This is a genomic window from Aureimonas sp. N4, from assembly GCF_001463925.1.
GTDB lineage: Bacteria > Pseudomonadota > Alphaproteobacteria > Rhizobiales > Rhizobiaceae > Aureimonas > Aureimonas ureilytica_A.
This window is the reverse complement of the sequence record NZ_BBWS01000039.1, coordinates 1-57,273: the sequence shown is the minus strand read 5'-3', so window position 1 is coordinate 57,273 and position 57,273 is coordinate 1. Positions and strand designations below refer to the sequence as shown.

Below are 57,273 nucleotides of genomic sequence, written 5' to 3'. Positions count from 1 at the left end.
CCGCAACGCGCGCCGGACGGGAGCCTGACGCTCGCCGCGCTGCCGCAAGGCCGGCTGCTCCATGCGCTCGCCCGCCCCGGCGCGGACGCGGCCTCGCTCGAACCCCTCCTCGCGGCGCTGGGGGACGGCAGCCCTCATGCGGTGCGCCCCTATGCGCCCGGCCAATGGTTCGTGCTCGGCTCCGAGCCGCTGCGCCCCGGCGAATGGGCGCGGCTGACCACTCAGCCCGGCGCCTCGTTGGCGCTGAGCGACCAGAGCCATGGGCGCGTGCGCCTGTCGCTGGATGGGCCGCGGGCGCGCAGCACTCTGGCGCGGGGGACGGGGGTCGATCTCTACGAGACGGTCTTTACGCCGGGCAGTTCGGCCGCGACGCTCTTCGGCCATATCGGCATCCACCTCACCTGCCTCGCGCCGGAGCGTTTCGAGCTGATCGTCCTGCGCGGCTTCGCCGAAAGCCTCTGGCACGAATTGGTGACGGGAGCCTGCTGCCAATAGCCGATGGGACGGCGACGATTCTGTTCTGTTCCGATTTCCAGACAAAGAAAGCTCGAAACAGACGTCTGATGTATCGAGCCTTCGACCCTGCGACGAGGCTGCCGACCATCGTCCCTTCCGAAGCATGCGCATGACCTTGACCTCGGACACCGCCGCGCTGACGGGCTGACGGGCTGACACAACCAAGGTTTTCCCAAATGGTTTGACGATCAGGATGGACGTTACGAGCCCTCAAAAGCGTCGGCGCGTGGCCAAGAAAGAACGGCGACGGCACACGGCGCAGCGGATGCTGGGTGTGAAGACGGCCCGTGCAGCCCATTCCAGCAGCCAAAGTGAGCTGTGATTCCAGAACGAGGCCCGCGTCGGGCAGAAGGCGTTGTGATCTTCGGCGAATCCTATGAGGCTATTCGGCTTTCGTGGGAGCGACCGTCACGCCCGATGTTTTCTTTTGCGCTGTGCCTGTGGTTGGTATCTCCAACCTCCAGACGCTGCTTGAAACGGTCCCGTCCTGCTGGGCCGGCTTTGCCGAGTTTATGTATTGCTGCTATTGAAATCCGAGGACGCAGGAGGGAGGCAAGCGCATGGTCGAGGGCACCTCAATCCATACTGTGGACCGGATCACCAAGCCCATGCTGGTCTTTCAAGCCGCGAACGACGTGCGCCGCAAGCTGGCCGGAAGCGACCACATCGTGGATGCCACTCAGGCGCGGGGCATTCCCGCGTGCGAGCCCCTGCGCTTCAATGCCGGCTCGTCGTTCAAGCCAGCATCACCCAAACGGGCTGCTCGAGCTCCAGCAACGCACCCCGATCCCTGTCCGATGCGCTGATGCGCACTTTGCAGGCCTCCTGCCTGCATTGTCCTTGGGAGCCGATCTCGTGCGCTAACGCCCATCGCCGGGCGCGCCGTGTGCCACTGACGCGGCATGGCACGCTGATGCGCATTTTCGCCGGTTCTGGTCTAACGCATTGGAGGGCGGCGCATTACCATTCGAGTTCCTCCAACTCGATTCGCTCGGCCCCCGACGGGTCCGTCTTCCTCGACAACGTGACGGGCGCGAGCGGCAGCAACGAGGCGGAGGGTCCCGCTCCGTCGCAACATTCTCCTTGGCCATCATCCGAGATAAGCGCTTCCTTGGTCGAGACGCGGCAGTCCGTTTCTATCGCGGTGCGCCAGCAGACCAAGGCGCAGAGCGCCCGGAGCGAGAGGGAGATCGTGTGCTATGTCCCCGGCGTCATCGTCGAGACCGACGGCATCCAGCCGAAGGGTGATGACCGCGTTCTCCTGCGTGCCTTGGCATAACGACGCACACGGGTTTCCCGGGCGCGTGATCCTGTTAAGTTCCAACCCATGACCGATCTCCACATCCCCGCTGCTGCCGAGCGATCGGTGCCACGCCCGAGCGAATCCTCGCGCCCGGTGCTGCGCCCGTTTCAGGGCGTGATCGGCCTTGGCCTTGCGGCCTGCGTCTTCGTCTCGTGGATGTCGATCCACATCGCCGGCGTATTCTTTCTCGACCTCGGCTGGCGGACGGCGCCGCTGGTTCCCCTCATCATCGCCGTGCAATGCTGGTTGACGGTCGGGCTCTTCATCGTCGCGCATGACGCCATGCATGGTTCGCTCGTTCCGGGCTGGCCCCGGCTTAACGCAGCGATCGGCGCCTTCATCCTGACGATCTATGCGGGCTTTGCCTGGTCCAAGATCCGCGGCGCGCATATGGCCCATCACGACGCGCCCGGCACCGCCGACGACCCGGATTTCTGCGTCGATGAGCCGGAGCGCTTCTGGCCCTGGTTCCGAACCTTCTTCGCGCGCTATTTCGGGCGGCGCTCAATCCTCTTCGTCAGCACCGTCGTCACGATCTATATCCTCGTGCTGGGCGCGCCGGTCACGAATGTGGTGCTGTTCTACGGAATGCCGTCGCTTCTCTCCTCGCTCCAGCTCTTCTATTTCGGCACCTTTCGCCCGCATCGGCATGAAGAAAGCGGCTTCGTGGACCGGCACAATGCGCGGTCCAACGAGTTCGGCTATCTCGCCTCGCTCTTCTCCTGCTTCCATTTCGGATACCATCACGAGCACCACACACAGCCTTGGGTGCCTTGGTGGGCGCTGCCGTCGCAGCGGCGGCAAGGGACGTAGAGAGACCCTGACGACGGGCGGGCCCCACGGCGGCCCGGTGCGTCGTCCTCAGGCTCCTCCCCAATTTGGCGTGTGTTCAAAGCGGGCACAGATGCGTTTGGCAAGACCGTTAGCCAGCCAATAAAACCCGCACCTTCCCAAACGGCCGTCTTCGATTTTCTACGCTCGGGAACGCAGACCAGCCCGGATCATTTGGAAGCCGTCGGTCTTTCACCTCCGCGTGAAAATAACGACGCGTGGCGCTTGATCCAAGACCAGTCTTCGGATCGATCGAGCGCGATTGATATGTACGATTCGCGGCCCCCATCTGGCGGATCGCAAGTCTTCAACCCTGTTTCTCGATCGGCCTTGATGCGTTCCGTCGATTTCACGACCAACAGCGTCAGGCCCAAGGAACGCTACGAGGCCTGGCGGGAACGGCCCTGGCCGAGCTACGCCCATATTCTACGAACCGACCGACCAGCTGGCGACTTCTACTCTCATTCGCGGACGTTCCATCTCGGACTACTTGAGTTCATGGACACGCGCATGGCGGGCCAGAACTATGAGCGCACCGACCCGATGATTCAGGGCGATGGGTTCAACGTGGTGACCCTGGCGCTCGTCCTCGAAGGGCGCTTCCACGGCGAAACGGCCGTTTCGCCTTTCCGGGGCGCGGCGAGAAGCGTCCTGATCGGCGATATGAGCCTTCCCTTCAGCCAGTCCTTCACCAATGCCCGCGTCATCAGCTTGAGCTTTCGGCGGGCGACGATCGAGAGTCTGGTGCCGCGCGTCGAGACGCTGCACGGCCTCGTGCTGACGGGCCGCGACGCCGAACCGCTGGTGCGTCAGGTGCTCCACGATCTCGACCATCTCGGGGCGATGGATGACGAGGCTGGCCTCGCCATTGGTGAGCGGCTGACCGGAACGTTCCTGTCGTGTCTGGGTCAGTCGGAGATCTGCACCCTGTCCGAGGATGCCGCCAAGCGGCGACTCCGGACGGAGATCCGCTGGATTCTCGAACAACGCTACCGCGACCCCGATCTCGATGTGGAGCGGATCGCGACGCTGGCGCGCGTTTCCCGCGCCACCTTGTATCGCGCCTTCAAGGACACGAACGGGATCGCGGCGGCCTTGATGGCTCTGCGCCTGCGCAAAGCGGCCGCCGCCTTGCAGGACCCTCACGACCGACGCCTGATTGCCGAGATCGCCTATAGTGTCGGCTTCACGCGGAGCGACACGTTCAGCAGCGCGTTCCGCGCCGCCTACGGATGCAGCGCTCGCGAGTGGCGTCATCAGGCGAGTACGAGCCGAAAGCGCGAGGACTGATCCGCCCCCGCGCGGATCAGGCGCCAATCGGTCGCGGATCAGGCAGGGCGATCCACCAGACCCAGCGCCTGCGCCAGAACGCCCATGTCGTGCCCGGACAGGACGGAGGACCGCTTGATGTGCTGTTCGCGCAGGTTCGGAATGAACATCTGCCAGGCCTCGCCTTCGCCCAGCATATTGGGCACCTTGAAGCCGGCCAGCGCTTCCTTCTGGTTCATCTTCTTGACGCGCGCAAGCACGTTCGCGCCGGTGAATGTGTTCTTGTCGTCGCCCCAACCCGGCGTGTAGATCGTCTGACTGAACTTGGGCATCGGCGCGAACGTGCCCCAGAAGACGCGCGCATCGTCCAGAAGTTCGACCTGCACGTAATTGTCGAGATCGTTCCAGTCGAGGCAGACGCAGGACATGAGCCGCACCATGGCCGACATATCCATTTTGCGGCTCTTGGCCTGCTGAAACCGGCCGAGCGCGCCCTCCTTGTCGTCCAGAAACGGCTTCACGGCCGACCACCAGGGCGTCACCCCGCCATCGTCGCCGGCCGCCGCCACGCCGGCGGTCATTTTGAAAAGAAGCGTTCCCTTGGGAACCGTCACGACCCGGTATTTCTTGAAACCCGCTCTTTGCGATGTCTTGATATACTTATCATCGAAGAAATGATGGGAGCCCATTCCAGGATTGATCATGTCGTTCCCTCGCACATTGCGCGAAGAGTATCATCTCCCGTTGGGGGAGCGTCCCAGAGTTTTTGGTTCAACGTCTCACAGGCTTGGGGCCGGTTTACCAAAGGAGACAGACGGCCGGTCCGTCAGGGCCGCCCCGTCGCCCGGCCGTCGTCAGACGAGCGCGGTCGGCATCTCGCGGCCCGCGAAATGCGCGTCGAGATTGGCGAGCACGAGATCGGCCATGGCTTGGCGCGTTTCGTGTGTGGCGCTCGCCATGTGGGGCGTCAGCACGACGTTGGGCAGCGTGAAGAAGCGCTCGGGCACGCGCGGCTCGTCGGCGAAGACATCGAGCGCCGCGCCGGCGATGCGGCCCTGCTCCAGCGCGTCCAGGAGCGCTGGCTCGTCCACCAGCGAGCCGCGCGCGACGTTGACGAGGACGCCCTTGGGGCCGAGCGCGTCCAAGACCTGCGCGTCGATGATATTGCGCGTCTCGGGCGAGGCGGAGGCGGCGACGACGAGCACGTCGGCCCAGCCGGCGAGGTCCGCGACTGTGTCGAAGCGGGGATAGGGCGTTTCCACCGCGCTGCGGCTGGCATAGGCGATCTCGGCGTCGAAGCCTTCCAGCCGGCGCGCGATGGCCTGCCCGATCCGGCCAAAGCCGAAAATGCCGTATCTGCGGCGCGAGACCTTGGAGCCGAGCGGCAGATCGCCCGAGGGCCAGCGACCGGCGCGCACATGCTCATGCCCGCGCGGGATCTGGCGGAGCGCCGAGACGATCAGGCCGATGGCGAGGTCGGCCACATCCTCGGTCAGGACATCGGGCGTGTTGGACACGCGCACCCCGCGCCGCTTGGCCTCGGTGAGGTCCACCTTGTCGAAGCCGACGCCGTTGATCGCGACGATTTCGAGCGCCGGCAGCCGAGCGGCAAGCTCGGCCGGAATGCCGATATGCCCGCCCGTGACGACGCCGCGCAGGCGCTCGGCGTGCTCGCCCAAGAACGCGTCGGGATCACCGGCCTCGAAGAAGCGGTGGACGGTGAAGCGCTCGTTCAGCGCCTTTTCCAGCGCGGGCATGAGCGGACAGAGTTGCAGGATGTTGGCGGTCATGGAAGGGCTCACTTCACATCGGAGCGCACGAACTGCGCCAGTTCGGGGGTCTTGGGGTTCTCGAAAAGCTCGCGCGAGGGGCCGGCCTCGTGGATGCGGCCCTGATGCATGAAGACGGTCGTGTTGGCGACGCGCCGGGCAAAGCCCATTTCATGCGTGACGAGGAGCATGGTCATGCCGCCGCGCGCCAATTGCTCCATGACGGCGAGCACCTCGCCCGTCAGCTCGGGGTCGAGCGCCGAGGTCACTTCGTCGAAGAGCATGACCTTGGGCCGCATGGCGAGCGAACGGGCGATGGCGACGCGCTGCTGCTGGCCGCCCGAAAGCTCGTCCGGGTAGGCGTCGAACTTCTCGGACAGGCCGACCAGCGCCAGCACCTCCTCGGCGGTGGCGCGGCTTTCGCCCTTCGCCACGTCCTTCACAATGCGCGGAGCCAGCATGATGTTCTGGCCGACGCTCAAGTGCGGAAAGAGATTGTAGCTCTGGAAGACGATACCGACGTCGCGGCGCAGGGCGCGCAAGGCCGCCTTGTCGGTGCCGACCTTGTGCCCGGCGATCTCGATGGAGCCGGCATTGATCTTTTCCAGCCCGTTGACGCAGCGAAGCAGCGTGGACTTGCCCGAGCCCGAGCGCCCGATCAGCGCCGTGACCTCGCCGCGCCCGACCTCCAGATTGATGCCTTTGAGCACCTCCACCGCGCCGAAGCTCTTGCGCACGTCCCGAATGGCGACCTCAGGCATGGAACCTCCTTTCCAGCCGCCGGGACAGGAGCGACAGCGGATAACAGACGATGAAGTAAAGCGCGGCGACCACCAGAAAGACCCGGAAGGGCTGGAAGGTCGCGTTGTTGACGAGCTGGCCGGCGCGGGCGAGTTCCACAAAGCCGATCAGCGAGGCGATCGAGGTGTTCTTGACCACCTGCACGGCAAAACCCACCGTGGAGGGCAGGGACAGGCGCACGGCCTGCGGCAGGATCACGTAGCGATATTGCTGGACCCGCGTCATGGCGAGCGACTCGGAGGCTTCCCATTGCTGCTTGGCGACGGACTGGATCGAGCCACGCCAGATTTCAGCGAGATAGGCCGAGGCATAGACCGTCATCGAAATACCGGCGGCGATCAGTGGCGGCAGGCGGAAGCCGAGCAGCGCCAGCCCGTAGAAGGACAGGAACAGGATCATCAGAACGGGAATGCCCTGAATGACCTGGATATAGAGCCCCGCCAGAAAGCGCAGCCAGCGCAGCGTCGAGGCTCTGGCGAGCGCCAGGAAGAAGCCGACGAGACCGCCGCCGGCGAGCGCGAGAGCCGTCAGGATCAGCGTCCACTGGAGGGATTCGATTAGAAACAGGAATTCGGACGGACCGAAGGAGCGGAAGATCATGCCGATGCCTCCACCACGGGCTTGAGCGCGCGCCGAGCCGTTCGCCGACCGAAGAGCCAGAGCCCGACAAGGGCGAGGATGCCGCGCAGGATGAGGGCGAGCACGAGATAGAGCGCGGTCACCGCCAGATAGACTTCGAAGGAGCGATAGCTCTGCGACTGGACGAAGGAGGCCGCCGCCGTCAGCTCGTTCACCGAGATGGCCGAACAGATCGAGGTCGCCAGCATCATCAGCACGAATTGCGACGAGAGGGCCGGATAGACCTTCTGAAGCGCGGGGATGAGGATGACATAACGGAAGATCTGAAATTGCGTGAAGCCCAGCGCCTCGCCCGCCTCGATCTGGCTCTTATGGACGGCCTCGATCCCGGCGCGGATGATCTCGGTGGAATAGGCCGCGAGATTGATCGTCACCCCGATCAGCGCCGCCGTGATGGCGCTGACGCGCACGCCCCCGGCGGGAAGGCCGAAATAGATGATGAAGAGCTGCACCAGAAAGGGCGTGTTGCGGATCAGTTCGACATAGGCGTCGATGAGGATGCGAACGGGCCGCCCGGCGACCGAGCGCAGCGAGGCGAAGAGAATGCCGAAGGCCGTGCCGCAGAGAATGGCAAAGGCGGAAATCTGGACGGTGAGCCACAGGCCCGCCAGAAGCTGGCTCTGATATTGCGCCAGCACGCCGAACTGGAACGTGTAATTCATGGGACAAACCCCGCGCGAAGGACAGGGGACGCCGGCTTGACCCAAGCCGGCGCCGGGCTCGCTCTAGAGACTGTTTCGAAAGTTCTCCGGGTCGGCTCGCCGGCGCTTTTCGTCCGTGCCTTCGTTGCCATCCTCGCCGATGCCGCCGGCATCGACTGCGTTTAGCGCCTTGGCTCGAACCGGAAATCTTGTCGCCGATCCTCCGCCGGGAACTTCCAAAACAATCTCTCAGAAAGCCGGGAGCGTGGGCGGCAGCGGGTCGCCGGTCCATTTCACGGCGATCTTGTCGAGTTCGCCCGAGACCTTCATCAGGTAGATCGAGGTGTTGAGATATTGCAGCAGCTCGAAATCGCCCGGCTGCACCGCCATGGAATTGCCTTGGCGGAAGAAGGTGAAGCCGATCTGCAAGCCCGCCTGCGGAGCCTGCCGCAGAAGCCCTTGAGCGACCGTGGAGGGCAGCGCCGTCGCGTCCACCTGCCCCGCGACGAGGGCCTGGGCGGAGGTGGAATCGTCCTCGAAGACGACGATCTCCAGCCCTTCCACATTGGCGCGGCGCAGCGCCGTTTCCTGCGAGGAGCCGCGATTGACCGCGACGCGCTTGCCCTTCAACTGATCGAGGCTTTCGAACTTCTCGTTCGGGCCGGACACGATCACCATGTTGAAGGCCGAATAGGGCGAGGTAAACATAACGGATTTGGCGCGCTCGCCCGTCGGCGCGAGGGTCGCGACGAGGAAGTCCACCTGCCCCGTCTGGAGCGCGGGAATGCGCGCGGGCGGCGTCAGCGGCACCAGCTCCACCGGCATTCCGAGATATTGGCCGATCTGGTTGGCGACATCGACATCGTAGCCGCTCGGATTGCCGCGTTCGTCGATCATGCCCATGGGCGGAGCGCCGGTGAGAACGCCGATCTTCACCGTGCCGCGACCTTGAATGTCGGCGAGCGTCACGGCCTCGGCCGAACCCGGCATCGCCGCCGTCAGAGTGGCCACGGCGAGCGATCCGAGGAACGCCGCCTTCATCACGGCGCGTCGTGTCGTGTTGGTCATACCCATGCCTCCCATGGCATTTCGAGAAAGGATCGACTGCGACCGGGCGGCCTCCCAGCGGCCCGGCGCATGATGTCAGAGACTGTTTCGGAAGTTCCCGGCGGAGGATCGGCGCGGGATTTTCGGTTCGTGCCAAGGCGCCAAACGCAGTCGATGCCGGCGGCATCGGCGAGGATTGGCAACGAAAGCACGGACGAAAAGCACCGCCGATCCGACCCGGCGAACGTTCGAAATAGTCTCTTAGAGCGTGGCGAGCACCCCGCCATCGACATAGACGATCTGCCCGTTGACGAAGGTCGCAGCGTCGGAAGCGAGGAAGATGCAGGCGCCCTGCAACTCCTCCACCTTGCCCCAGCGGCCCGTCGGCGTGCGGATCTTGAGCCATTCGGTGAACTTCGGATCGTCCACCAGCGCCTGGTTCAGCGGCGTTTCGAAATAGCCGGGGCCGATCGCGTTGATCTGCAGCCCGTGGCGCGCCCAGTCGGTGCACATGCCCTTGGTGAGGTTGAGCACCGCGCCCTTGGTGGCGGTGTAGGGCGCGATGGAATAGCGCGCGGCCTGCGCTTGAAGGCTGGCGATGTTGATGATGCGCCCGCGCTTGCGGGCGATCATGTGCTTGGCGACCGCCTGGCCGACGAAGAAGACCGAGTCCACATTGGCCCGCATGATCTCGGACCAGGTTTCGGCCGGATAGTCTTCCAGCGGGGCGCGGCGCTGGATGCCGGCATTGTTGACGAGAATGTCGATCGGCCCGATCTCGGCCTCTATGCGGTCGACCCCGGCCTTGACGGCGGCGTGATCGGTCACATCGAAGACGCTCGTCTCAACCGCAATGCCCTCAGCTCGCAGGCGCTCGGCCGCCGCGTCGAGCTTCGCGCCGTCGCGCCCGTTCAGCACGACGCGCGCCCCCGCGCGGCCGAGCCCTTCGGCCAGCGAATAGCCGATGCCCTGGCCCGAGCCCGTGACGAGGGCCGTGCGGCCGGAGAGATCGAAAAGCTTCAGGGACATGATTCCCCCTTCCCATGCCGATTCAATGTACATGATACCGATAACACAGCAAGCGGACTCACGCGAGCGTGATCGTTCTGCCGTGATTCAGGCCTGCGGCCAGCCGTGATGGCAGACGCCCTCGCGGTCGAGCCTGGGGACCGTGTGCGCGCCGAAGAGATCGGCGGTGAGCCCCCTCGGAGCGAAACTCTCCTCCGTTTCGCTTCGAAACATCAGCCGCTCGAAACCTCAGCCGCGCCCGACGAAGGGCATGTCGGACGCCATCACCGTCATCTGGAAGATATTGGCTTCCGGCGGTAGCGAGGCCATGAGGACGATGCTGCGCGCGACATTCTCCATCGCCATGACCGGCTCGGGCGCGATGCCGCCATGGGCCTGAAGGACGCCTCCCCCCATGCGGCTCGTCATGTCGGAGGCGACATTGCCGATGTCGATCTGCCCGACCGCGATGTTATGCGCGCGCCCGTCGAGCGAGCCCGACTTGGTGAGGCCGCTCACGCCATGCTTGGTGGCGGTGTAGGGCGCGGAATGGGGCCGGGGTACCTGCGAGGAGATCGAGCCGTTGTTGACGATGCGCCCGCCCCCCGGCTCCTGCCGCTTCATGACGCGGAAGGCCTCGCGCATACACAGAAACACGCCCGTCAGATTGGCCGAGACGACGCGCGTCCATTCCGCCACGGGCAGTTCATCGATCGGCACGGCGGATGTGTTGGTGCCGGCATTGTTGAACACGAAATCGACGCGCCCGAACGTTTCGACTACCCTGTCGAACAGGGCGGCCACATCGCCTTCCACGGTCACATCGGTCGGCACCACCAGCGTTTCGGCCCCGCCCGCCAGCGCGGCCGTTTCCTCCAGCGCCTCGCGCCGCCGCCCGGCCAGGACGACGCGCCAGCCCTCCGCTGCCAGGGCCAGCGCGGAGGCGCGCCCGATGCCGCTGCCCGCGCCCGTGACGATCGCGACGCCGCGCGGTTGAGAGACCTGTGCCATCAGGGGGCCTTTCCGAAATCGAAGAGTTTCATATAGGCCGCGCTGTCCTCGTGGCCGATGCCGGCGGCCACCATCATGCGGTGCAGATCGGCGACGAGGTTGGTGAGCGGCATCGGCGTGCGCAGGCCCATGGAGAAGCGCTGCGTGGCTTCGAGATCCTTCAGCATATTGTCGATCCGCCCCGTCGGCGTCAGGTCGAAGCGGGCCATCTTGCCCATGAACTCCTGCAGGATGCGGCTGTCGGCGCGCCCGCCCGCGAGCGCTGCGGGAATGCGCTGGGCATCGACGCCGGCATCCAAGGCCAAGCGCGTGGCTTCGGCTACGGCCATGAAATTGCAGGCGCAGAGCACCTGATTGATGAGCTTGGTCGTCTGCCCCGCGCTTGACGGGCCCATATGGGTCATGTTGGCGGCGACCGCCGAGAGAACGTGCCTCGCGCGCTCCACCTCTTCGGCCTCGCCGCCCATCATCAGCGTCAGCCGGCCCTCGGTGGCCGCCGGCGCGCCGCCCGAAAGCGGCGCGTCCACCCAGCCGAGCCCCGTCTCGGCGCGCAGGCGCTCAGCCATCGCGGCGGTGGCCTTGGGATCGGTGGAGGACATGTCAATCAGGAGCACGCCGCCCCGCGCATGGGCGGCGAGCCCGTCCGCGCCGAAGACGACGGCCTCCACGATCTCGGCCGTGTTGAGGCTAAGGATCACGACGTCTGAGGCCTCCATCAGCGCCTCGGCGCTGTCGGCGACGGTAGCGCCCTTGGCCGCCAGCGGCGCGGTCTTCTCCGCATCGCGGTCACGCACGGTGACGCGGTGCCCCGTTTGGAGGAAGCGGCCCGCGATGGCGCTGCCCATCACGCCCACTCCGACGATGCCGATCCGCGTTTGGCTCATGATGGTCTCTTTCAGATTGTGGAGTTCGAACGCTGGCGCGGCGCGGCGGTGGTGCCGCGCGGCACGACCTCGATGCCGAGATCGATGGAGGGCGGCCGGTCCGCGCCCCGCCCTTCGAAGAGATCGCGCAGAAGCTGCCCGGTCTCCTTGCCGATGCCCTTGGCATCGACCCGGATGGTCGAGATCGCCGGCTCGCATTCGCGCCCCAGCTCGAAATCGCCGAAGCCCATGAGGCTGATGCGGCCGGGCACGTCGATGCCCTGGCGGCGGCATTCCATCAGCGCGCCGAAGGCCGAACCGTCCGACACCGCGAAGACGCCCTCGACGCCAGGCTTATCGCGCAGCAGGAGCTTCATCGCCGCCGCGCCGTGCGCGTAGGAGACCGGGGCCGAGCCATGGCGCAGGATCAGGCCGGTCTCGATGCCCTCCTCCCGCAGCACGGCCGCAAAGCCCTGCAGGCGCGCCTCGCCGCGTGCGTCGCGCATATCGCCTTCCGCCTCCGAGCCGATGGCCGCGATATGGCGCAGACCCAGCGAGAGCAAATGGCGCGCGGCGGCGCGGCCCGCCTCGAAATTGGAGAAGCCGACCGCGCGGTCGAGCGGAGCCGAGGGCGCGTCCCAGATTTCCACCACCGGAATGCCGGCATTGGTCAGCATCCGCCGCGTCGAGGCCGTGTGCAGCGTGCCGGCGACGACGATGCCCTGCGGGCGGCGCGCCAGAAGCGAGCGCACCAGCCGCTCCTCTTCGCCCGCCTGATAGAGCGTGTAGCCGATCAGAAGCTGATAGCTCTGCCCCAAGGCTTCCGCGAGCCCCTGCGCCGTGTCGGCGAAGTTGGAATTGGTAAGCGTCGGCAGGATCAGACCGACGAAATTGGTGCGCCGCGAGGAGAGCGAGCCGGCGACGAGATCGGGCACATAGCCGAGCTGGTCCACCGCGCGCATGACGCGCTCGCGCGTTTCCGGCGCGACGATGGACGGATCGGCCAGCACCCGGCTCACCGTCATGGTGGAAACGCCCGCGAGCTTGGAGACATCCCGCATCGTCGGCTTGGAGCCGGAGGCGGACCCTTGCGCGTCGCTGCGCCGCGCTTTCGCACCGGGCGCGGCCGGGGCGCGGCGATGGCCGGCCGTGGCCTCGCCCGTGGCCTCGCCGGCATCGGACGCCCCTCGCCGCGCTTCCGTCTCCAGGGGCGGGGATCGGTTCGGGGTCTGGACCTCGGCCTCTCGGCCAGCCTTCTTGTGTCGGGCCATGGTCATCTTCTTTCGCTCGGTCGATCCGCGCGTTCGAGCGTGGCTCGGCATCGTTTGCGGTCTCTCAGGCGAGACGCCGGTAGACCACATGGCGCAGCGTGCCGTCGAACAGCGTCATCAGCTTTTCCATCACCGGCGCGCCGCGTGCCCGCACGGGCGAGGCTTCCGCCTCCGCCACGGCCTCAGCCGACGGGTAGTCGATCTCCTGCACCAGAACGAGCGCGGGCGCGCCGTCCTCGCGCCGCTCGGTGCGGAGCACGCGCACGGCCAAGGCGTTCGGCATGTCCCGCCAGACCGGCATCAGCTCGGCCATGACGAGGTCGTAGAAGGCCTCCTCGCAGCCGGGGCGGATCGTGCCTTCGAACAGGGCGCTGCGCGTGTGGATGCTCATCTCAGAAATGCAGGTGGACCTTGATGGCGCGCTTGCGATCGGCCGCCATCTCGAAGGCTTGGCTGAGATCGCTCATCGGCATCTCGGCCGACATGACCGGCTTCACGTCGATCCGGTCGTTGGCCAGCCAGTCCACCGCCGTGTGGAACTCCTCGCAGAATCGGAAGGCGCCGACGAGGTCGATCTCCTGCGCCATCAGCATGTTGACGGACACGCCCACCTCGCCCGGTGGCATCATGCCGAGCTGGACGATGCGCCCGCCCGGACGGATGGCGCGCACCAGGGAGCCGAGCGCGGGCGGCGCGCCGGTCGCCTCAAAGCCGATATCGAACGTGCCTTTGTTGGCTTCGAAGGCGGCGAGGCGCTCGGGCGAGGTCGCGACATTGATCGTTTCGTCCGCGCCGGCCTGCCGAGCCAGCGCCAGCGGCTCGTCCACGAGGTCGGTGACCGCGACGAAGCTCGCGCCGGCATGGCGCACGGCCAGCGTCAGCAACATGCCGATGGGCCCCGCGCCAGTGATGAGAACGCGCTTGCCCAAGAGATCGCCCGCGCGGGTCAGACCATGGATCGCGACCGACAGAGGCTCGGCGAGCGCGGCCTTGGCCAGCGGCATGTCCGGGGGCACCGGCACGGCCTGATCGGCGCGGCAGGTGAAGCGCTCGGCAAAGCCGCCCTGCACATGCGGAAACATCGCCGCCGAGCCGAAGAAGCGCATGTTGCGGCAGAGATTGGAGCGCCCGGCGCGGCAATAGTCGCAATGGAGGCAGGGCCGGCTCGGGTTGACCGCGACACGCTGGCCGATGGCCAGACCCGACACGCCCTCGCCCAGCGCCTCGATCTCGCCGGCCACCTCATGACCGAGCACCAGCGGCTCGCGCAGCGCGAAGTCGCCGACGCGGCCCTTGCCCCAGTAGGAGAGGTCCGATCCGCAGATGCCGCCCGCGCCGAAGCGCACGAGAACGTCGCCCGGCGCGAGATCAGGTTCGGGGCGCTCGTCGAGGCGTAGGTCCTTGGCGGCGTGGATCACGGCGGCGCGCATGGGTTCGGTCTCCTCCGTGCGACCGTTACGGGCCGCTTCGTCACTGTTATCGGTAACAAAACTGAATGGATTTGGAAAGGGTTGTTTGCCTGGGTGGCGGCTCAATCCCGCCAGCCATCCCCATGCGCGTTGACATAGATCGCATAGAGCGAAGTCTGCGCGGTGATATAGAGCCGGTTCTTCTTTGGCCCGCCGAAGCAGAGATTGGAGACCATCTCTTCCACCGGGATCGAGCCGATATGCGTGCCATCGGGCGCATAGACGCAGACGGCATCGGCGTTGGAGGCCCAGATATTGCCGTTCGTATCAGTGCGGAACCCGTCGAAGAAGCCATTGGGCGAGCGCGCGAAGAGACGCCCCTCCCCCACCGTGCGCCCGTCCACCATGGGATAGGCGCGGATCACCGGCTCGCAGGCGGGATCGTGGGTCTTGCCCGTGTCGGAGACATAGAGGATCGATTCATCGGGCGAGAAGCAGAGCCCGTTCGGCTTCAGCATGTCGGTGATCACGGCCGTCAACTCGCCCGTCGCGGGGTCCAGCCGATAGACGTTGGACGCGCCGATCTCGGACGGGGCGCGGTGGCCCTCGTAGTGGAAGTCGATGCCATAGGTCGGGTCGGAGAACCAGACCGTGCCGTCGCGCTTCACCACCACATCGTTGGGCGAGTTGAGGCGCTTGCCCTCCCAATGCGAGACAAGGTTTCGCCAGACGCCGTCATGATCGAGCCGCGAGATGCGCCGCCCACCATGCTCGCAGGCGACGATGCGGCCCTCGGCGTCCAGCGTATGCCCGTTGTGGTAGCCGCAGGGGCCCTCGAAGACCGAGACCGAGCCGTCGCACTCGTCGAAGCGCATCACCCGGTCGTTCGGAATGTCCGACCAGAGCACGGATTTGGCCGAGGGGACATGCACCGGCCCTTCCACCCAGCGCCCGCCCGTCCAGAGTTTCTCCAGCTTGGCATGGCCGATGAAGAGGGCGCGGAAGCGGTCGTCGTGGACGATATAGGTCTCACTCATCTCAGGCTCAGTCTGTCTGCAGGGCGTAGTCGTCGGCGCGGAAGACGGTGTGGAAGATGTCGCCCTCGTAAAGATCCAGCAAGCCCTTCGTCACCTCGCGGGACTCGTAGCGCACGTCGGAGGCGAGCGCCGTCTCGATCGCCTCGCGCGAGGCGTAGCGGACCTGCAGCACCATCTCGAAATGCGGGTCGGCGACATCGGCCTCCTCCTGCCGGAGGACGCGTACTTCCTCCGCGCCCGGAAAGCGCGTCCAGAGCGGCACGAGCTTCTCGCGCACATAGGCGGTGAATTCGGCCTCGTGGCCCGGCTTGGCGCGGCCACGAAAAAAGGCGCAACGGATGAACATGGCTTGGGTCTCGTCGGATCGATCGGGAAGGGAGCCCCGCCGCGAAGGAGGCGCGCGGCGGGGCGGGCATGGCGGCTATGCCGCTTACTTCACGCCCCAGATCGTCTTGTAGGCGTCGCGATAGCCGTTGTCGGGGTCGAAGGCGTTGCTCGGGCCGCCGTCGAACTCGATATTGGCCTTGGTGACGATGTGGAGCGGCGAGACGTAGCCGGACCAGGGCTGGCCCGCGAAGGCGCGGTTCAGCTCGTCCACCAGCTGCCAGCCCTGAAGCTTCAGGGGCTCGGCGACCGTGACGGCTTGATACTGGCCGGAGCGGATGCGCTGATAGGCCGATTCCGAACCGTCGCCCGCCGCGACATTCACCGGCTTGCCGTCGCCCGCAATGCCCGCCGCCGCCAGCGAAGGGCCCATGAAGTCGAAATAGAGATCGTTGATCGCGAGCGAGTGCGTCCAGGCATCGCCATGGCGCTGGAGCAGCGAGGTGGTGAGCTGCGGCATCCGGGTGGAGGTCTCGGCGATGGGCGTATCGACATATTCGACCACCGTGCCGCCGAGCTTCTCGATCTCGGCCTTCATCGCGTCGGCCTTGGCGATGGCCACCGCGTAAGTGCTGTCGGTGAAGATCACGACGCCCGGCTTGCCCTTGGCATCGACATAGGCCCAGTCGGCGGCGGCTTTCGCCACCTGCATCGGGTCGGTGGTCACATTGGCGAAGACGCCTGCTGCCGGCACGGGGCCGACTTCCGGCGCGGTGTGCCAGGCGACGATCGGGATCTTGGCGTTCTTGGCCTGCTCCAGCCCCGCCTGCTGCTCCACCGCGTCGAAGCCGGCGACGACGATCCCGTCCGGGTTCAGCGCGATGCCCTGTCCCACCGCCGCCGTGCGGCCCGAGATGGAGCCCGCGCCGTCGATCGTGCGGACCGTCCAGCCGGCGGCCTTGGCCGCTTCCTCGATGCCCGAGACCACGCCGAGAATGCCACCGTTCTTCATGTCGCCGGCCAGAACCACGATGGTCTTGTCCTTGGCGATCTTCGGGCCGGATGTCGGCCCGTCCCATTTCGTCACCTTGGAAGCGTATTTGTCCACCGTCGCCTTGGCGTCCGCCATCGCATCGGCGCGCGCGGCCGGCGCGGCCGCGATCATGAGGGCACCGCCGAGGAGCAGCGCGGAGAGAAGCGTCTTCATATGGGTTTCCTCCCGATTATGTCTTGTCGTGGCCCGTCCGTTTCCTCCCGGCGGGCCGGTTTCGTTACTTCGCGCCGCGCCGGCGCTGGGCGTAGGCGGCGATGCCGATGGCGACGAGCAGCGTCATGCCGTTGAACAGGGGCTCGACATAGAAGGAGCCGCCGAACTGCTGGATGCCTGAAATGCCGACCGCGAGCACGATCACGCCGACCACCGTGCCCCAGACATTGACGCGGCCGGGCTTGATCGTGGTCGAGCCGAGAAACGCGCCGACGAGGGCCGGCAGGAGATATTCGAGCCCGACGCTCGCCTGCCCGATGCGCAGCTTGGAGGCCAGCAGCACGCCCGTCAGCGCCGTCAGGAAGCCGGAGGCGACGAAGGTGGCCATGGTGAAGCGGCGCACGGGAATGCCGTTCAGCGCGGCGGCCTTGGGGTTGGCGCCGATGGCGTAGAGGTAGCGACCGACTGGCGTATATTCGAGAACGAGCCAGAGGAAGATCGCCAGCCCTAAGACATAGAAACCACCGATCGGAAGCCCGAAGATCATGGTGCCGTTCAGCGCCAGAAAACCTTCAGGCAAGGGCGCGACGACCTGCCGACCGCCCGTGTACCAGAGCGCCAGCGCATATAGCACCGTGCCCATGCCGAGCGTCGCGATGAAACTGTCGATCTGCGCGACCTCGACCAGAAGCCCGTTGAGCAGGCCGACCAGAGCGCCGAGCGCCAGCACGATCAGCACCGCGACCGGCCAGGGAATGCCGAAGGCGGTTTGCAGCGAGATCGCCAGAATATGCCAGAGCACGATGCCGTAGCCGACCGTCAGGTCGATCTTGCCCGCCGTCATCGGGATCATGGCGGCGAGCGCGAGGAGCGCGATGATCGACTTGTCCGAGACGATGGAGCGCAGGTTCAGGAGGGTCGGGAAGGTGCGCGGCAGGAGGATCGCGAACAGGAGGATCAGCGCCAGCGTCAGGATCGGCAGGCCGTAGACCGGCAGAAGGCGCATCGCCGCCTGACCGGGCGACAGGCCGCGCATTTCGGCGCGCGTCGGCTCCAGCGCGTTGGATTTGATGGAATTCATGAAGCGTCTCCCGCGTGCGCCAGGGCTGTTGGGACCTCGCGGCCGGTAGGCGGCGAGGGAGTGTGAAGATCGCACGACGCGCTCGCGCTCTGCGGGCGCGCCGGCGGGCATGAGGGATGCGGCCGGATCGATCCGGCCTTCGCGCGCCTCCTGAGAGACGGTCTGGACTCATGGCCGGGTCGGATCGTCCTGGCCTTCCGCTGCCGGCGGTCGCTGCCGGCAACGCATATTCTTGGCCGTCCTCTGCCCGCCGCCGGTTTCAGGGCGCGGCGCGAAGTCGGTTAGGCAGACGGCTCGGCGAGCACGGGAGCCGGCAGATTGGGTCTCAGGCGGCTTCCGAAGCGCTGGCGGCGGCGATGACGCGCTCGGTCGTCACAGCCTCACCGTTCAGCTCCGCGATGATTGCGCCGCGATTGAAGACGAGCGCGCGGTGGCAGAGCGTCGCCACCTCCTCGAAATCGGTGGAGACCACGAGCACGGCGAGGCCGGCGGCGACCGCCGCTTCCACGAGGCGATAGATTTCGGCCTTGGCCCCGACATCGACGCCCGCCGTCGGGTCTTCGAGGATCAGGAGCCGGCGGCCGGTTTCCAGCCAGCGGCCGACGATGACCTTCTGCTGATTGCCGCCCGACAGCCCCTCGATGGCCAGATCCGGGTCGTTGGGGCGAAGGCCGATGCGCCGGCCCAGCTCACGCGCGGCCTGGCTCTCACTTGCCGGCGAACGGAAGGACAGAAGCTTGCGGCCGAACGCGCCGGGATTGAGAAAAGCATTCTCGCGCACCGACAGGGCGGCCGCGACAGATTCTTCCGCCCGGTCCCGCGCCACGAGGCCGATGCCGCTTTCGAGCGCGGCGCGCATGGAGGAAAGATCGGGCGCCGCGCCATCGATCGTGACCGCGCCCGAATGCGCCTGCGCCCCGAACAGCGCGCGCCCCACAGCCTCCTGCCCCGCGCCGCGCAGGCCGACCAGCCCGAGGATCTCGCCCTGGCGGATGTCGAAATCGACCGGCCCCGCCCCCGCTGTCGTGAGGCCACGCACCGTCACGCGGGCCTTCGCTTCCGCCGGCGCGGGCAGTTTCTCGTAGAGCTTCAGCGAGCCGGTGCCGACGATCTGCGCGATGAGATCAGCCGGCGTCAGGTCGGCGATGCGCCCCTCCCCCGCCAGCGCGCCGTCGCGCAGCACCACGGCGCGGTCGGCGACGCGGAAGATTTCGTCCAGCCGGTGCGAGACATAGATGACGCCGACGCCCCCTGCCGCGAGCCGGCGCACTGCGCCCATCAGCTTCTCCACCTCGTCGGCGGGAAGGCTGGCGGTCGGCTCGTCGAGCACGAGGAATTCGCAGTCCGTGGCGAGCGCGCGCGCGATTGCGACCAGAGATTTTTCGGTGCGCGACAGGGAGGACACGCGCGTGTCCGGGTCGAAGTCGCAGCCGAGCCGCGCCAACGCCTCGATAGCCTGAGCCCGCACGCCCGCCCAATCGACCAGCCCGCGCTTGCCCCCGCCGCGCCTTGGATAGCCGTTGGCCATGGCGACGTTCTCGGCGATCGTCATCCATTCGATCAGGCCGAGATCCTGATGCACGAAGGCGACGGCGCGCCGCGCGCCCGCCGACCCCTCGCTCTCATGGGCATAGGGCGTTCCGTCGATGGCGATGCGCCCGGTATCGGCCTTGTGGATGCCCCCTAAGATTTTGATGATGGTGGACTTGCCCGCGCCGTTCTCGCCGAGCAGCGCCACGACCTCGCCGGACCGCACGGAAAAGCTGACGCCCTTCAGCGCCTGCGTCCCGCCGAAACGCTTGGCGACCCCTTCGAACCGAAGCTCGCTCATGACAACCTCCCAATCATCATGGCGTGATGTTACCGATAACTTTGTGGCTGTCAATCCATATCCGGCGTGGCGTGTCGTCCCTTCTCGACGCGACCGCAAGGGGATGGACGGCGCGGCATGTCACCGGATGGAGACTCGATCAGGGGTGGACGGGTTGATGCCTAGTCTCGGCCCCTCTCCGCCGTGTCGCTCGAAAGGGAGGCGCGCGCGCGAACGGCAAGGCGGACGAGGCAGCGGTGATGCGGCCCAGCCCCCTCCCCCTTCCTCAGCGAGCCGCCGCCTTCAACGATCGGCGAGGATCATCTCGGCGGCTTTTTCCGCGATCATCACCGCCGGAGCATGGGTATTGCCCGAGACGATGGTGGGCATGATCGAGCAATCGGCCACGCGCAAGCCCGCGATGCCGCGCAGGCGAAGTTGCGGATCGACCACCGCGTCCGGGTCCGCCCCCATGCGCGCCGTGCCGACCGGATGAAAGATCGTGGTTGCGATATCACCGGCGGCGCGCGCCAGATCCTCGTCGCTCTGGAGATGCACGCCGGGCTTGAACTCCTGCGGGCGGTGGCGCTCCAGGCGTTTGGTCGCCATGAGACGGCGCGCGGCGCGGATCGAGGCGCTCGCCACTTCGCGGTCGCCATTGGTGGAGAGGTAGTTCGGCGCGATCGCGGGCGGGACAAAGGGATCGGGCGAGGTAATGCGCACGCTGCCGCGCGACTCCGGGCGCAGATTGCAGACCGACACGGTGATCGCGGGAAAGGCGTCGAGCGGCTGCCCGAACCGATCGAGTGACAGCGGCTGCACATGGAATTCGATATTGGCCGTTTCGAAGCGTGGATCGGACTTCATGAAGATGCCGAGCTGGCTCGGGGCCATGGCCATCGGCCCGGAGCGCCTTAGCGCATATTGCAGCCCGATCTGCGCCTTGCCGATTAGCGTCGCCTGCCATTCGTTGAGCGTGCGCGCGCCTTCGATGCGGAAGGCCGTGCGGATTTGCAGGTGGTCCTGCAGATTCTCGCCGACCGTGGGGCGGTCGAGCACAACCTCGATCCCATGCCGCCGCAGCAGCTCGGCAGGGCCGATGCCGGATAGCTGGAGAAGCTGCGGCGTGCCGATCGCGCCCGCCGCCAGAACGATCTCGCCCTGCGCCCTCGCCGGTCGCCCATCGAGCCTGAGATCCAGGCCGGTCGCGCGCCCTTCCTCGACCCGGATACGCTCGGCCTGAGCTTGGGTCAGAATGCGCAGGTTCTTGCGATGCCGGATCGGCGATAGAAAGGCGCGCACGGCGTTGAAGCGGAAACCAGCTTTCTGCGTCACCTCGAAATAGGACGAGCCAAAATTGTCGCCCCTATTAAAGTCCTCGATGGGCGGCACGCCCATCTCCTCCGCCGCCTCGCGGATCGCGTCGAGGATCGGCCAGGACAGGCGCTGCTTTTCCACGCGCAGTTCGCCGGACTGGCTGTGGAACGGGCCGGCCAGCGCGTGATGGTTCTCGGATTTCAGAAACAGCGGCAGGACATCGTCCCAGCCCCAGCCCGCATTGCCGAGCTGACGCCAGCGGTCGTAGTCGGCCGCCTGTCCGCGCATATAGATCATGCCGTTGATGGACGAGCAGCCGCCCATGACCTTGCCACGCGGATAGGCGAGGCGTCGGCCGTTCAGCCCCGCCTCCGCCTCGGTGGCATAGCCCCAGTCCGTACGCGGATTGCCCATGCAATAAAGGTAGCCGACCGGGATATGGACCCAGTGGTAGCGATCCGAGCCGCCGGCTTCCAGAAGCAGAACGCTGTTCTTCGGGTCGGCGCTCAGGCGGTTGGCGAGCGTGCAGCCCGCCGAGCCCGCGCCCACCACGATGTGGCTGTAGCGGCCAAGATCGAGGCGAGGATCGGGGGGAAGAGAACTCATGGTCGTCACTCCGACGCGGCGGCGCCATAGGGGGATCATCCAGGGTGTGAGGCCCTGCTTCAAGAGCTTCGCCCGCATTTCAAGCGCAGGAAGAGTCAGGCTGCGCAGCCATCCTTGGCGAGACGGCGACGGGCGAACACTTATAAACCCGCCACCCGGCCGGGCTCGACACTCTCTGGTCGAATGGCGGGTTGTCGGCTCGCTCCAGAAGGCCCCGAGTGCTGGGGCGAGAGCGCGGACGGATCGGTAGCCGCCCTTGTCATGGGTTTTGATCGCCGGGCTCGGCTGTTAGAAGGCCCGCACCCGCAGGTCGATGACATGGAACGTGTCGGGATGGACGTTCCGCCATTCCAACCGGGCGCCTATCGAGAAACGGAATGCCAAGCACCGGCTCGCCCGCTGCGCCCACGAGAGAGTGCTCGTTGCCATGGTCGGCGCTGCCAATGCCCGCTATCATGGGGGTCGATTTCGGCCGCGTCGATGCAGGCACGGATCGGCTCGCGGGCGTTGCATCGAAGCTCGTTCGGATCGCGCTCGACACGGCCGGACCGTGCCGTGGCGACTGATCGTCGAGCGCGTGCACGGTGATAGGCCGGCCTGGAAGGCTGAACAGGACGGCCTTGTTCACGGAGTTGCCCGCGACGAGGTTGCGGAGAAAACAGCCAGCCCTGGTTGTCGATGTCCCAGGTGGCCTCGCCATCCGCGCCTCGATGAGGCATCGCCATCAGCGCGGCGGCACGGTCTCCTCGCTGGAGTCGCACGTTCGCTCGTGAGCAACGTTGCGGCCATCTGTTCAAAGGCGCGCCTTGGTCGAGGCTGACGTTCGGCGATGCCACGATGGCCGCGTGGGCAATCCTGCCCGCCCCCACCACCGGCGAGGGCGGCGAACGTGCGGACGATGCCGGTCGGCTCCCGTATGCCTCTGGTGTCGCGGCCGACGATCGGTTGCTGATACGACGGGACGGCTATGCCGGGCTCATCGTTTCCGCCGGCAGGATAGCGGGGCAGTCCGATTGGGGATCGGGACATGGGACACCGGGCGTCGAGCTGTCGCGCCTGCTCTGCTGCGAGGAGACCATTCGGCCGCGAAATCCCGTTCCGTCCAGCTTGGCTATCGGGAATACCGGACCATCGCGGGACGCCCGCCTCTGCGATCACGTCGCGCGCGGGGCGATCAGGTCGCGGTAGTGATGGGGCTGGCGCATCAGCACCAGATCCTTCCGGCGCACCACATGGGTGGGATAGGGCCCGCCCAGACTGCCGGTGTCCACGGTCATGAGCGCATAGCTCCCGTTGCCCTGGACCACGGTTTCCTGCCGGGGAAACAGGAACGTGTCAGGGCCGAAGACGCCGGAATGGCCGGGATAACCGTCGAGAGGCGCGTGGACATTGGCGAAGGCCAGCCAGCAATTGTTCTCGCCCGCGCGCACCCGGTACTGGTGCCAGTGCAGGGGGTCCGGCCCGGTCGGGATGGGCGCGGGCTGCGCGACGCTGGTGCCCTCGTGGCCGGCGTGGAACCGATCGCGGATCGCGGCCGGACAGGCGATGAGATCGCAGCCCTTCAGCGCCAGAATGCGGCCGGCTTCCGGAAAGCTCATGTCGTGCCCGATCAGAAGGCCCAGCCTTCCGAAGGGCAGGTCGAAAAGGGCCCAGACCTCGCCGGGCTCGGCCCAGCTCTTCTCGGCCTCGGTCAGGTGGATCTTGCGATACACCCCGAGGACGCCCTCCGGCCCCACGAGGATGGCGCTGTTGAACGAGCGCGCCCCGTCCCGCTCGGCAAAGCCCACGACGAGATGGAGCTTCAGTTCGGCCGCGAGGCCCTGAAGATCGATGAGGATCGGGCTGTCGGCTCCAATCGCCTTCTCGCTCGGGCGCGCGAGGCCGGTCAGCGCGAGTTCCGGGAACACGACGAGTTCGGCCCCCTCCCCCTCCCCCGCCGCCGCGCGCGCGATCCGACCGATCTCGCGCAGATTGCTGCGGGCGTCGTCGCCCGGATGCATCTGCGCCGCCGCCACCTTGGCCTGCCGCCCCTCGGGCAGTGGCTGGTGGCCGTAGAGGCGGAAGAAATCGCCGGGGTTCCAGGCGAAGGTGTTGGTCATCAGCTCCCGGTACAGCTCGGGGCGGCGCTGCCTGAAGATCGGCTCGCCCCAGACGGTGCGCGCGCGCGCGAGCGCGGGGTCGATCTCGGCGGTGGCGATGCCGTCGCCGCCATCCACAACACTCAAAATCGTTGCGTCCGGCGCGATGATGCAGGAGCCCCCCGAGAACTGGACGCCCCGCTCCAGCCCCCAGCGGTTCGCCTCGATCAGATAGCAGCCGTTCTCGAAGGCGCGATTGATCCAGTAGGGCGCGGGCGTGCGCTCGGCCAGCCAGTTCGACACGTGGCAGATGACGTCCGCGCCCTTGAGGCCCGCGAGCCGCGCCGTTTCGATGAAGTGGATGTCCATGCAGATCAGGAGCGCGATGCGCCCGATCTCGGTCTCGAAGACCTCATGCCCGAGATCGCCCGAGACCGCCCATTTGGGCTCGGAAATATAGGGATGGGTCTTGCGATGCGTACCGACGACGCCTTCGGGGCCGATCAGCACGGCGGAGTTGTAGTAGAGATCGGTCGTGGGATCGACCTCCGGCATCCCGACCACGATGAAGCAGTTCTTCGCGCGGGCGAGCGCCGCGAAGCGCTCCGTGGTCGGGCCGGGGATCGGCTCCACGAAAGGCGCGACCTCGGCCCGCTCGTGCCAGCAATAGCCGGTGGTCCCCATTTCGGGCGTCACGATCAGCCGCGCGCCCCGGTCGGCAGCCTCACCGACAAGGGCGAGAAGCCCCGCGATATTGCGCTCCTTCTCGAACATGGTGGGCTCGAACTGAACGGCGGCGGCCTTGAACGGGGCGGGCATCGAGGGGCTCCGGGCGAAAGGAAGCGAAAAAGGCGGGAGAAGGCCGGCCGCGCCCATGGCGGGGCGGCCGGCCCGGGATCAGCGCGGCGTGCCGGCGATCGATTTCAGGATGGACGCGCCGACCGTGTATTTGGGATCGACCATATTGCCGAGACGGATGCGGCCGCACTGGGTGAGCAGCATATAAGCGTCGAGTTCCTCGAAGCCGAAATCCTTGGCGAGCCAGCGGATCAGCTCGCGATAGGCCCCGCGCGCGGCGTCCTCCATCGGGCGGGACGAGCCGACCGTCATGTAGAAGCTCTCGTTCTCCAAGCGCGGCGTGCGGATCGTCCAGCCCTTGATGAGATCGATCTGAACGGTGGTGACGGTCGGATGCTCGACGGCGACGCCGCACAGCTCGCCATCGCCCTGCGCGGCATGGCAATCACCGAGATAAAGATAGGCCCCTTTGGTGTTGACCGGCAGATAGATCACCGCGCCCGGCGCGACATCGGGCAGGTCCATGTTACCGCCATAGTAGTCCGGCACCAGCGAGGAGATGGCCTCGATCTCGGGCGCGGTGCCGATCGTGCCGATAAAAGGCTCGTAGGGCAGCGTGATCCGGTCGTTCCATTGGACGCCCGTCTCGGCGTCGACATGCAGCTTCTTGACCCGTTCAGGCAGCGGCTCGGTGAGAAGCGCGGTGTCGGCGGTGGGCACGAGGCCGCCGAACTCGGGCATCAGAACCGTGGTGCCGCGCGGCTGCGGCCCGCGGGGCACGATGCTCTTGATATAGACGGCGAGGCAATCCCCCTTCTCCGCGCCGTTGACGTAGATCGGGCCGTTCTGCGGGTTGAGATAGGGAAAGTTCAGCTTTTCGCTGGGCATGTCCCGTTCGGTCTGGATCGCGCCCTCGAAGGCGTCATGCGTCTCGGCCGAGACCACCGCGCCGGGATCGACGGTCAGAACCGGCTCAACGAAGGCGCCGTAGACATAATGATACTTGCCTTGGGTTTCCTCGGTGATGGCGTGTTCGCTGCGCGCTTCGCCCTTGGCGACGGCCCGGCGGGCCATGAGGGAATCCTGAAACCAGCTCATGTCAGAGCCTCCTCCTGCTTGGTATCTTGTGGGTGGGGTGATGCGCTCAGACGGCGAGGTAGCGGCGAACCGCGTCGCGGTCCTCCAGCGCGTCCGGCGCGATCTCGTTGGTGATGCGGCCCTTGTCCATCACATAGGCGCGGCTCGCCATGGCGCGGATCATGTCGATATTCTGCTCCACGAAGACCACCGTGACGCCGGTCGTGCGGTTCAGCTCCACCATGATCCGGGCGATGTCCTGCACGATATTGGGCTGGATGCCCTCGGAGGGCTCGTCCAGAAGGATCAGCGCGGGCGCGCCCATCAGCACGCGGCCGATGGCGAGCTGCTGCTGCTGGCCGCCCGACATGGTGCCGGCGCGCTGATGCCGCCGCTCGGCGAGGATCGGAAAGAAGGAAAAGATCTGGTCGAGCCGCTCTTTCGGCGCGCGCTGGCCGGCGATGGATTCGCCGACCGCCAGATTTTCCAACACGCTCATGCGCGGAAAGACGTCGCGCCCCTGCGGGACATAGCCGACGCCCAGCCGGGCGCGCTTGTGGGCCGAGAGCGCGTCGATGGCTTGGCCGCGAAACACGACCGAGCCCTTGTCGGAGGGCAGAAGCCCGATCAGGCTTTTCATCAGCGTGGACTTGCCGACGCCGTTGCGCCCGATCACGGCGACGATCTCGCCCTCGCGCACCTCCATGTCGACGCCCTGAAGCACGGGCTTGCCGCCATAGCCGGACCAGAGGCCGACCGTGTTGAGGATCACCTCTCTACGCATGGACGTCTCCGAGATAGATGGCGGCCACGCGCTCGTCGGCGACGATCTCCTCGATCGAGCCTTGGGCGAAGATCTTGCCGAAGTGGAGGACGGTGACGGCCTGGGCGATCTGGCGCACGAAGGCCATGTCGTGCTCGACGGCGAGAACGCTGACCCCTTCGCGGTTCAGCGCCTGGACCATCTCGCCGGTGGCAAACGTCTCGTCCGGCGTCATGCCGGCGGTCGGCTCGTCCAGAAGCAGGAGCCGGGGTTTGAGCGCGATCGCCATGCCGATTTCCAGCCATTGCTTCTGCCCGTGGCTGAGATTGCCCGCCAGCGTGCGCTCGGCGTCCTTCAGCTTCAGGAACTCCAGAAGCCGGTCGATCTCCTCGGCGAGCGAGTGGCCGGCCTGATGGTGCTGGAGCGCGATCTGAAGGTTCTGGCGCACGGACAGCGCCTTGAAGATGCCCGGCACCTGGAACTTCACCGAGATGCCGCGCCGGATGCGCTGGAAGGGCTTTTCGCGGGTGATCTCGGCCCCTTCGAACAGGATCGCCCCGCTGGTCGGCAGATGCTCGCCGAGGATCAGCCGGAAGAAGGTGCTCTTGCCCGCGCCGTTCGGGCCGATCAGGCAATGGATTTCGCCGGTCTTGAGCGTGAAATCCACTCCCCCCGTCACATGCAGGCCGCCGAACCACTTGTTGAGCGCGCGGGTTTCCAGGATCGCCGTCATCACACCGCCTCCCGTTCGCGCACGCGCCGGCGCAGGCGGCCGGACAGAAGCGTGCCGAGCCCATAGACGAGACCGTTCGGGGCGATCAGGACGGTGAGCACCAAGAGGAGTCCCATCACGACCAGCGCATACTGGCTGCCGTAGATCGTCAGCGCCTGGAAGCCGGCGAGCACCAGAAGCGTGCCGAGAAGCGTGGTGGTGAGGTCCGCGCGCCCGCCGACCGCGACCCAGACGATGGGCAGCGAGGCCGCCGTCATGCCCATGGAAGCGGGCGTGATGTAGTTGCCCCAGGATGTGTAGAGGACGCCCGAGAGCCCCGCCAGCGCCGACCCGATGACGAAGGCGGCGAGCTGATAGCGGCGGATGTCGTAGCCGAGCATTTCGGCGCGCTGCGGGTTCTCGCGGATGGCGACCAGAACATTGCCGAAGCGCGAGTTCACGAGCATCCGCAAGGCCAGATAGACGACCACCAGAAGCGCCAGAGTGACGTAATAGAGCGGCACGTCGGGAAAAAGCGCGATGTCGCCGCCGGGCCAGGGGATGGTGAGCGAGGGCATGCCGCCCATGCCGTTGAACCCGTTGAGCCGGGCCGAGCCGACGCGCCATTCCGGCCCCGCCGTCTGCGACATGAAGCGCTCCAGAACCAGCGTCACCGACAGGGTGACGATGCCCAGGAACACGCCCGAGATGCGCCCGAAGAAGAGGAAATAGCCGAGAATGGCGGCAAGCAACGCCGAGGCCGCGACGGAGGCCAGAAGCGCAAACAGCGTCAGCCCGTAGGCATCGCCGAAATTGATCGAGATGATGCCGTAGGTATAGCCGGCGACGCCGAAGAAGGCGGTCTGGCCGAAGGAGAGCGCGCCGCCATAGCCCCAGATCAGGCTGAGGCCCATGGCCATGAAGGCCCAGTTGAAGAAGTAGACATTGTTGCCGACGTCGTATCCGTCCGCGAACTGCGGATAGAGGCAGGCGGCGAGGAGGACGAGGGCGAAGGGCACCCAGAATTTGCGCCCCTTGCCGAGCGTCTGCGGGCCTTCGATCAGGGCGAGCGGGCCGGGCCGCTTGGGTTTCGTGGCCATCGCTCAGGCCCTTTCGCGCAGAATGAAGCCGGAAATGCCGCGCGGCAGCACGCGGATCACCACGATGACGGCGACCAAGAGGCCGATCTGCCCGAAGAGCTGGCCCTGCCAGGAGGTGAGCGCGGCCTTGACGATTCCGAGGATCGCGGCGGCCGGGGCCGTGCCGAGAAAGACATCCGCGCCGCCGACGACGACCGTGACGAAGGCTTCCACCACGAAGGCCGAGCCCATGGTCGGAACCAGCGTCATGGTCGGCGCATAGAGCCCGCCGGCGAGACCCGCCAGCGCCGCGCCGAGGCCGAAGGTCAGGGCGTAGACGAGATTGGTGTTGACGCCCAAGGCTTCGGCGATGTGCGGCACCTGGATCGTGGCGCGGGCCAGCGTGCCGAAGCGCGTCTTGGTGAAGAGCAGCCAGAGGCAGAGCAGAAGAAGCAGCGCCGCGCCGACGAGCACGAGGCGATAGACGGAATAGGTATAGGGGCCGACGGCGAAGGAGCCGAAGGGCGTGCCGGTGCCGGGCATGGAGGAGCCGAGCAGAATGAGCGTGCCTTGGGTGGCGATCATCGAGATGCCCCAGGTCGCGACGATCGTATCCAGCGGCCGGTCGTAGAGATGGCGGATGACGATACGCTCCAGCGCCATGCCGACAAGGCCCGAGACGACAGCGCCCAGAAGGATCGCGAGCGGCAGCGGCAGGCCCATGCGCGCGGCGCTGGCCGAGACATAGGCCCCGCAGAGGATGAACTCGCCATGGGCGAGATTGATGACGCCCATCATGCCGAAGATCACGGCGAGGCCGCAGGCGGAAAGAACCAGAAAGGCGAAGGCGTCGCCCGCTTGGTAGAGAAAGGTGAAGGCGCCGTAGAGGACGTCCATCGTGCCATCCGATGTCTGTGAGCCGTCGGGAGGAACCGGCCGGGCGTTTAAAGCCACCCGGCCGGCTTGGGTGTCACATGCGAGCCGTCAGCCCTTGGGCGGCGGGTTGGAGGGCGTGTACTGCGCGCTCGGGTCGTTCTTGGTCAGGTCGCAGCCGGCCTCGCCCAGCCAGTAGGGCTTGATGTCGTTCCAGACCTTCGGGAAGGAGATCGAGTGATCGTCGCCGACCTTCGCGAGATAGATCGTGTGGGACATGTGCTGGCTCTTGGGGTCGAGGCAGACCTTGCCCTCCGGCGCGTCGAAGCAGACATCGCCCTTGGCGATCTCGGCGCGCAGCGATTCCTTGTCGGTCTTGCCGCCGGCGCGCTCGATCATCGTCTTGTAGAGATAGGTGGCGGTGTAGGAGTTCTCGGCTTCTTGGTTGATATAAGGCTCGTCCGGGAACTTCTTGTGCCACTTCTCCACGAAAGCCTTGGAGGCGGGCGTATCGACTTCCTCGATATAGTTCACCGTCGCGTACATATTGGCGAGGGAGGGCGGCTTGAAGCGCTTGTGCTCGTAGCCCTGGCCGACATTGACCGAGGACGCCATGGGCAGCGCGAGGTTGGCCGCGCCCGCCTGCTCGTAATAGGAGGCCTGCGCCGTACCAACGAGCAGCGTCACCACGAAGTCGGGCTTGGCCGCCTGAATGTTCTGGATGGTCTGCGAGAACTGCGACACACCGAGCGGGATGAACTCCTCGCCCACCATCTCGCCGCCATTCTCCTTGACGATATTGCGCACCCATTCGGCCGAGATCTGGCCGAAATTATAGTCGGCCGCGATCGTGTAGACCTTCTTGCCGTAGGTCTGGAGCATATAAGGCAGGAGCGTCGAGAACTGCTGCTCGGGGACAGCGCCCGTCACGATCATATTGGCGTCGCAGACGCCGCCCTCGTACTGATTGTTGTAGAAGGCGAGCGCATCAAACTGGTTGACGATCGGCCGATAGGCTTCGCGCGAGGCGGAGGAGAAGCCGGCGAAGACCGCGTTCACCTTGTCGCGCTGGAGCACGCGGCGCATGAACTCCTGATAGCGCGTGTTGTCGGACTGCGTGTCGTAGACCACGAGTTCGAGCGGGCGACCGGCGATGCCGCCGGCGGCGTTGATCTCGTCGGTGGCGAGCTGGATGCCGTGCAGCTTGCCGATCGTCGCCACGGCGAAATCGCCGGACTGGTCCTCGAGCACGCCGAGCTTGATCGGGTCGGCCGCGAAGGCGGCACCGGACAATAGGAGGAGTGTTCCGAGCGCCGCGAGGGCGCCGGAGGATCGCTTCTTCATCATGTGTCTCCTGTAGGAGTGGGAGGATCAGTCCGCGGCGGCCCGCAGGGTCGGGCTCGCCGTATCGACATGCGACGATCCGGCCCGCTGGAGGGCCAGCCGTTCGCAATAGGTTTCCAGCCCGAGGCGCTCGCGCATCGCCTCGCGCCGGATGATCTGGTAGGCTGCCTCGTCGTCGATGCCGCGCGCGGCCATGAGATCGACCACGGCGCGGATGACGTGCCGGCGCAGGCGGCGGCGCGCTTCCAGCTCTTCCACATCGGCCTGGAGCCGGGCGCGCCGCGCATGCTCGTTGACGCCGAGATAGAGCGCCGAATAGACCGAGCCGCCATAGACGGGCTTGGGCAGAAAGGCGGTCGCGCCCGCCGTGACCAGCGTGCGCAGGCGGCTGGGCGCTTCGACGCCCACCAGACCGATCACCGGGATCGCCGGCAGAACCGCCTCGGGCGAGGAGGTCGCGCCCAGGTTCAGGTCGCCGTCGAGAAACAGAATGTCGCGCGCGGGGTCGGCACCCGCCCCTCCGAGGTCGAGGCCGCTCTCGCCGGCTTCGATCCCCTCGACGCCGAGCCCGAGCTTTTGGAGCGTGCCGGTCAGCGCCTCGATGGCGCGCGCGTCGCGAGAGGCGATCAGGGCGCGGCGCTGGCTGAAGTTCTGGACGAGACGGGCGATGCTCATGACACGACCTTCAGCATGGGGCGCAGGATCGGCTGTTCGAGGGCCGCCGAGGACCGCACGAGGTAGGGGTCCGGTCGCACCGGAGCCGGGGCTTCCAGGAGGATGTCGAACTGCCCGTCCGCCCGCGAGCGGCCGATGCGCGGCGTCAGATAGGCGTGCAGCGTGCCCGGATCGATGGAGACGAGGCCCTGCGGGGCGTCCAGCGTCTGCCCGCCGACAAAGGCTTTGACACGCGAGATATCGTCCGTACCCGCTGCCAAGACGGATTTGGCCAGGAGCCGCACGGCAATATAGGCCGCCTCCGCCTCGCTGGACGCGGCGGGCCCCTGCGGGAACTGGCTGGTGTAATCGGCGACGAAGGCGCGGTTGGCCGCCGTCTGGACGCTGGCGAAATAGACCGACGAGGAGAGATGGCCGTCGATCGCCTCGGCGCCGATCTCGACCAGTTCGGGCTCCGACAGGTTGCAGCTGGCGATCGGCATCGTCCGGATCTGGTCGATGCCGCGCGCGGCGCATTCAGTGCGCATCGCTCGAAAGAAGGCATAGGCCGATTGGCCGATCAGCGAGTTGAAGACGAAATCGGGCTTGGCGTCGAGAACGGCCGAGACGATATGGGCCATCTCGGTTTCGCCGACCGGCAGATAGCGCTCGGCCAGCACCGAACCGCCGCGCTGCATCAGCTCGTCGCGCAGGACGCGGTTGCTTTCCCAGGCCCAGATATAGTTGGAGCCGATGCAGAAGGCGCGCTTGCCGTGCCGCGCGACCAGGAATTCCACCAGCGGCAGGATGTGATGGTTGGGCGCGGCCCCGGTATAGACGACGTTGTCGGAGCTTTCGAACCCCTCGTAATGGGTCGGATACCAGAGCAGCCCGTCGCGCTTCTCGAAGATCGGGATCACCTCCTTGCGCGAGGAGGAGGTGTAGCAGCCGACCACATGGCGGATGCCGCGCGACAGAAGCTGTTCCATGGCGGGGGCATAGGCGTCGAGGCAGCTGCCGGGGTCGATCACGGTCGGCTCGATGCTGAGCGCCCCGCCCATCTCGGCATTGATCTGTCGGCAGGCCAGAAGCGCGCCGTTTTGCATCGTCCGCCCGACCGTTCCGTAGGAGCCGGTGGCGGAGAAGACGATGCCGATCGGTATGCGCAGAGATGTCATCGAACCGCCCAACGAACAAAACCCCTCAGCAAGAATTGCTGCGGGGCGAAACTGCCAAAATTCTATGGTCCATCGTCTGTCGCATTTTTGGGCATCCTTGCCCTGCGACTAAGGTTTAGGCTGACGTTTAAATTCGAATCTGTCAACCGTCTGCGTGAAGGATTTCGCAACAGGATGTGAACCGGCTGACGAGTGGAGAGCTGGGAGGATGGCTGCATTGGGAGAGACGCGCCTGAGCCTCGCCGTCGCTTCGGCCCCTCGCGCCGCGCTCCGCAGGGCATCATCAAGCAAAAAGCCGCTGGAGCGCGGAGGGCACTTCCCTGTCTCGGCCGCGTGGTTGGGGCGAGGCAAAGCAGCCTCACGGCGTTCGACGGCGCATCGATTCACCGGATCGATGGGCGACATGCTCATGCGCGGCGATACGATGGTCTGAGGGCCGAGACTGATCTGGGCTCCAACCAAAAGCAGCTCGACGGTCGTGTCGGGAGGTCCGAATGACGCCGGGTCCTATACCACTAGGCGCCGGTCAGAAGCGGTCTGCCCATCTGCTGAGCGGACCGGGATGCAGGCTCACAGCGGCGTGGACAAGCGATTGTTCGGGAATGCGATCCGGTGGATGGCAGGCAACATGCCCCGCTGGCGTGATCTGCCAAAAGTATTCGGCAAGAGGAGCGCAGTTCACGCCAAGTTCCGGAGCTGGTCGCACGCCGGCATAGGGGAAAGGCTCTTCCGTCTCGTGACGGCGATCGTGCAGGGAGATGACGGCAAGCTTTACTTGGCGCTCGTCGTCCAGTTCGATCTGTTCGACGAGCACTCCTCCCTTTCATCTGGGCTGATGCCCGCGCTGCTTTTCCCTGTCGATCTCGAACCCAAACCAGGTCGGGCCTGCACAAAGGCTTACGGATGATGGTGGACGGGTCCGGACCGTCGTCCATGGCGAGATCGGCCCGAGCTTCGGACATGCCGGCGAGGCAACGTCAGGCGCGGGATCGCCCCATCTCTGCTCTGGTTCGGGCTGCGCTGATCGCCCGCCGCTCTTCTCTGGAACGAACCGCCGAAGCCGACTCGCTCCGGCGGTCAGGACCTCAAGCACGATAAGCCGTCAGCGCGCGATCTCCGGTGAGAGCGGCGTGATCGCGACCGCCCCGCCCGCACGCGAGCTTTCCAGCGCCGCGAGGCCGCAGAGAACCGACATGGCGCCCGCGCGAGAGCCGGCGCGCTGGCGCAGGCGGTCGTTGGAGCCCGGCTTGAAGATCATGTCGCGCATCCGATTGTCGCCGCCATAATGGCCGCCCGGCTCGTGCGGCACCCAGATGTGCTCCGTGCCGCCGCCAAAGCTCTTGATCACCACGATCTCGTCGGCGGGCGGCACGCTCCAGGGCTGGCGCTCGTATTGACGCAGCTCGATGCGCCCGCGATGGCCGTTGAAGGCGATGTGATGCCCCTCGATCGGCATGTAGGTGTTGAGCGAATAGGAAACCTGAACCCCGCTGCGATAGAGGATCGAGGCCGTCATCGTATCGGGAATGTCGATGTCCTCGCGGAACACGCAGGCGTCGCGCACGTAACCATCGACTCTGGAGGGCTCTTCGTAGAGCGTATCGAGGAACTTGTCGGCCGAGAGGTCGAAATAATAGTCGCATTCGCCCGTGTGCGGGCAGGTGCGGCAGCGCTCGCCCCGGAACGGGCCGTTGCGCCCGTAATGAAGCAGCTGGCCGAAGCCCTTTACTTCGACCGGATCGCTGTCGAGATACCAGTTCAACAGGTCGAAATGGTGGGTCGCCTTGTGGACGAAGAGCGAGCCCGAATGTTTCGTGAAGGCGTGCCAGCGGCGGAAATAGTCGGCTCCGTGCTGGTTATCGAGGTACCAGTGGAAATCCACCGAGGTGACCTCCCCGATCGCGCCCTCCGCGATCAGCTCCTTGATGCGCGCGGAGGTCGGCGAGAAGCGATAGTTGAACGAGACATCCACGCGCCGTCCCGTGCGCGCCTCGGCCTCGCGGATGCGGGCGATCTTTTCGGGCGTCGTCGTCATCGGCTTTTCGCTGATGACATCCGCGCCGCTTTCGAGCGCGCGCACGATCAGGTCGTCATGCGTATCGTCGGGCGTGCAGACGATCACCAGCGAGGGGTTCAGCTCGGCGAGCATCGCGTCGAAATCGGCATAGAGCGGCGCGGTGGAGCCGATCATGGTGCGCGCCCGCTCCGCGCGCATGAGGTTGAGATCGCAGATGCCGACGAGTTCCACGAACTCGCTCCAGCCCGCCAGAAGCTCGCGCCCCCACATGGTCGTGCCGCGATTGCCGGTTCCCACCAGCGCGTAGCGGATGCGCTGTCTTGCTTGTTCCATCATTCCTCCCGACCCGCGAAAGCGCGGGCATATTCATACGGGCCAGGGGCGTCCCCTCCGGCCCTCGTCTTCAACACAACGCTTCGAACCGCTCGACGCAGGTCGCCAGAACCTCGTCGATCGGCCGCGCACCCCAATCATGCGAGAAGATTTCGACCTCCTGCGGGCCGTGAAAGCCGGCCGCCTCGATCATCTGGCGGAAGGCCTTGAGATCGATCACCCCGTCGCCCATCATGCCGCGATCGTTGAGGATGTCCTTGGTCGGCACCAGCCAGTCGCAGATATGATGGGCGAGGATCTGCCCGTTTCGCCCGGCGCGGGCGATCTGCGCGGCGAGATCCGGGTCCCACCAGACATGATAGACGTCGATCGCGACGCCGACGCCCTCTCCCAATGTGTCGGCGAGGTCGAGTGCCTGGCCCAGCATATTGATGCAGGCCCGGTCGGCGGCATAGCAAGGATGGAGCGGCTCGATCGCGAGCGGCACGCCGGCGGCTCGCGCATAGGGCAGAAGCTCGGCCATGCCGTCCGCCACCATGGCGCGCGCGCCCGGCAGATCGCGCGAGCCCGGTGGAAGACCGCCGACCACCATGACGAGACAGGCTGCACCCAGCGCCGCCGCCTCGTCCACGGCGCGCCGGTTACTCTCGAAGGCCGCGCGCCGCCCGGCCTCGTCACGGGCGGGAAAGAAGCCGCCCCGGCAATGGCCGGAAACGCGCAATCCGTTTTCGCGCACGATCCGCGCGGCTTCTGCAAGGCCCGCCGCCTCCACATGCTCGCGCCAAGGCGAAATGGCCGTGATGCCGTGGCGCAGGCACGCATCGACGATCGCCCCGAAGGAGCCGCCCTGGCGCACGGTCGCGAAATTGATGGACAGGCCGGGGACGCTCATGGCGCGATCCCCCGCACGGCCAGGAACTGCCCCATGCGCCGCGCCGCCTCGTCCGGGTCGGCCAACACGTTGGCGCGGTCCGCGAGGCGGAACAGCTCGGCGAAATGCAGCGTGGAGCGCGCGCTTTCCTGGCCGCCGACCATGGTGAAATGATCCTGCAAGCCGTTGAGCCAGGCGAGGAACACGACGCCCGTCTTGTAAAAGCGCGTCGGCGCGCGGAAGATGTGGCGCGAGAGCGCGACGGTCGGCTCCAGAATGTCGTGGAACTCGTTGGTGCTGCCGCGTTTCAGGCTGGCGAGCGCCGCCGAAGCGGCGGGCGCGATGGCGTCGAAAATGCCGAGCAGGGCGTCGGAATGGCCCGCTTCGTCGCCCGCGATCAGTTCGGCATAGTTGAAATCGTCGCCCGTATACATGCGCACGCCCTCGGGCAGGCGGCGGCGCATGGTGATCTCCTTTTCCTTGGAGAGAAGCGAAATCTTGATGCCGTCGATCTTGGCGGCATTCGCCTCGATCATCCGGAGGCAGGTGTCCATCGCCGCGTCGTGATCGGCCGCGCCCCAATAGCCTGATAGCGCGGGGTCGAACATCTCGCCCAGCCAATGGATGATGACGGGCTGGTCCACGCCCGAGAGAACGCGGGCATAGACTTCGAGATAATCGTCCGGCCCCTTGGCGCTCGCCGCCAGCGCGCGGCTGGCCATCAGGATGACGCGCCCGCCCTCGCCTTCCACGAAGGCGGTCTGTTCCGCATAGGCCGAGGCGATCCGATCCAGCGTCAGAAAGGGGTCGGGCGCCAAATGATCGGTGCCCGCGCCGCAGGCGATCAGCGCGTCGTCGCGAGAGCGCGCCTCGCGAAGCGAGCGGCGGATCAGCTCCTGAGCATCCGGCCAGCCGAGGCCCATGCCGCGCTGTGCGGTATCCATGGCTTCCGCGACGCCGAGGCCGAGATCCCAGAGCCGGTGGCGAAAGCGCAAGGTCGCGTCCCAGTCGATCGCCGGCTCCAGCCAGGGATCGGAAGGCACCAGCGGATCGGCCACGACATGGGCGGCGGCATAGGCGACGCGGTTGAAATCCTCCGCGCGGCGGTGGGTGAGCGGAAGGGGCGTGCCGGTCAGCCGGTAGGTCTCGACACCGCGCCCTTCGGTCGGCAGTTGAAGATCGGTCATGTCGGTTGTCTTACGCCGCCATCGACTGGCGCGTGAGCGCGGGCACGTCGAGCCAGCGGCGCTCGCGCCAGGACTGGAGCCCCAGTTCGGCGAGCTGCACGCCCTTCACGCCTTCCATCAACCCGTAGGGCCAGGGGCCGTCTTCCACGATATGACGGATGAACATCTCCCACTGCGCCTTGAAGCCGTTATCGTAGGCGATGTTATCGGGCACCTCGTCCCAGGTGCGCAGGAAGTCGATCGTCTGAGGCTGGTCCGGGTTCCAGACGGGTTTCGGCGTATTGACCCGGTGCTGCGTCCAGCATTTCGTGAGGCCGGCGACCGCCGAGCCATGGGTTCCGTCCACCTGGAAGGTCACGAGATCGTCGCGCCGCACGCGCACGGCCCAGGACGAGTTGATCTGCGCGATGACGCCGCCGGCGAGTTCGAAGGTCGCATAGGCCGCGTCGTCCGCATCGGCCTCGTAGGGCTGGCCCCGCTCGTCCACGCGGCGCGGTATGTGTGTCGCGCCGAGGCACGACACCGCCTGGACCTCACCGAAGAGATTGTCGAGCACGTAGCGCCAGTGGCAGAGCATATCGAGGATGATGCCGCCGCCATCCTTGGAGCGGTAGTTCCAGGACGGGCGCTGGGCCGGCTGCCAGTCGCCTTCGAAGACCCAATAGCCGAACTCGCCGCGCACCGAGAGAATCTTGCCGAAGAAGCCGGAGTCTTTGAGCATGGCCAGTTTGCGAAGGCCGGGCAGGAAAAGCTTATCCTGTACCACGCCATGCTTCACGCCCGAGCGGGCGGCGAGCTCCGCCACTTCGATGGCTTCCGGCATCGTGTCGGAAATCGGCTTTTCGCAATAGACGTTCTTGCCGGCGCGGATCGCCTTGGCAAGCAGGCTCCCACGCATCTGCGTCGTGCCGGCGTCGAAGAAGAGCGTGTCGTCCGGGTTGGCGAGCGCCGCGTCGAGATCGGTCGTCCAGCGCTCGATGCCGTGGCGGCGGGCGATCTCCTCGATCCTGGCACCGTTGCGCCCCACCAGAATCAGGTCGAGCATCACCTTCTCGCCGGTCGTGAGCGTCACGCCCCCTTGCGCGCGGATGGCCACGACCGAGCGGACGAGATGCTGGTTATAGCCCATGCGGCCGGTGATGCCGTGCATGATGACACCGATACGCTTCATCGAAAGTCCTCCCTCGCGGCCCTCCCGGCCGCCGGCACATCGCGCTGTCCCGAGCGCCGACTTGTAACCATCTGGTTATTTAGAGAGACGAGAGCCAAGCCTTGTCAACCGGCTTTCGACGCTGCCCCGCCGTTGTTGCGGCGCAACCAAGACTAGCGCCGGACGGTCGCGAGGACGGTCGCGACGATATGCTCGCCCCAGCGGTCCAACTCGGCCCGCGTCTGGAGATCCCGGCGGAAAACGGTCGAAAGCGTATAGCGATTGGACAGATAGAAGAAGCCAAGCGAGGCGATGGTGAGATAGACCGTGACGGGATCGAGGCCAGGCTTGAAGACACCCTTCTTTTCGCCGCGCCGCAGCACGTCGGAGAGTTCGCTCAGGAAGTTGGAGTGCATCTCGGCAATGCCCTCCGCCTGCCGGAGATAGCGCGCGTGGTTGAGATTCTCCGTGGCGAGAATACTCAGGAATTCAGGATGATCCTGATAGTAATGCCAAGTGAACAAGGCCAGTTCGCCGAGGCCCTCCTCCGGCTCGCGGCGTGTCAGATCCAGGCGCCGCTCGGCCTGGCGGATATGGCGATAGGTGTCCTCAAGGACGGCCAGATAGAGCGCGTCCTTGTCCCCGAAATAGTGATAGATCATCCGCTTGTTGGTGCCCGCGCGGCGCGCCACGACATCGACTCGCGCGCCCGCCAGCCCTTTTTCCGCGATTTCGCGGCGCGCTGCTTCGAGGATGGCGGCGCGCGTGCGCTCCGGGTTGCGGGTGGAGCGTTCCGCGCCGGTGCGGGAGGGTGTCGGCACTTCGCCTTCAACTTCCGGGCGTCCGCTGGATGGTTCGTCCATCCGTCCTCCTGCTTGACAAGATTGCCGATCGGTGGTCAGCCTTGTAACCAAACGGTTATAAGTCGGCAATAGCATATGACCGACCCGCTTGGGAGAGCGGGTTTCTTCGGGAGGAATGCGATGACGTTTTCGGTGACGCGGCGGAGCCTTCTCCAAGGCGGCGCGGCCGCTCTGGCGCTCGGAACTCTGGGCGGCGGCATAGCCTTTGCGCAGGCGCAGCGCCTGCGTTTCCTCTGGTGGGGCAGTCAGGAGCGCGCCGATCGCACGCAGGCCGCCATCACGGCCTACAAATCGGTCGCGCCCGATGTCGACATCGTGGGCGAGTTCGCGGGCTGGTCGGATTACTGGCCGCGACTCGCCACGCAGGTCGCCGGTCGCAACGCGCCCGACCTGATCCAGATGGATTACCGCTACATCTTCGAATATGCCCGGCGCGGCGCGCTGAAGGATTTAAGCGGCGAGGTCGGCAAGGGCCTGAAGATCGAGGATTTCGGGCAGGCCAACATCGACGCCGGCAAGGTGGACGGCAAGCTCTACGGCGTCAATCTCGGCGTCAACTCCTCCGCCATGGTCTATGACGCGGCGGTCTGGGAAAAGGCCAAGACCGAGCCACCCAAGCCCGGCATGACTTGGGAAGAGCTGGCCGATCGCGGCGAGGCCTTCGCCAAGAACAAACCCCGGCCGGGCGTCTTCGCGCTGGCCGATGCGGGGGGTGTGGAGCCGAGCTTCGAGCTATGGCTGCGCCAGAACGGCAAGGCGCTCTACACGGCCGACGGCAAGCTCGGCTACGAGCCGGCGGATGCCGAAAAGTGGTTCGCGATGTGGGAGGACATGCGCAAGCGCAAGGCCTGCGTGCCCGCCGACATCCAGGCGCTGGACCAGCTCAATATCGAGACCAACGCCATCACCACCGGCAAGGCGGCCACCGCCTTCATGCATTCCAACCAGTTCGTCGGCTATCAGAAGCTGAACAAAGGGAAGCTGGCGCTCAATCCCTATCCGCTCCTGTCCGCCAGCGCCCCGTCCGGCCAGTATCTCAAGCCCTCCATGCTGCTCAGTCTTTCGACCAATGCGCCGGAAGCGGCCATCGGCTTCGCCAATTTTCTGGTGGAGAACCCGGAAGGCGTGAAGGCACTCGGCCTGGAGCGCGGCGTGCCCGCTTCCACGGCGATGCGCGAGATCCTCGTGCCGCAACTCTCCGAGGTCGAAAAAGCGATGGTGGATTACATCGCCCTCGTCACGCCCAATGTCGGCCCGCTGCCGCCCTCCCCGCCGCCGGGCGCGGGCGAAGTCGCCTTCGTGCAGAAGCGCATCAACGAGGAAGTCGGCTTCGGGCGCAAGACACCCAAGCAAGCCGGCGAAGACCTCGTGACCGAAGCGAGCGCCATTCTCAAGCGGGGCTGAGCCATGAGCCTGCACACCGAGGTCGCGGGACTGCCGAGCGCGAAAGCGCCGGCGGCCGCCGCGCCCGGCGCGATGAAGCGCTCGTGGGCGCGCAACGGGCCGGCCTATCTCTTTCTCCTGCCTTGGCTGATCGGCTTTTTCGGCCTGACGCTCGGGCCGGCCCTCGCCTCGCTCTATCTCTCCTTCACCGATTACGACCTGATCCGCTCGCCCAATTGGGTGGGCGCGGCCAATTACGTGCGCATCGCCACGGCCGATCCGAAATTCGCCTCGGCCATGACGGTGACGTTCTTCTATGTCGCGCTGTCGGTGCCGCTGAAGCTCGGCTTCGCGCTTCTGGTGGCGCTCGCCTTCAATCGCGGCCTCAAAGGCCTGCCGATCTATCGTGCGATCTTCTACCTGCCCTCGCTGCTCGGCTCCTCGGTCGCCATCGCCGTTCTCTGGCGCCAGCTCTTCGCCTCCGACGGTCTCGTCAACATGGCGCTGTGGCAGCTCTTCGGCATCGAAGGCCCGAGCTGGATCTCGAACCCGGACTATTCGCTCTATACGCTGGTCGTGCTCGCCGTCTGGCAGTTCGGCTCGCCCATGATCATCTTCCTCGCGGGCCTGCGCCAGATCCCCACCGACATGTACGAGGCCGCCGAGATCGACGGCGCGTCGAAGGCGCGGCAGTTCTTCCGCATCACCCTGCCGCTGCTGACGCCGGTCATCTTCTTCAACGCGGTGATCCAGACGATCGACGCCTTCAAGGCCTTCACGCCCGCCTTCATCATCTCGGAAGGCACGGGCGGACCGATCAACTCCACGCTCTTCTACACGCTCTATCTCTATCAGGAGGCCTTCGGATTCCTGCGCATGGGCTATGCCTCGGCGCTGGCCTGGATCCTCGTCGTGATCGTCGCCGCCTTCACCGCCTTCTCCTTCCTGTCGGCTCGCTATTGGGTGCATTATGACGACTGAGGCCCTGCCCCCGCCCCGGCGCGCCGGGCACCGCTCGCCGGTGCTCTCAGGTCTGACCCATGCGGCGCTGATCGCCGCCTCGCTCCTGATGCTCTATCCCATCCTCTGGATGCTCTCGGGCTCGGTGCGCCCCTCAGAGGAAATCTTCGGGACTTCCTCGCTCATCCCCTCGTCGGTCGACTTCAGCGCCTATGTCCGAGGCTGGACCGGGCTTCAGGTGAGCTTCGGCAAGTTCTTCTGGAACTCGCTGTTGATCTCGGTTCTCTCGACCATCGGCAATGTGGTCGGCTGTTCGCTCGCCGCCTTCGCCTTCGCGCGACTACGCTTTGCCGGGCGCAATTTCTGGTTCGCGCTCATGCTGGGCACCTTGATGCTGCCCTACCATGTCGTGCTCATCCCCCAGTACATCATGTTTCTGGAGATGGGCTGGGTGAACACGCCGCTGCCGCTGATCGTGCCGAAGTTCCTGGCGACCGACGCCTTCTTCATCTTCCTGATGGTGCAGTTCTTTCGCGGTATTCCGCGCGAGCTGGACGAGGCGGCGATCATGGACGGCTGCTCGCCCTGGCGCATCTATTTCAAGATCATGCTGCCGCTCTCGCTGCCCGTCCTGGCGACCGCCGCGATCTTCTCCTTCATCTGGACCTGGGACGATTTCTTCGGCCCGCTCATCTATCTCAACGACATCAACACCTACACGGTGCAGCTCGGCCTGCGCTCCTTCGTGGACTCCACGGGGTCTTCGGACTGGAGCTCGCTCTTCGCCATGTCGAACCTGTCGCTCGTGCCGGTTTTCCTGTTCTTCCTCTTCTTCCAGCGCCTGCTGATCGAGGGCATCGCCACCACCGGCATGAAGCGCTGAAGGGTTTCTCTTGATGAATATCGCATCTCCCGCCATGCCCACCAGCCAGACCACGAAGCGCTACCGCGTCGCGGTGATCGGCTGCGGCATCGGCCGCTCGCATATCGTGGAAGGCTACGCCCCCGCGCCGGAGAAGTTCGAGGTCGCCGCGCTCTGCGATCTCGACGCCACTCGCCTCGCCTCCGTCGGCGACGAGTTCGCGGTCGCAGACCGTTCGCGCGACTTCGACGCGCTGCTCCAGCGCGACGACATCGACATCATCGACATCTGCACGCCGCCGGGCCTCCATCGCGAGATGATCCTGAAGGCGCTGGCGGCGGGCAAGCATGTCGTCTGCGAAAAGCCGCTCGTCGGCTCGCTCAAGCAAGTGGACGAGATCATCGAGGCGGAGGCGCGTTCGCGCGGGCGTCTCATGCCGATCTTCCAGTATCGCTACGGCGACGGCGCGATGCAGGCCAAGCGCATTATCGACGCCGGCATCGCCGGCAAGCCCTATGTCGGAGTGGCCGAAACCTTCTGGAAGCGCGGCGCGGATTACTATGACAACCCGTGGCGGGGGCGCTGGAAGACGGAGCTGGGCGGCGTGCTCATGACCCACGCCATCCATATCCACGACCTTGCCTGCTTCCTGTTCGGGCCGGTCGAGCGCGTCTTCGCGCGCACCGCCACGCGCGTCAACGCGATCGAGGTGGAGGATTGCGTCTCCGCCTCCTGGCGCATGGACAGCGGAGCGTTCCTCTCCTCCACCGCCACGCTCGGCAGCCAGGACGAGATCAGCCGGTTGCGCCTGCATTTCGAGAACGTGACCTTCGAGAGCGCGCATGAGGCCTATTCGCCGGGGGACGGGCCGTGGACGATCCTGCCCGCCAATGATGAAGTGAGGGCGCGGATCGACGACGCGCTGGACGGGTTCGAGCCGGTCGGTCGGCGCTTCCGGGGTCAGATGGCGGCTTTCCACAAGGCGCTGAGCGCGGGCGAGCCGCCGCCCGTCACCAGCCGCGACGCACGCCGCTCGCTCGAACTCGTGACCGCCATCTATGCTTCGGCCGAGACGGGGCGCGACGTCGAACTGCCGATCGGCCCGGCCCATCCGAAATACGCGAGCTGGCAGCCGCAGGACGCTTGAACGGGAGGAGAGACGATATGGCGACCAGCATCCAGCTCGACGGCGTGGAAAAGGTCTATGGGGGCCTGCGCGTCATCCACGGCATCGATCTTCAGATCGACCCCGGCGATTTCACCGTCTTCGTCGGCCCGTCCGGCTGCGGCAAGTCCACGCTTCTGCGCATGATCGCGGGGCTGGAGGACATCAGCGGCGGAGAGCTTCGCATCGACGGCCAGCGCATGAACGAAGTGCCCGCCTCCAAGCGCGGCATCGCCATGGTGTTCCAGAGCTACGCCCTCTATCCCCATATGAGCGTCTACAAGAATCTGGCCTTCGGGCTGGAAACCGCGGGCATGAAGAAGCCGGAGATCGAGCGCCGCGTGCAGGAAGCGGCCGATGTGCTCCAGATCGGCCCTTTGCTTCAGCGCAAGCCCAAGGCCCTTTCGGGCGGCCAGAGGCAGCGCGTCGCGATCGGCCGCGCCATCGTGCGCGAGCCCAAGATCTTCCTGTTCGACGAGCCGCTGTCGAACCTCGACGCGGAGCTTCGCGTGCAGATGCGCGTGGAGCTGACCCGCCTGCATCAGCAGCTCGGCAACACGATGATCTACGTGACCCACGATCAGGTCGAGGCCATGACCATGGCCGACAAGATCGTTGTGCTCAAGGAAGGGCGCGTGATGCAGGCGGGCCGCCCGCTCGACCTCTACAACCACCCCGCCAACCGCTTCGTCGCGGGCTTCATCGGCAGCCCGAAGATGAACTTCCTGAAGGCGCGCATGGCTGCGGGCGATCCCTCGCGGCGCACGATCGATGTCGGCGGGCTGAAGGTGCAGCTGGAAAAGCCGGTGGAAGCGCGCGGCGACGAGGAACTGACCTTCGGCGTGCGCCCCGAACATCTACGCGCGGGCGAAGCGCGCGCCGGGCTCGGCTCGGCCTCGGTGCAGCTGGTGGAGCATCTGGGCGGCTCGACGGTCGTCTATACCAGCATCTCCGGCGGCGAGCCGACCACCGTGCTTCTGGACGGCCAGCAGCCGATCCGCCCCGGCGAGACGATCCCGCTCGGCTTCGATCCCGCGCAGGCCCATCTCTTCGGCGCGGACGGACGGCGAGTTTAGGCGCACGGGTCGGCGACGTCACGCGGCCGACAGGCCAAGCCCTCGGATGTGGACTGGCCCCCGGAGAAAGCTGTTCCGCGCGGGCGTCTCGTCGACAGGGGAGTGCCCCGAAAGAGTCTCGCCATCGAAGGCGTCATGGTGAGTTGCGCGCGTCCTCTAACAGCTGGCGCAGAAGCGCCCGCCCGTTCGCGTCGTTGCGCTCGCGGAAGGCTTGAAGGAGAGCCGCCTTCTTTTGGCGGCCGGCCTCGCTGGTATAGAAATCGGACAGCGCAGCGACATCGCCGTGCGGAAGACGCGAGAGGATGGTGCGCAGGTGCCCACGCATGGCCTCTCGCGCGAGATCGCCGCGCAGCGGCGGGATCGTCGGCACGCCATCGGCTGCGCGTGTGTCGGCGAGAACGTTCTCGATGCCGGCCTCCACGTCCTGCGCTGACAGGGCGCGCAGTTCATTGCGTCGTCCACCGAGGATCGATTCATAAAGCCATTTGATGCGCCGCCCGGTCACGCGGGTTTCCGCGACGAGTTCAGGGCTCGCCATGGCTGCACTGACAGCGTCGATCCGCGCCTTATCGGATCGTGTCGTCTCGCTCGCGCCCACGCTCTCGTCGGGCGCATCAGGTCCGATGTCCAGCGCCTGCATCCGCTCCGCAATGGCGTCGATCCGTTCCGGCACGTCGGTCGGTACGACGCCGAGGGCAGATGTCATCTCTTCCATCGTGCGGACGGGATCGAAGATCGTCTCGGCAAGCTCTCGACCTCGCCGCAGCAACGCCGCGCGCTCCGGACTGTCGCGGACCTCCAGGATCGGCGCGTCCATGGCCGCGAAATCCAGCATCGCGGTCTGGATGCGCTCGACCTGCTCCAACCGGAGATACGCAATGTCATCGGCCTCGCTCGCGCTGGCCGCGCCGACCGGCACGCACGTGAGCATGCCGAGAATGGCCATGTCGCGCAAACCGCGCGCGAGGCCGCCGAGGCTTTTGATCCTTCCCCTGCGCGAAGAGAAGCAGGGCTCTGCGACGCTTCCCACCATCAGCAGGAGAAGGGTCTGTTGAGTTCGTTGATCATACTGGCGAAGTTCGATTGCAAGATGCTGAACTCGAACTGAAGGCCCACCGGTGGCGCTCCGTCATCGAGATTGAACCGCCCCTGCTCGGCGTTTTGAACGGCCTTGCGCCCACCTGCGATCACCGAGTTGAAACGGCCTTGTAGTATCGCGCAGCCCTCGGGCTTCTTGGCGCGCACGGCCGCATCCCATTTCTCGACCATTCCCGCCATCTCATCGAGGTGGCTCGCGAACTGCTGGCGCGCGGCGGTATTGGACGGCTCGGTGAAAACCGTCACGACCTCGTTCATCGCCTTCTTGCCGGAAAGAATGATGCCGGCGCGGTATCGTTCGACGCTTCCCTCGGGCGCTGCCTCGTACGCCTCGCGAACCAAGCGTTCGTCGCGCACCTCGATCTGGTCGAGGAATTTCGTTTCGGCCTCGGCCACACGCGACAGGGAAGCCACGTAAGCGGCATCGCCCTCGCGCGCCTTGGCACCCCCATCGGTCAGAAAGCCCTTGGACTCGGCGTAATTGGCCAAGCCGTTGTTCATGGGCACGAACGCATCGATTGCCGCTGCAAAGTCCCGCGCCACCTGATCGAGTTCGGGGATCGACCCTTTCAAGGCGATGGCTGTCTGCAGGCGCGTCTGAATTTGCGAGACCTTGAGCGGTGGAACGACCGCATAGTCCGATAGCGCTTTCTGCTTGGCAAGCTTGGGTGCGATCGTTTGCTGATACGTCTCGAGCGCGTTGGAGAATGTCCGGCCGCCGACATTGGCGGCGGTGATATAGGCGTTGGACTTGGCGAGCTCCGCCGTGTCCGCCGTCGTTGCGGACACACCGGCCTGTGCCGCGCCCTTGCTCTCGTCTTTGCAGCCGGCCAGACTGCCCACCGCTACAAGCGCCATACACGCCGCAACAGCCCGGCAGAAGTTTCGCATCGTCTCCACCCTCTTCGATCCCGTCACAGCGCGACGGGCCGCCCGTTCATCGCCAAACGCCGGACGCGTAGTCCCCACCCGCCCGGCGTGTTCACCGCCTCCAATCTATGGTCGGCTGATCGCTTGGCCAGACCGGGACGGCTCAACGCAGAAGATTGGTCCGGGCGAGTTCCACCACTTCATCGCCGCGCCCGTTCATGATGGCGCGGGTGGAATAGAGGCTGAAGCCGGCGGCCTGCTGCGCCTTGATCTTGGGCGGCAGGGCGAGCTCCAAGCCATCCGTCACCACATCCAGAAGTGCCGGGCCGGGATGGGCGAAAGCCGCTTTCAGCGCGCCGTCGAGCGCGGCCGATGAGGTGACGCGCTCGGCGTGAAAGCCCATCTCGCGCGCAATGGCCGCAAAGTCGGGATTCTGAAGCGAGACGTTTGTGTCGAGATAACCGGCCGCTTTCTGCTCCATTTCCACGAAGCCGAGGGTGCTGTTGTTGAAGACGACGATCTTCACCGGCAGCTTCATCTGCACGGCCGTCAGGAGATCGCCCATCAGCATGGTGAGCCCGCCATCGCCCGAGAGCGACACGACCTGCCGACCGGAAAAGGCCGATTGCGCGCCGAGCGCCTGAGGCATGGCATTGGCCATGGAGCCATGATTGAACGAGCCGATCAGCCGGCGCTGGCCGTTCATGGTGAGATAGCGCGCCGCCCAGACGGCGGGCGTGCCGACATCGGCGGTGAAGATCGCATCCTCGGCCGCCAAGGCATCGATCCGCGCGGCGACATATTGGGGATGCAGCGGCGTCTCGCCCTCGCGCGGGGTGGCGAGATCGTCCAGCCCCTCGCGCGCCTTCTGGTAGTGCTCGCGCGCCTTGTCCAAGAAGCTTCGGTCGCGCCCGCCTTCGATCATCGGCAGAAGCAGCGCGGCGGCTTCCTTCACATCGCCGACGATGCCCTGATGGATCTGCGCGCGGCGGCCGAGCGCGGAGGGGTCGCGATCGACCTGAACGATCTCGGCCTTTTCGGGGTAGAAATTGCGATAGGGAAAGTCCGTGCCGAGCATCAGGAGCGTGTCGCACTCCATCATCGCATGATAGCCCGACGAAAAGCCGATGAGGCCAGTCATGCCGACATCGAACGGATTGTCCCACTCGATCCATTCCTTGCCGCGATAGGCGTGGACGATGGGTGCGGCCAGCGCGTCGGCCAGCGCCACCACCTCGTCATGCGCGCCTTCCACGCCCGCGCCGCAAAGCAGCGTCACCGCGCCAGAGCCGTTCAACCGGGCGGCCAGCAGGGACATCTCATGGGCGTCCGGCACGATGCGCGGGCGGGCGAGCCTGGGCATCTCGGCGCGCGCGTTGGCCGGGGCCTCTTTCATCGAGACATCGCCCGGCAGAACCAGAACCGCGACGCCGCGCTCGCCGATCGCGGTGCGGATCGCCCGGTGCAGAAGCTCGGGCAATTGCGCGGGGTCCTGCACCATCTCGCAGAAATGGCTGCATTCGCGGAAGATATCGGTCGGATGCGTTTCCTGGAAATAGTTGAGCCCGATCTCGCTGGACGGGATATGCGAGGCGATGGCCAGAACCGGCACGCGGTTGCGATGGCAGTCGTAGAGCCCGTTGATCAGATGGAGATGGCCCGGCCCGCAGCTTCCCGCGCAGACGGCGAGCTTACCGGAGGCCGCCGCCTCCGCCCCGGCCGCGAAAGCCCCGGCTTCCTCGTTGCGCACATGCATCCACTCGATGGCCCCTAAGCGGCGCAGCGAGTCATTGATGGCGTTGAGACTGTCGCCCGTCACGCCCCAGATGCGCTCGACGCCGGCAGCCGCCAGCGTGTGCGTCACGAGATCGGCGACGGAAAGGGTGGAGGACAATCCGAAAAGCTTCATGGGAAGAGACCTGCCGTCTGGCTGGAGCTGACATCGAAACGAGGTGTGGGCAAGACGCGGCACCTCCCTCCGCGCTCGCATCGCCTCCGGGTTTCTAGAGCCGGCAAACGGGTTCGCCAGCCCCGTCGACCTGCATCACGGAGAGAGGGCCGCCTGCGCCTGCGGACCTTGCGACACGCGCCAGATTGTGTGGGACAGGTCATCGGCGACCAGCAGAATGCGCCGCGCGGGATCGAAGGCTACCCCGACCGGGCGGCCGCGCGTCTGCCCGTCGCCCGTCAGGAAGCCGGTCAGGAAATCCACCGGCTCGCCGGAGGGACGCCCGTTCTGGAAGGGCACGAAGGCGACTTTGTATCCTGAGAGATCCTGCCGGTTCCAGCTTCCGTGCTCGCCGATGAAGGCGCCGTCCGAAAACGATCCCCCGAAACCGCCCTCTCGCGCAAAGGACAGGCCGAGGGCCGCGACATGCGAGCCGAGCGCATAGTCCGGCGCGATGGCTTTTGCTACAAGTTCGGGCTTCTGCGGCGATACGCGCGGGTCGAGATTCTGGCCCCAATAGCTGTAGGGCCAGCCGTAGAAGGCTCCGTCCTTCACCGAGGTGAGATAGTCGGGCACGAGTTGCGGCCCCAACTCGTCGCGCTCGTTGACGACAGCCCAGAGCGCGCCGCTCGTCGGCTCGATGGCGAGCGCGGTCGGGTTGCGGATGCCGCGCGCGATGGTGCGCGCCGCGCCCGTCTGGCGGTCGATCTCCCAGACCACGGCACGCTCTTCCTCCACGTTCATGCCGCGCTCGCCGATATTGCTGTTGGAGCCGATGCCGACATAGAGCTTGGTGCCGTCGGCGCTCGCCGTCAGCGATTTCGTCCAGTGATGGTTGATGGCGGAGGGCAGCTTCGTCACCTCTTCACCCGGCGCGGAGATTTCGGTCTGGCCTTCTTCGTAGGGAAAACGCAGGAGTGCGTCCTGAGCGGCCACGTAAAGCGAGCCGTCCACGAAGGCGAGGCCATAGGGCGCGTTCAGATTGTCGATGAAGGTGGTTCGCACCTCCGGCGTGCCGTCATTGTCGCCGTCGCGAAGGAGCGTGATGCGATTGCCGCCGCTGCCGCTCGAATTGCCGCGCTTCTTGATGATTCCAGCGATCACGTCCTTCGGGCGCATGGCCGGCGCGTTGCCGCCGCGCCCCTCCGCCACCAGCACGTCGCCATTGGGCAGAACCAGCATCTGGCGCGGGATCGACAGGTCGGAGGCGAAGGCCGAAACCGTGAAACCCTGCGGGGCCACGGGCACCTGCCCGTTCCAGCCGGCGGGCGTCGCGATCTTCATGGGCGGCACGAGCGTTTCGTTCACCGCCGGCAGGTCCGGCTGCGCGCCGGTCTGGTTGAGGTTGGGATCGGAGGAGGAGTCGCAGCCCGCGAGCGCGACGGCGGCAAGAAGGCTCGTGCTCAGAAGGCTGGCGCGAAGGATCAGGCTCATCGGGCGATCTCCCAAGGGTCGGGGCGGGAATAGGTCATCCAGGCCGCGCCAAGCGCGAGAAGGGTCGTCACGATCGACAGGGCAAGGCCCGCCGTGCCGACCGAGCTCCAGGCGTCGCGCGCGTGATGGAAGGCGTTGACGAGACCGAGCGCGAACATCGCGGCGACCACCACGAGATAGGCCAGACGCCGCGCCCCGCCGGGCCGGCGCATCCGCACGAGGCAGGCGAGAAGCGCGACCGCCAGCACGATGCCGCCGAAGACGAGCGCCCCGGCGATCGCCCAGCTCGCGAAATTCGTCCACTGAATCTCGGCTGTCCGGAGAAAGGCGATGTCGCAGGCGAGCCCGAGACTGAACAGCGCGACGGGAAAACTGAGCGCGATCCCGTGCAGGGCGCTGCCCGCCGACCCTCTCCGGGCCGGCATCAGGGCGGGGCTGTGACTCGTCATCGGCATGTCTCCTTCGCGAACCACGCCGCGCGGGCGTCGGCGCCCGGAGCACCGAACAGCGGCACGAGGAGCACCTGCCCAGCGGGCGGCGTCAGGAGGCAACGCCGGCGGGGAGACCGGGTTCCGGAGAGAACCAGGCAAGGATCCCTAGCCGGCGGACCGATCAGAGCGTCTGAAACATCACGAACGCATCCACCGGCCCCTGTTCGGGATGCTCGAATGCGCCCGGCAGGCGGCCGACGATCTCGAAGCCCATGGCCTGCCAAAGGGCGACGGCGCGCGTGTTGGTGCTGACAACGCAGTTGAACTGCATGGCGCGAAAACCGCGCGCGCGGGCATGGTCCAGCGAATGACGGCACATGGCGCGCGCGACGCCCCGCCCTGTCGCCTCGCCCGAGGTGACATAGCCGCAATTGGCGACATGCCGCCCGCCGCCGGCCTGGTTGGCGCGCAGATAGTAGGTGCCGAGCACCACACCGTCCGCCTCGGCCACGAAGGTATCCTTCTCGGCGCCAAGCCAATAGTCCAAGATCGCCTCGGCGCTCATGTCGCGGTCGAGCGCATAGGTTTCCCCTCGAGCGATCACAGGCTGGAGAAGGGCGAGAAGGGCGGCGCGGTCATCGGCGCGGGCGGGTCGTATCATCATGAGGGCGGGATAGCGCGTCGCAGCCGCACCGCAAAGACAGGAAGGCGTGCCGGTGGGCCGAGGACGCCTCCCGCGAGAGCGAGCACGAGTCGGATGCGGCAAAATGTTAAGCCTGCAAGGTTTAACATGGGCGTCGACCGGGTCGGACCCGTGTTCCACGATGAGCGAAGCAAAGCATCTCACGCATGAGGCAGAGCGGATCAGTATCGGATGCCGAATTGAGCGAAAGCCCGCGTGGGCCGTTCCTTCTAAACGAAGCCGCACAGTGGATCGACGCCCACGGTCTCTGGCCCGAGGTCGAGACCCAAAGCCGGATGGGTCCACGCCCACCTCGTCTTTCCGCCCCGCTCGATGCCATATGCCGCTCGCTCCTCTGGAGCGACCACCGGCGCGTCGCCGTGGAATGGTTTTACATCGCAACCCTTATCATGTGGCTGACGATCCCGCTCGATTATCTGGTCGCGCCTGAGGCCATTAGCACCGTCCTGCTGGGTCACGGTCTTTTCTCGACGGTGGCTCTGGTGATAGCCTTACGCGCGTGGGCCTCGTTCGGCTCGAACGTGTGGCAGGGACTATCGACCTGTCTTTTCGTCGGCGCGATCATGGCAGCGGCAATCCTGACCGGGCGGGCGGCCGGTGGCGCGCATTTCGAGCGCTTCGTCGTCATTGGCTTTTTCGGGATGTCGACGGGCGTCGCCTTCCTTCCCTTGACGACGCTCTGGACCGTTCTGGCCTCGCTCGTCCTGGTACTGAGCTTCCTGGCGGGGCAGATCCTCAATCCTCTTGTGGACTTGGCTTCCGGCCTCCTCTTCACCTGCTATTGCATCGCCATTGGCAGCGCTTTCGTCTGGTATCGTTGGCGTTCCACAGGCAACCAGCTGCGCATCGCCCTTTTGCGCATGAAGGAAGCGCATAACGCCGGCCTTCTCAAAGAGAGCCACGACCGACTCCACTTCATCGCCCATACCGACGCATTGACGGGTCTTTGCAACCGGGAAGCGGTGATGGAAGCTTTGGCCCTTCATCTTCGGGAAGCGCCCGCGGACAGCGTCCTGTCCGTCGCCATGATCGACATCGACGATTTCAAGCGGTTGAACGACAGTCTCGGCCATATCGCGGGCGATCAGGCGCTGCGATCGGTGGGGACCCTTTTCCTCGACTTCGAGACGTCGGATAACGCCCGCTGCGGCCGGATCGGTGGCGAGGAGTTCCTGATTCTGCTGCCCGGTATTGGCGCGGAACTGGCTCGCGCGCGGATCGCGACCTTGATGGGTCGCCTCCACCAGATGGCGATCGCCCATCCCCAATCCACCGTGTCCGACCGCGTGACGTTGAGTGTGGGAATCGTCACCACCACGCTCGGCACAAACAATCGCTGCGAGTTGGAAGCGCTTGTCCGCACGGCCGACATCGCCCTCTACGCAGCCAAGAAGGAAGGGCGAAATCGTATCGTCTCAGTCGCGCTCGGGCCGGAGATGATGGCAGCGTAAGGTCCGCTTGCGGGCGGCTGTCCTTTTCCCCTAATCTCGCCTTTCGCGAGGGGAGCGGATAGAATGCGAGCTGTGCGACTTCTGGCAGGCGTGCTGTTGGGCGGGTTTGTGGGCCTCAGCGCGCCGGGCTCGGCGTGGGCGCAAGGCGTCGAGCGCGCCATCGTCGCCGCGCCCGGCTCCGATTATTACGGGCACGATTACGACATCCTGAAGGATGCCGACCAGAATCTGTGCGAAACCGCCTGCCTCGCCGACAACAAATGCCGCGCCTTCACCTTCAACACGGCCAAGGGCTGGTGTTTCCTGAAGGACGATGTGGGCGAGTTGCGCGCCGCGCGCGGCGTCATCTCCGGGCGCATCGCCGATGCCTCGCCCGCGCCGGCCACGAACGAGGCGCAGGAGCGCCGGCGTCTCGCCGAGTTGAAACCCCTCACCGCGCTCGACCTCGACGCCGCTAGACAATTCCGTCTGGCGCTCAAGGACGAGCCGCGCGACGAGGCGATCGCCGCAGGCCCGGCGCTCTGGAGCCAAGCCGACGCCGCGCTGGAGCGCAAGGATTTCGCGAGCGCCATGAGCGCCTATCGCGAGGCCCTGCGGCGCGACCCCACCTCGTCCCGCGCCTGGTTGGGGCTGGCCCTGTCCAGCCTTTCGGTCGCGACGGACGACAGCGATCAGGCGCAGGCGGCGGCAGAAGCGCGCCAGCCCGCCGCCATCAACGCCTATCTGACCGCCACGCAGGACCGCGAGAAGACCGCTGCCCTCGACTTCGCTGCGCAGGGTTTCGCGGCCGACGAGAACTGGCGCGAGGCGATCCGCACCTGGCGGGCGGCGCTTGCTATCACCGAGCGCCCGGCCGCGCGCCAAAGCCTGGAGGCCGCGCTTGCCGAACATGGGTTCCGCATCACCGGCAATTCGGTCGACAACAACGCCGCCGCGCCGCGCATCTGCCTGAACTTCTCCGAGCCGCTCAGCCCCACGGTGACCTCGGGCGAAGCAGCGGGCGATTACGTGCGCGTGGAGGGGGGCGACACGCTGCCGGTTTCGGCCAGCGGTTCGCAGATCTGCGTCTCCGGCGTCCAGCACGGCGCGCGCTACCGGATCGTGGCGCGCAAGGGCATTCCGGCGGCCAGCGGCGAAACGCTCCAGAAGAATGTCGAAGCCTCGGTCTATGTGCGTGACCGCGACCCGTCCGTGCGACTCTCAGGCAATGCCTATGTCCTTCCGGCGGGCGGCGAGGCGACCATTCCCGTCACCTCGATCAACACCGACACGATCGAGGCGCGCGTGCTGCGCATCGGCGACCGGGCCTTGGCGCGCACGATCGGCGCAAGCCGCTTCCTGTCGCAGCTCGGTGCCTACGAGATCGACGAGGTGAAGGCGCAGGACGGTGAAGAGGTCTGGACCGGCGCGGTGGATGTCCAGCGCAGCGCCAATGCGGAGGTCACCACGGCCATTCCCGTCAGCGCCCTCCTGAAGGAGCGTCAGCCCGGCGTCTACATCCTCTCGGCCAAGGCCAAGAACGCGCGCGGCAGCGACGAGGCGCCCGCCACGCAATGGTTCGTGCTGACCGATATCGGCCTCACCAGCTTCGCCGGGGCGGACGGGTTCCATGTCTTCGCCCGCTCGCTCGGCACGGCCGAGCCGATGGCGAGTGTGAAACTCGAACTCGTCGCCGCCAATAACGAAATCCTCGGCAGCGTGGAGACCGACGCCGCCGGCCACGCCCGCCTCGCACCCGGCCTTCTCAAGGGCACGGGCGGCGACCGTCCGGCGCTTCTGATGGCCAACGGCGCGGGCGGCGACTTCTCCTTTCTCGACATGTCCGGCTCGCCCTTCGACCTGACCGACCGGGGCGTGGAGGGCCGCGAGCCCGCAGGCGCGCTGGACGTGTTCCTGACCAGCGAGCGCGGCATCTACCGCGCGGGCGACACAGCGCATCTCACCGCGCTTCTGCGCGACGGTCGCGGCGTAGCGGCCGACAATCTCACCCTCACCGCCATTGTGAAGCGGCCCGATGGGGTGGAGGACCGGCGCACCGTGCTCCAGGCCAAGGATGCAGGCGGCGTCAGCTGGGATATGCTCCTTGCCCCCGGCGCGATGCGCGGCCTTTGGACGGTCGGCCTCTACACCGACCCGGAGCAGCCGGCGCTTAGCACCACCAGCCTGCGCGTGGAGGATTTCGAGCCAGAGAAGATCGGCTTCGACCTTGCCCTGCCCGATGCGCCGATCGACCCGGCCGCGCCCCCGGCGCTCTCGCTGGACGTGCGCTATCTCTTCGGCGCGCCGGCGGCAGGTCTTGCCGTTTCCGGCGAAACGGTGCTGAGCGCCACGGACGGGCTGGAGGGGTTCAAGGGATACCGCTTCGGTTTGGAAGACGACCGGCCGACCGCGACCCGCATTCCGTTCGAGGGCGAGCCCACGGCCGAGGACGGCAAGGCCTCCGTCACGCTCGCCCCCTTCGAGCCGCCCGTCACCACCAAGCCGCTTCAAGCCAGCATCCAGGTGCGCGTCAGCGACGCCGGCGGGCGGCCGGTGGAGCGCTTGGCGACACGCCCGCTCCAAGGCGACAAGCCGCGCATCGGTATTCGCCCGCTCTTCGACGGCGCGCTCGGTGAAAACGGCGAAGGCAGTTTCGACATCATCGCGCTCGGAGCCGACGGGGCACCCGCCGCGCGGCCGGGCGTCCAATGGGTGCTGAACAAGGTCTCGACGGATTTCCAATGGTACTCCGTCAGCGGGCGCTGGAACTACGAGCCGACGCAGCGCAAGGAGCGCGTCGGCAGCGGCACGCTCGACCTCAAACCCGGCGAGCCCGCGCGCCTCACCGTGCCGGTGCGCTGGGGCAGCTACGAATTGGTGCTGAATGATCCCAAGGGCGGGTCGCTGCCAAGTTCCGTGAGCTTCGAGGCCGGCTGGTATGTCGCCCCGAAGTCGATGGAAACGCCCGATATCCTGAAGCTCTCGCTGGACAAGCCGCGCTACAGCGTCGGCGACAAGGCCGTGGTTCATATCGAACCCCGCTTTGCCGGCAAGGCCCAGATCCTCATCATGGACGAGCGCGTGGTTCAAACCGTCAGCGCCGACATTCCGGCCGGCGGCGGCGATGTCACGCTGGATGTGACGCGCGACTGGGGGCCGAGCGCCTATGTCGCCGCGATCCTGTATCGGCCGATGGACATTCCGGCCAAGCAGATGCCCGGCCGCGCGCTGGGTCTCTCCCATGCCGGCGTCGAGCCGGGCGAGCGCGCGCTCGCCGTTTCGCTCACCGCGCCCGAGCGCATCGCGCCGCGCGGCAAGCTCGACGTCGATGTTCGGGTGGCCAATATCCAGCCCGGCGAGACGGCCTATCTAACGCTGGCGGCGGTGGATGTCGGCATTCTCAACATCACCCATTTCACCCCGCCCTCGCCGCAGGGCTATTATTTCGGCCAGCGCCGGCTCGGCGTCGAAATTCGCGATCTCTATTCGCGGCTGATCGACCGGATGCAGGGCGCGCCGGGTTCGGTGCGCTCGGGCGGCGACGCCGGAGCGGACGGCACGCGCCCGCCGCCGATGGACGATCTCGTCGCGCTCTTCTCCGGCACGGTCACGGCCGATGCCGAAGGCCGCGCCAAGGTCTCGCTGGATGTGCCGGATTTCAACGGCACCTTGAAGCTCATGGTCGTCGCCTGGTCGAAATCGGGCGTGGGCGAAGCCAGCCGCGACGTTCTGGTGCGCGATCCCGTGGTGGCGCAGGTCAGCCGCCCCGCCTTCCTCAGCCCCGGCGACCGCTCGCGCATTCAGATCGACCTGAACCACGTCGAAGGCCCGGCCGGCCCGGTGCATCTCGCCCTGTCGGGCGGTGACGGCAGTCTCGTGATCGAGGATCAGGCCGAGGCCGACCTGACGCTCACCGAGAACGGCCGCGCCCGTCTTCTCGTGCCCGTCACCGCCCTCTCGCCCGGCGAGGGCGCGATGGAGCTTGCGTTGACGCTGCCCGGCGGCCAGACCCTGCACAAGAACTTCGCGCTGCCGGTGCGCTCCATCCAGCCGCGCGACGTCAAGAAAAGCCGCTTCGAGATCGCGGCGGGCGCGTCGCTGCAACTGGGCGCGGACATCCTCGCCGGCTTCCAGCCGGGCACCGGCCGCGCCACGCTGTCGGTCACGCGCTTCGGCGGGTTCGACGTGGCGGGCACGCTCGCCGCGCTCGACCTTTACCCCTATGGCTGCACCGAGCAGCTGACGAGCCGCGCCCTGCCGCTCTTGTATCTCGATGAGACGGCGCTGGCGGCGGGCCTGCCGCGTGGGGCCGATGTTGCCGAGCGCGTGCGCAAGGCGATACGCTCGGTGCTCGCCAATCAGGACTCCTCGGGCAGTTTCGGCCTCTGGTCGCCCGGCTCGGGCGATCTTTGGCTGGACGCCTATGTCACGGACTTCCTGTCCCGCGCCAAGGAGGCGGGTTACGACGTGCCGGGCGAGGGGCTGACGCTGGCGCTCGACAATCTCGCCAACCAGATCGCCTATCTGCCGGACCGGCCCGATTGGTCCAAGGCGGCCTATGCCTATTACGTGCTCGCCCGCAGCGGCCGGGCCGCGATCGGCGATCTGCGCTACACCGCCGACAACGAGGCGGCGAATTTCGAGACGCCTCTCGCCAAGGCCCAACTCGCCGCCGCCCTCTCCTTCTATGGCGATGGAACGCGCGCGCAGACCCTGATGCGTCTGGCCGCAACGAGCGCGGTGTCCGGGGCCGACCAGCCCAATCGCCGGGACTATGGCACCAAGCTCAGAGACGAAGCGGCGGTGGCGACGCTGGCGCTCGAGACCGGCATCGAGGGCATCGATCTCACGCCCCTGATCCAGTCGATCGGGACGGAGCGCGAGACCAAGCGCTATACGTCGACGCAAGAAGACGTCTGGTCGCTTCTGGCCGCCCATGCCGCGCTCGCCAAGCAGCCGGTCAAGCTCGCGGTGGACGGCGCGCCGGTCGAGGGCTCCTATTCCTCGACGCTCGACAGCGCCGGCCTCGCCAAGGGCCTTCGCATCGAGAGCCGTGGCTCGGCCCCGGTCTCCGTCGCGGTCACGCTGGCCGGCGTGCCCGAGGTCGCGCCCCCGGCCGAGATCTCAGGCTACGAGATCAAGCGGACCTACTACACGCTGGCGGGCGAAGAGGCGG

The 57,273-nt window shown here is 66.4% G+C and carries 50 protein-coding genes and 1 pseudogene (1 of these 51 only partly in view); 13 read left to right on the top strand and 38 right to left on the bottom strand.

The window, feature by feature from the left end:
- The 5 genes from AUL28_RS11735 to AUL28_RS11725 form a co-directional block, all read left to right on the top strand.
- Positions 1–495, top strand: partial view of a sarcosine oxidase subunit gamma gene (locus AUL28_RS11735; protein ID WP_062232660.1) — the 3' portion only. It extends 42 nt beyond the left edge of the window; only the last 495 of its 537 coding nucleotides appear in the window; its start codon lies beyond the left edge, outside the window; the stop codon is at positions 493–495.
- Positions 496–1,076: 581 nt separating this feature from the next.
- Positions 1,077–1,322 carry a hypothetical protein gene (locus AUL28_RS22650; RefSeq protein WP_156419976.1) on the top strand — a complete coding sequence of 82 codons (246 nt, stop codon included), beginning with the start codon at positions 1,077–1,079 and terminating at the stop codon, positions 1,320–1,322.
- 305 nt (positions 1,323–1,627) lie between these two features.
- Positions 1,628–1,795, top strand: coding sequence for a hypothetical protein (locus tag AUL28_RS22645; RefSeq protein WP_156419975.1), 168 nt, complete (start codon positions 1,628–1,630; stop codon positions 1,793–1,795).
- A gap of 48 nt (positions 1,796–1,843) precedes the next feature.
- The gene (locus tag AUL28_RS11730) at positions 1,844–2,632 is read left to right on the top strand and encodes a fatty acid desaturase (RefSeq protein ID WP_082640413.1); all 789 of its coding nucleotides are present in this window, start codon (positions 1,844–1,846) and stop codon (positions 2,630–2,632) included.
- A gap of 351 nt (positions 2,633–2,983) precedes the next feature.
- Positions 2,984–3,940, top strand: coding sequence for a helix-turn-helix domain-containing protein (locus AUL28_RS11725; protein ID WP_062232658.1), 957 nt, complete (start codon positions 2,984–2,986; stop codon positions 3,938–3,940).
- 38 nt (positions 3,941–3,978) lie between these two features.
- Here AUL28_RS11725 and AUL28_RS11720 read toward each other — a convergent pair whose 3' ends face one another.
- From AUL28_RS11720 to AUL28_RS11590, 27 genes are all read right to left on the bottom strand, one after another.
- Positions 3,979–4,623 carry a hypothetical protein gene (locus AUL28_RS11720; protein WP_058599763.1) on the bottom strand — a complete coding sequence of 215 codons (645 nt, stop codon included), beginning with the start codon at positions 4,621–4,623 and terminating at the stop codon, positions 3,979–3,981.
- 150 nt (positions 4,624–4,773) lie between these two features.
- Positions 4,774–5,709 (bottom strand): 2-hydroxyacid dehydrogenase, encoded by a 936-nt coding sequence (locus AUL28_RS11715; protein WP_062232654.1) that lies wholly within the window; start codon positions 5,707–5,709, stop codon positions 4,774–4,776.
- An 8-nt stretch (positions 5,710–5,717) separates the two neighbouring features.
- Entirely contained in the window at positions 5,718–6,449 is a 732-nt protein-coding gene (locus tag AUL28_RS11710; RefSeq protein ID WP_019997525.1) for an amino acid ABC transporter ATP-binding protein, read from the bottom strand.
- The gene (locus AUL28_RS11705) at positions 6,442–7,089 is read right to left on the bottom strand and encodes an amino acid ABC transporter permease (RefSeq protein WP_062218931.1); all 648 of its coding nucleotides are present in this window, start codon (positions 7,087–7,089) and stop codon (positions 6,442–6,444) included. Before AUL28_RS11705 ends, AUL28_RS11710 begins: the two co-directional genes overlap by 8 nt.
- Complete coding sequence (locus AUL28_RS11700) at positions 7,086–7,790, bottom strand: amino acid ABC transporter permease (RefSeq protein WP_062232651.1); 705 nt, start codon at positions 7,788–7,790, stop codon at positions 7,086–7,088. The genes AUL28_RS11705 and AUL28_RS11700 overlap by 4 nt, the downstream gene beginning before the upstream one ends.
- Positions 7,791–8,018: 228 nt before the next feature.
- Entirely contained in the window at positions 8,019–8,810 is a 792-nt protein-coding gene (locus tag AUL28_RS11695) for a transporter substrate-binding domain-containing protein (protein WP_244493504.1), read from the bottom strand.
- Positions 8,811–9,077: 267 nt separating this feature from the next.
- On the bottom strand, positions 9,078–9,845 hold the full coding sequence (locus tag AUL28_RS11690) for an SDR family oxidoreductase (RefSeq protein WP_058599769.1): 768 nt from the start codon (positions 9,843–9,845) through the stop codon (positions 9,078–9,080).
- Positions 9,846–10,073: 228 nt separating this feature from the next.
- Positions 10,074–10,835, bottom strand: coding sequence for an SDR family oxidoreductase (locus AUL28_RS11685; protein ID WP_062232648.1), 762 nt, complete (start codon positions 10,833–10,835; stop codon positions 10,074–10,076).
- Positions 10,835–11,719: an NAD(P)-dependent oxidoreductase gene (locus tag AUL28_RS11680; RefSeq protein WP_062232645.1), complete on the bottom strand. Its 885-nt coding sequence runs from the start codon at positions 11,717–11,719 to the stop codon at positions 10,835–10,837. The genes AUL28_RS11685 and AUL28_RS11680 overlap by 1 nt, the downstream gene beginning before the upstream one ends.
- Positions 11,720–11,730: 11 nt before the next feature.
- The gene (locus tag AUL28_RS11675; RefSeq protein ID WP_062232726.1) at positions 11,731–12,759 is read right to left on the bottom strand and encodes a LacI family DNA-binding transcriptional regulator; all 1,029 of its coding nucleotides are present in this window, start codon (positions 12,757–12,759) and stop codon (positions 11,731–11,733) included.
- A gap of 274 nt (positions 12,760–13,033) precedes the next feature.
- Positions 13,034–13,360, bottom strand: a complete 327-nt coding sequence (locus tag AUL28_RS11670) for a hypothetical protein (RefSeq protein WP_156419974.1) — start codon at positions 13,358–13,360, stop codon at positions 13,034–13,036.
- A gap of 1 nt (position 13,361) precedes the next feature.
- The gene (locus AUL28_RS11665; protein ID WP_062232642.1) at positions 13,362–14,399 is read right to left on the bottom strand and encodes an L-idonate 5-dehydrogenase; all 1,038 of its coding nucleotides are present in this window, start codon (positions 14,397–14,399) and stop codon (positions 13,362–13,364) included.
- Between the two features lie 101 nt (positions 14,400–14,500).
- Complete coding sequence (locus AUL28_RS11660) at positions 14,501–15,415, bottom strand: SMP-30/gluconolactonase/LRE family protein (RefSeq protein ID WP_062232639.1); 915 nt, start codon at positions 15,413–15,415, stop codon at positions 14,501–14,503.
- Positions 15,416–15,422: 7 nt separating this feature from the next.
- Complete coding sequence (locus AUL28_RS11655) at positions 15,423–15,761, bottom strand: antibiotic biosynthesis monooxygenase (protein WP_062232635.1); 339 nt, start codon at positions 15,759–15,761, stop codon at positions 15,423–15,425.
- 84 nt (positions 15,762–15,845) lie between these two features.
- Positions 15,846–16,946, bottom strand: a complete 1,101-nt coding sequence (locus tag AUL28_RS11650; protein WP_062232632.1) for an ABC transporter substrate-binding protein — start codon at positions 16,944–16,946, stop codon at positions 15,846–15,848.
- A 64-nt stretch (positions 16,947–17,010) separates the two neighbouring features.
- The gene (locus tag AUL28_RS11645; protein ID WP_062232629.1) at positions 17,011–18,027 is read right to left on the bottom strand and encodes an ABC transporter permease; all 1,017 of its coding nucleotides are present in this window, start codon (positions 18,025–18,027) and stop codon (positions 17,011–17,013) included.
- 325 nt (positions 18,028–18,352) lie between these two features.
- Entirely contained in the window at positions 18,353–19,858 is a 1,506-nt protein-coding gene (locus tag AUL28_RS11640; RefSeq protein ID WP_062232626.1) for a sugar ABC transporter ATP-binding protein, read from the bottom strand.
- Positions 19,859–20,140: 282 nt separating this feature from the next.
- Positions 20,141–21,760, bottom strand: a complete 1,620-nt coding sequence (locus tag AUL28_RS11635; protein WP_062232721.1) for a GMC family oxidoreductase — start codon at positions 21,758–21,760, stop codon at positions 20,141–20,143.
- A 1,154-nt stretch (positions 21,761–22,914) separates the two neighbouring features.
- Positions 22,915–24,657, bottom strand: coding sequence for a nitrilase-related carbon-nitrogen hydrolase (locus AUL28_RS11630; protein ID WP_062232718.1), 1,743 nt, complete (start codon positions 24,655–24,657; stop codon positions 22,915–22,917).
- A gap of 78 nt (positions 24,658–24,735) precedes the next feature.
- The gene (locus AUL28_RS11625; RefSeq protein WP_062232623.1) at positions 24,736–25,734 is read right to left on the bottom strand and encodes an acetamidase/formamidase family protein; all 999 of its coding nucleotides are present in this window, start codon (positions 25,732–25,734) and stop codon (positions 24,736–24,738) included.
- Positions 25,735–25,780: 46 nt separating this feature from the next.
- Positions 25,781–26,497 (bottom strand): ABC transporter ATP-binding protein, encoded by a 717-nt coding sequence (locus AUL28_RS11620; RefSeq protein WP_062232620.1) that lies wholly within the window; start codon positions 26,495–26,497, stop codon positions 25,781–25,783.
- Positions 26,490–27,209, bottom strand: coding sequence for an ABC transporter ATP-binding protein (locus AUL28_RS11615; protein ID WP_062232617.1), 720 nt, complete (start codon positions 27,207–27,209; stop codon positions 26,490–26,492). Before AUL28_RS11615 ends, AUL28_RS11620 begins: the two co-directional genes overlap by 8 nt.
- Positions 27,209–28,288, bottom strand: a complete 1,080-nt coding sequence (locus AUL28_RS11610; protein ID WP_062232615.1) for a branched-chain amino acid ABC transporter permease — start codon at positions 28,286–28,288, stop codon at positions 27,209–27,211. Before AUL28_RS11610 ends, AUL28_RS11615 begins: the two co-directional genes overlap by 1 nt.
- 3 nt (positions 28,289–28,291) lie before the next feature.
- Positions 28,292–29,164 carry an ABC transporter permease subunit gene (locus tag AUL28_RS11605; RefSeq protein WP_062232613.1) on the bottom strand — a complete coding sequence of 291 codons (873 nt, stop codon included), beginning with the start codon at positions 29,162–29,164 and terminating at the stop codon, positions 28,292–28,294.
- Positions 29,165–29,251: 87 nt separating this feature from the next.
- Positions 29,252–30,487, bottom strand: a complete 1,236-nt coding sequence (locus AUL28_RS11600; protein ID WP_058598786.1) for an urea ABC transporter substrate-binding protein — start codon at positions 30,485–30,487, stop codon at positions 29,252–29,254.
- Between the two features lie 24 nt (positions 30,488–30,511).
- Entirely contained in the window at positions 30,512–31,159 is a 648-nt protein-coding gene (locus tag AUL28_RS11595; RefSeq protein ID WP_192843448.1) for an ANTAR domain-containing response regulator, read from the bottom strand.
- Positions 31,156–32,316 carry a transporter substrate-binding domain-containing protein gene (locus tag AUL28_RS11590; RefSeq protein ID WP_062232713.1) on the bottom strand — a complete coding sequence of 387 codons (1,161 nt, stop codon included), beginning with the start codon at positions 32,314–32,316 and terminating at the stop codon, positions 31,156–31,158. Before AUL28_RS11590 ends, AUL28_RS11595 begins: the two co-directional genes overlap by 4 nt.
- A gap of 478 nt (positions 32,317–32,794) precedes the next feature.
- Here AUL28_RS11590 and AUL28_RS23675 point away from each other — a divergent pair.
- Positions 32,795–33,046, top strand: a pseudogene (locus tag AUL28_RS23675) (transposase); the annotation flags it as partial.
- A 372-nt stretch (positions 33,047–33,418) separates the two neighbouring features.
- On the opposite strand, the gene AUL28_RS11580 reads toward AUL28_RS23675, so the two are convergent.
- The 5 genes from AUL28_RS11580 to AUL28_RS11560 all read right to left on the bottom strand — a co-directional run bounded on the left by AUL28_RS11580 (position 33,419) and on the right by AUL28_RS11560 (position 38,737).
- Positions 33,419–34,666 (bottom strand): Gfo/Idh/MocA family protein, encoded by a 1,248-nt coding sequence (locus AUL28_RS11580; protein WP_062232711.1) that lies wholly within the window; start codon positions 34,664–34,666, stop codon positions 33,419–33,421.
- Between the two features lie 70 nt (positions 34,667–34,736).
- Complete coding sequence (locus AUL28_RS11575; protein WP_062232609.1) at positions 34,737–35,558, bottom strand: sugar phosphate isomerase/epimerase family protein; 822 nt, start codon at positions 35,556–35,558, stop codon at positions 34,737–34,739.
- Positions 35,555–36,724, bottom strand: a complete 1,170-nt coding sequence (locus tag AUL28_RS11570; RefSeq protein ID WP_062232606.1) for a dihydrodipicolinate synthase family protein — start codon at positions 36,722–36,724, stop codon at positions 35,555–35,557. The genes AUL28_RS11575 and AUL28_RS11570 overlap by 4 nt, the downstream gene beginning before the upstream one ends.
- A gap of 10 nt (positions 36,725–36,734) precedes the next feature.
- Positions 36,735–37,895 (bottom strand): Gfo/Idh/MocA family protein, encoded by a 1,161-nt coding sequence (locus tag AUL28_RS11565; RefSeq protein ID WP_062232603.1) that lies wholly within the window; start codon positions 37,893–37,895, stop codon positions 36,735–36,737.
- A gap of 152 nt (positions 37,896–38,047) precedes the next feature.
- Positions 38,048–38,737 (bottom strand): TetR/AcrR family transcriptional regulator, encoded by a 690-nt coding sequence (locus tag AUL28_RS11560; RefSeq protein WP_062232600.1) that lies wholly within the window; start codon positions 38,735–38,737, stop codon positions 38,048–38,050.
- A 120-nt stretch (positions 38,738–38,857) separates the two neighbouring features.
- Between AUL28_RS11560 and AUL28_RS11555 the strand changes: the two genes are divergently transcribed.
- The 5 genes from AUL28_RS11555 (at position 38,858) to AUL28_RS11535 (ending at position 44,183) form a co-directional block, all read left to right on the top strand.
- Positions 38,858–40,141, top strand: coding sequence for an ABC transporter substrate-binding protein (locus AUL28_RS11555; RefSeq protein ID WP_062232597.1), 1,284 nt, complete (start codon positions 38,858–38,860; stop codon positions 40,139–40,141).
- 72 nt (positions 40,142–40,213) lie between these two features.
- Positions 40,214–41,101, top strand: coding sequence for a carbohydrate ABC transporter permease (locus tag AUL28_RS11550; protein ID WP_153003631.1), 888 nt, complete (start codon positions 40,214–40,216; stop codon positions 41,099–41,101).
- Positions 41,091–41,963 (top strand): carbohydrate ABC transporter permease, encoded by an 873-nt coding sequence (locus AUL28_RS11545; RefSeq protein ID WP_062232594.1) that lies wholly within the window; start codon positions 41,091–41,093, stop codon positions 41,961–41,963. The genes AUL28_RS11550 and AUL28_RS11545 overlap by 11 nt, the downstream gene beginning before the upstream one ends.
- Before the next feature lie 13 nt (positions 41,964–41,976).
- A complete protein-coding gene (locus tag AUL28_RS11540; RefSeq protein ID WP_082640412.1) occupies positions 41,977–43,089 on the top strand; it encodes a Gfo/Idh/MocA family protein in 1,113 nt (370 codons plus the stop codon).
- Between the two features lie 17 nt (positions 43,090–43,106).
- Entirely contained in the window at positions 43,107–44,183 is a 1,077-nt protein-coding gene (locus AUL28_RS11535; RefSeq protein ID WP_062232592.1) for an ABC transporter ATP-binding protein, read from the top strand.
- 133 nt (positions 44,184–44,316) lie between these two features.
- On the opposite strand, the gene AUL28_RS11530 is transcribed toward AUL28_RS11535, so the two are convergent.
- The 6 genes from AUL28_RS11530 to AUL28_RS11505 all read right to left on the bottom strand — a co-directional run bounded on the left by AUL28_RS11530 (position 44,317) and on the right by AUL28_RS11505 (position 50,628).
- Entirely contained in the window at positions 44,317–45,129 is an 813-nt protein-coding gene (locus AUL28_RS11530) for a hypothetical protein (protein WP_156419973.1), read from the bottom strand.
- Between the two features lie 86 nt (positions 45,130–45,215).
- The gene (locus tag AUL28_RS11525) at positions 45,216–46,139 is read right to left on the bottom strand and encodes a DUF3829 domain-containing protein (protein WP_062232586.1); all 924 of its coding nucleotides are present in this window, start codon (positions 46,137–46,139) and stop codon (positions 45,216–45,218) included.
- Between the two features lie 175 nt (positions 46,140–46,314).
- On the bottom strand, positions 46,315–48,060 hold the full coding sequence (gene poxB / locus AUL28_RS11520; protein ID WP_062232583.1) for a ubiquinone-dependent pyruvate dehydrogenase: 1,746 nt from the start codon (positions 48,058–48,060) through the stop codon (positions 46,315–46,317).
- Between the two features lie 135 nt (positions 48,061–48,195).
- Positions 48,196–49,533 (bottom strand): PQQ-dependent sugar dehydrogenase, encoded by a 1,338-nt coding sequence (locus tag AUL28_RS11515; protein ID WP_192843447.1) that lies wholly within the window; start codon positions 49,531–49,533, stop codon positions 48,196–48,198.
- On the bottom strand, positions 49,530–49,982 hold the full coding sequence (locus tag AUL28_RS11510; RefSeq protein WP_244493501.1) for a DUF2231 domain-containing protein: 453 nt from the start codon (positions 49,980–49,982) through the stop codon (positions 49,530–49,532). Before AUL28_RS11510 ends, AUL28_RS11515 begins: the two co-directional genes overlap by 4 nt.
- Before the next feature lie 163 nt (positions 49,983–50,145).
- On the bottom strand, positions 50,146–50,628 hold the full coding sequence (locus AUL28_RS11505) for a GNAT family N-acetyltransferase (RefSeq protein ID WP_062232579.1): 483 nt from the start codon (positions 50,626–50,628) through the stop codon (positions 50,146–50,148).
- A gap of 398 nt (positions 50,629–51,026) precedes the next feature.
- On the opposite strand from AUL28_RS11505, the gene AUL28_RS11500 reads away from it, so the two are divergent.
- Entirely contained in the window at positions 51,027–52,118 is a 1,092-nt protein-coding gene (locus tag AUL28_RS11500) for a GGDEF domain-containing protein (protein WP_192843446.1), read from the top strand.
- A 63-nt stretch (positions 52,119–52,181) separates the two neighbouring features.
- The coding region (locus tag AUL28_RS11495) for an alpha-2-macroglobulin family protein (protein WP_062232573.1) at positions 52,182–57,273 on the top strand (5,092 nt) is incomplete at its 3' end.

Bases quoted from the DNA above. Each gene is read 5' to 3' on its own strand.
- AUL28_RS22650 (WP_156419976.1), top strand. From the start codon at position 1,077: ATGGTCGAGGGCACCTCAATCCATACTGTGGACCGGATCACCAAGCCC.
- AUL28_RS11730 (WP_082640413.1), top strand. From the start codon at position 1,844: ATGACCGATCTCCACATCCCCGCTGCTGCCGAGCGATCGGTGCCACGC.
- AUL28_RS11725 (WP_062232658.1), top strand. From the start codon at position 2,984: ATGCGTTCCGTCGATTTCACGACCAACAGCGTCAGGCCCAAGGAACGC.
- AUL28_RS11720 (WP_058599763.1), bottom strand. From the start codon at position 4,623: ATGATCAATCCTGGAATGGGCTCCCATCATTTCTTCGATGATAAGTAT.
- AUL28_RS11715 (WP_062232654.1), bottom strand. From the start codon at position 5,709: ATGACCGCCAACATCCTGCAACTCTGTCCGCTCATGCCCGCGCTGGAA.
- AUL28_RS11710 (WP_019997525.1), bottom strand. From the start codon at position 6,449: ATGCCTGAGGTCGCCATTCGGGACGTGCGCAAGAGCTTCGGCGCGGTG.
- AUL28_RS11705 (WP_062218931.1), bottom strand. From the start codon at position 7,089: ATGATCTTCCGCTCCTTCGGTCCGTCCGAATTCCTGTTTCTAATCGAA.
- AUL28_RS11700 (WP_062232651.1), bottom strand. From the start codon at position 7,790: ATGAATTACACGTTCCAGTTCGGCGTGCTGGCGCAATATCAGAGCCAG.
- AUL28_RS11695 (WP_244493504.1), bottom strand. From the start codon at position 8,810: ATGAAGGCGGCGTTCCTCGGATCGCTCGCCGTGGCCACTCTGACGGCG.
- AUL28_RS11690 (WP_058599769.1), bottom strand. From the start codon at position 9,845: ATGTCCCTGAAGCTTTTCGATCTCTCCGGCCGCACGGCCCTCGTCACG.
- AUL28_RS11685 (WP_062232648.1), bottom strand. From the start codon at position 10,835: ATGGCACAGGTCTCTCAACCGCGCGGCGTCGCGATCGTCACGGGCGCG.
- AUL28_RS11680 (WP_062232645.1), bottom strand. From the start codon at position 11,719: ATGAGCCAAACGCGGATCGGCATCGTCGGAGTGGGCGTGATGGGCAGC.
- AUL28_RS11675 (WP_062232726.1), bottom strand. From the start codon at position 12,759: ATGCGGGATGTCTCCAAGCTCGCGGGCGTTTCCACCATGACGGTGAGC.
- AUL28_RS11670 (WP_156419974.1), bottom strand. From the start codon at position 13,360: ATGAGCATCCACACGCGCAGCGCCCTGTTCGAAGGCACGATCCGCCCC.
- AUL28_RS11665 (WP_062232642.1), bottom strand. From the start codon at position 14,399: ATGCGCGCCGCCGTGATCCACGCCGCCAAGGACCTACGCCTCGACGAG.
- AUL28_RS11660 (WP_062232639.1), bottom strand. From the start codon at position 15,415: ATGAGTGAGACCTATATCGTCCACGACGACCGCTTCCGCGCCCTCTTC.
- AUL28_RS11655 (WP_062232635.1), bottom strand. From the start codon at position 15,761: ATGTTCATCCGTTGCGCCTTTTTTCGTGGCCGCGCCAAGCCGGGCCAC.
- AUL28_RS11650 (WP_062232632.1), bottom strand. From the start codon at position 16,946: ATGAAGACGCTTCTCTCCGCGCTGCTCCTCGGCGGTGCCCTCATGATC.
- AUL28_RS11645 (WP_062232629.1), bottom strand. From the start codon at position 18,027: ATGAATTCCATCAAATCCAACGCGCTGGAGCCGACGCGCGCCGAAATG.
- AUL28_RS11640 (WP_062232626.1), bottom strand. From the start codon at position 19,858: ATGAGCGAGCTTCGGTTCGAAGGGGTCGCCAAGCGTTTCGGCGGGACG.
- AUL28_RS11635 (WP_062232721.1), bottom strand. From the start codon at position 21,760: ATGAGTTCTCTTCCCCCCGATCCTCGCCTCGATCTTGGCCGCTACAGC.
- AUL28_RS11630 (WP_062232718.1), bottom strand. From the start codon at position 24,657: ATGCCCGCCCCGTTCAAGGCCGCCGCCGTTCAGTTCGAGCCCACCATG.
- AUL28_RS11625 (WP_062232623.1), bottom strand. From the start codon at position 25,734: ATGAGCTGGTTTCAGGATTCCCTCATGGCCCGCCGGGCCGTCGCCAAG.
- AUL28_RS11620 (WP_062232620.1), bottom strand. From the start codon at position 26,497: ATGCGTAGAGAGGTGATCCTCAACACGGTCGGCCTCTGGTCCGGCTAT.
- AUL28_RS11615 (WP_062232617.1), bottom strand. From the start codon at position 27,209: ATGACGGCGATCCTGGAAACCCGCGCGCTCAACAAGTGGTTCGGCGGC.
- AUL28_RS11610 (WP_062232615.1), bottom strand. From the start codon at position 28,288: ATGGCCACGAAACCCAAGCGGCCCGGCCCGCTCGCCCTGATCGAAGGC.
- AUL28_RS11605 (WP_062232613.1), bottom strand. From the start codon at position 29,164: ATGGACGTCCTCTACGGCGCCTTCACCTTTCTCTACCAAGCGGGCGAC.
- AUL28_RS11600 (WP_058598786.1), bottom strand. From the start codon at position 30,487: ATGATGAAGAAGCGATCCTCCGGCGCCCTCGCGGCGCTCGGAACACTC.
- AUL28_RS11595 (WP_192843448.1), bottom strand. From the start codon at position 31,159: ATGAGCATCGCCCGTCTCGTCCAGAACTTCAGCCAGCGCCGCGCCCTG.
- AUL28_RS11590 (WP_062232713.1), bottom strand. From the start codon at position 32,316: ATGACATCTCTGCGCATACCGATCGGCATCGTCTTCTCCGCCACCGGC.
- AUL28_RS11580 (WP_062232711.1), bottom strand. From the start codon at position 34,666: ATGGAACAAGCAAGACAGCGCATCCGCTACGCGCTGGTGGGAACCGGC.
- AUL28_RS11575 (WP_062232609.1), bottom strand. From the start codon at position 35,558: ATGAGCGTCCCCGGCCTGTCCATCAATTTCGCGACCGTGCGCCAGGGC.
- AUL28_RS11570 (WP_062232606.1), bottom strand. From the start codon at position 36,724: ATGACCGATCTTCAACTGCCGACCGAAGGGCGCGGTGTCGAGACCTAC.
- AUL28_RS11565 (WP_062232603.1), bottom strand. From the start codon at position 37,895: ATGAAGCGTATCGGTGTCATCATGCACGGCATCACCGGCCGCATGGGC.
- AUL28_RS11560 (WP_062232600.1), bottom strand. From the start codon at position 38,737: ATGGACGAACCATCCAGCGGACGCCCGGAAGTTGAAGGCGAAGTGCCG.
- AUL28_RS11555 (WP_062232597.1), top strand. From the start codon at position 38,858: ATGACGTTTTCGGTGACGCGGCGGAGCCTTCTCCAAGGCGGCGCGGCC.
- AUL28_RS11550 (WP_153003631.1), top strand. From the start codon at position 40,214: ATGAAGCGCTCGTGGGCGCGCAACGGGCCGGCCTATCTCTTTCTCCTG.
- AUL28_RS11545 (WP_062232594.1), top strand. From the start codon at position 41,091: ATGACGACTGAGGCCCTGCCCCCGCCCCGGCGCGCCGGGCACCGCTCG.
- AUL28_RS11540 (WP_082640412.1), top strand. From the start codon at position 41,977: ATGAATATCGCATCTCCCGCCATGCCCACCAGCCAGACCACGAAGCGC.
- AUL28_RS11535 (WP_062232592.1), top strand. From the start codon at position 43,107: ATGGCGACCAGCATCCAGCTCGACGGCGTGGAAAAGGTCTATGGGGGC.
- AUL28_RS11530 (WP_156419973.1), bottom strand. From the start codon at position 45,129: ATGGCCATTCTCGGCATGCTCACGTGCGTGCCGGTCGGCGCGGCCAGC.
- AUL28_RS11525 (WP_062232586.1), bottom strand. From the start codon at position 46,139: ATGGCGCTTGTAGCGGTGGGCAGTCTGGCCGGCTGCAAAGACGAGAGC.
- poxB (WP_062232583.1), bottom strand. From the start codon at position 48,060: ATGAAGCTTTTCGGATTGTCCTCCACCCTTTCCGTCGCCGATCTCGTG.
- AUL28_RS11515 (WP_192843447.1), bottom strand. From the start codon at position 49,533: ATGAGCCTGATCCTTCGCGCCAGCCTTCTGAGCACGAGCCTTCTTGCC.
- AUL28_RS11510 (WP_244493501.1), bottom strand. From the start codon at position 49,982: ATGACGAGTCACAGCCCCGCCCTGATGCCGGCCCGGAGAGGGTCGGCG.
- AUL28_RS11505 (WP_062232579.1), bottom strand. From the start codon at position 50,628: ATGATGATACGACCCGCCCGCGCCGATGACCGCGCCGCCCTTCTCGCC.